The sequence below is a fragment of the Prosthecodimorpha staleyi genome, from assembly GCF_018729455.1.
GTDB lineage: Bacteria > Pseudomonadota > Alphaproteobacteria > Rhizobiales > Ancalomicrobiaceae > Prosthecodimorpha > Prosthecodimorpha staleyi.
Genome location: NZ_JAHHZF010000002.1, coordinates 229294 through 284824, shown reverse-complemented (window position 1 = coordinate 284824; position 55531 = coordinate 229294). Strand labels below are relative to the sequence as shown.

Sequence of the window (55531 nt, the reverse complement as noted above, 5' to 3'; positions counted from 1 at the left end):
CCTGGCCCATGCGGGCGGTCGCCTCGGACACCGCGATAGTGCTGCGCGTCGCGTCCGTGGCGGTGCTGTCGACCTGACTGGCCTCGTCGGCGGTCCGGCGCGCGATGCCCTGCATGGCGCCCGCACCGGCCTGGACGCGCCGGGCCGTGTCGCGCAGAGCGGTCGCGACACCGCTCAGCGATTGCTCCAGGCCCGCGGCCAGCGAGGCGGTCAGGCGCCGCCGCTCCTCGGCTTGGGCGTGTTCTGCGCGGGTCCGCTCCGCCTCGAGAGCCCGGCCGCGCGCCATGGCGTCGCGGAACACGCCGAGTGCCGTGGCCATGGTGCCGATCTCGTCGGCACGGGATCGATGCGGGATGGCCGTCTCCAGGCGTCCCTCCGCCATCACCGCCATGGCGCCGGTGAGGTCCCCGAGCGGCCGCATCACGCGCCAGGCGATCATGAACACGATGGCGATCACGGCCAGGCCGGCGGCCATGGCGCCGCCGAGGACGACGCGTCCGCCGGACCGGATCGCCCCGCGCATGGCTTCGATCTCGCCGGCGACGGCACTGTCGGAAGCCGCCATGGCCTCGTTGGCCTTCGCGGCGAAGCCGTCCAGGTCGTAGTTCAGCGCCTCTGTCAGGGCCGCGAACGGTGCCATCGCGTCGTTTCCGGCCTCGACGCCCTGGTCGACATAGATGCGCGCCAGTTCGAGGCCCTGTTCGTAATAGGCATCGAAACTCTCCTTCAGATCGGCCGCGATCTTGGTCATGGCGGGCGAACCGGCCGCCTTCACGGCGGCCTCGATCTCGACGATCTTGGTGCGGAACCGTGCCGCCGCCTGCTCCGCATGGGCAAAGCCGCCGTCGAGTCCGGGCGCCGCGCGGGTCGCAGCGACCTCTGTCAGCCCCTCCCGAACCTTCACGACGGCCAATTGCAGGTCGCGCGCGATCAGACCGATCGGCAGTTCGACGCGGCGCAATTGCTGGAAATGATCCTCAACGGCATCCGCCCGCCCGTTCAGGCCCCGGAAGGCAAACCAAGTGGAGGCGGTCATCGCAATCAGGCATATCAGTAGAATGCCTGACAACGAGAGAACGACAAAGCGCAGCGAGTGCAGTTTCCGGATCAGATGCATAAGTTCCGTCCCTTGTGCGGAACCTCACGCTCGCATCGAAAACTATGAAAACCATTAAGCTTTGCCCGCACACATGCTGGTGCGAGCGATTTGCGATATCCGACTTTCAAATGTCCGCAGGTCAGACGGCCAGCCGGAGGGCGAGCGAGAACGGATGCCCCTCGAAGGCGTCGCGGCCGCGCCCGATCGCCTCGATGGCGGAAACCATGCGACCCTGGCGGCCGAGCAGGTCGTCGGCCAGTCGGACCAGGCGGATGTTCGGGGTTGCGGACGGCGACCGCGTGCGGATGTCGCGGGCGATGTCCGCCTCGTCCAACTCAGGATGCAGGCTGCACATGGCGATGAAGGCGCCGGCGGTCGAGCGGCTGATCCCCGCCCAGCAATGGATCACCATCGGCCTGGCGCGGTCCCATGCGCCGACGAACCGGAGCAGTTCGCGGACATGCTCTTCGCCCGGCGGCAGCAGGCCTTCGGTCGGCTCGGTGATGTCGTTGAAGCCGAGGAACAGGTGGTTCTCGGCCGCGACCCGCGCCGGCCGCTGCACCGGCGTGCCGGCATTGATCAGCGTCGCGACATGGCTGGCGCCGATCGCGTCGACGGTACGGGCCAGCCGATTGAGGGAACAGACATGGATGGCCGGCATGAGCGATGACCTCAGGTTCTTTCAGGCATCCGCGACCCCGGCCGGGGTCGCCGCAAGGGCTTCCAGGGACCGGAACCGCTCCAGGAAACGGATTTGCGCCTCGGCGGTCGGCCAGGCGGTGAGGCCGAGCCGGGCCGGGAAGCCGCGCGGGCGGCCGAAGATACGGCCGGCTTCCTGTTCGGAAAAGCCGGCGAGTTCGATCGCCTCGAAATAGGCCGAGACCGTGTCGGCGGTCTTGGTCAGTTTGAGAAGCGTCGCGGGAAGGCGCGCCGGCAGCCCGAAGCGCAGATGGATGGCGGTCTGCAGGCGGGCCTCGACCTCCTTGTAGGCGCCGCCCATGACCGCCTTGAAGGGCGAGATCATGTCGCCGATGACATATTCGGGCGCATCGTGCAGCAGCACGCCGAGCCGGTCGCGCGCCGACAAGGCGGGCTCGAGGCGCAGCGCGATCTCCTCGACCAGCACCACATGCTGGGCGACCGAGAAGGCGTGGTCGCCCGCCGTCTGGCCGTTCCAGCGCGCGACCCGGGCCAGCCCGTGGGCGATGTCGGCGATCTCGACGTCGAACGGGGACGGGTCGAGCAGGTCGAGCCGGCGTCCGGACAGCATGCGCTGCCAGGCGCGGGGGGCTTTGCTGGGGGGCGGCATGGGCGGTCGGGTCTCCTCCGATCCGTCCATAAACGAGTCGCGCGGGGAGGGCACGAGGCGAACGGCGTTGCGCGCCGCCGCCGCCGTCAATCCGTCGCCGCCGCCGGCCAGACGAAGCGGGCATAGCCGGGCAGGGCGACCGAGAGGCTGGTATCGCCGGCGGTGACCGGTTGCCCGGCATCGATCGCCTCGCGCACCCGGTCGATGCGCAGCAGCGCCAGGCCGGCGGTTCCGGCATGGGCGCCGAGTGTGCCGGCCGGCTTGCCGCCCGCCACGATCTCGGTGCCGGCCGGCGGCAGGGCGCGGTCGCCCTCGACCTGCACGATGCGGCGGCGTGCCGTGCCGCGATGCTTCATGCGGCTGACCACCTCCTGCCCGACATAGCAGCCCTTGGCGAAATCGACCCCGCCGAGATCGTCCATGTTGGCGTCATGCGGGAAGGCGTCGCCATAGGCGAAGTCGAGGCCGCCCTCCGGCACCCCGAGCGCGATCCGGCGGACCCGGAACGCCTCCGCCGTCACGGCCGTCACGCCGTCAGCCGCCAGCCAATCCGCCACCGCCTCCGCCGGCACGATCGCCCGGGCGCCGAGCGCGGCCAGGCGCGGATCGGCATAGGCGGTGCCGGGCAATCCCTCGGGGATGCCGCCGTAAAGGGCCAGGACGCGCAAATCCGGGCGGTCGGCAATGTCGACCTTCGCACGCAGCCTGTAGAATTTGAGACGCTTGGCGAGATCCGGCGCGAGCGAGACGGGCGCCTCGATCAGGAAGCCGTCGGCCGTGGCGACGACGAAGAAATCGAACAGGATCTTGCCCTGCGGGGTCAGAAGCGCGCCGAAGGCGGCCGCGCCGGGCTGAAGCGCCTCGACATTGCAGGTGACGAGCCCCTGCAGAAAGCCGGCGGCTCCCGGCCCCGACACCGACAGAACGGCGCGATCGGTCAATTCGGCACTCTCGATCGGCATCGGCACTGTCCTCGTCTTACCGCCCCGGGATCAAGCATCTAGGGACGCGGCGGGCTCCCGGCAACCCGGGCGCTTCCCCTCGCGCCGCCGGGCGGCTATGACCTCGTCCATGCAAGCGGCGGACCTGTTCCGGTCGCGCCGCCTCCGTCCCACAGGAGCTCCCATGCCCGAGACCTTCGATCTCGTTCTTGCCGGCGGCACGGTCGTCAATCACGACGGCGAAGGCGCGCGCGACATCGGCATCCGCGGCGGCCGGATCGCGGCTATCGGCGCTCTGGCCGGGGCCTCGGCGGGCGAGACGATCGATTGCCGCGGCCTGCATCTCCTGCCCGGCGTGATCGACAGCCAGGTGCATTTCCGCGAGCCCGGCGGCGAGCACAAGGAAGACCTGGAATCCGGCTCGCGCGCGGCTGTGCTCGGCGGCGTGACGGCCGTGTTCGAGATGCCGAACACCAATCCGCTGACCACCTCGCCGGAGGCGCTGGCCGACAAGATCCGGCGCGGCCGCCACCGCATGCATTGCGATTTCGCCTTCTGGGTCGGCGGCACGAATGAGAATGCCCGTGACGTGGCCGAACTGGAGCGCCTGCCGGGCGCGGCCGGCATCAAGGTGTTCATGGGCGCCTCGACCGGCAATCTCCTGGTCAAGGACGATGCCGGCGTCACCGAGATCCTGAAGCGCACGCGCCGTCGCGCCGCCTTCCATTCCGAGGATGAGTACCGGATGGAGGAGCGTCGCGGCCTGCGCGTGCCCGGCGATCCGTCGTCGCATCCGGTCTGGCGCGATGCGGTCGCGGCCCTGCGCTGCACCGAGCGGCTGGTCGGCATCGCCCGGGCGACCGGCGCGCGCATCCATGTGCTGCACATCTCGACCGCCGACGAGATGCGCTATCTGGCCGCCCACAAGGACTGGGCCTCCTGCGAGGTCACCCCGCATCACCTGACGCTCTCGGCCGACGACTATGCCCGAATCGGCACGCGCCTGCAGATGAACCCGCCGGTGCGCGACAAGGCGCATCAGGCCGGCATCTGGTGGGGCGTCGAGCAGGGCATCGCCGACATTCTCGGCTCCGATCACGCCCCGCACACGCTCGACGAGAAGGCCAAGCCCTATCCGGATTCGCCCTCCGGCATGCCCGGCGTGCAGACCCTGGTGCCGGTCATGCTGGACCACGTCGCCAAGGGCCGCCTGTCGCTCGCCCGCTTCGTCGACATGACCAGCCATGGCCCGCAGCGCCTGTTCGGCCTGGCCGGCAAGGGGCGGCTGGCGGTCGGCTGGGATGCCGACGTGACCGTCGTCGACCTGAAGCGCACCGAGACCATCACGGATGCCTGGTCGGCCTCGCGCGCGGCCTGGACGCCCTATGACGGCATGCCGGTGACCGGCTGGCCGGTCGGCACCATCGTGCGCGGCCGGCGCGTGATGTGGGAGAACGAGATCGTCGCCGCCGGCACCGGCGAGCCCTGCCGCTTCGCCGAATGTCTGCCGGTGGGGTGAAGCGTCACGCCGGCGGTCCGTTGCTCGCAGGTTGTTGAAAAGACAGTCGTATAGCGATCAGAGGCGGGCAGTTTCAACTCTGTCATCCTCGGGCTTGTCCCGGGGATCCAGACTTTTCAAAGGTTTGCTCTTCGCACTGGATCCCCGGGACAAGCCCGGGGATGACAGAATGGCGGGTTCTGAATGTTTGCAGCAACCCGATGACGCCGGCGGTATCAATCGGTCAGCTTAAAGTAGTGCCAGGTGCCGTCCGGGCCGATGCCGACGCTGTAGAAGGTGTATTTGCCGGCATTCTTCATCTCGTCGAAATCCGACGAGGTGATGATCTTGTAGAGCTCGACCTTCTCGCCCGGCGTGAGCTTGTCGAGCGGCAGGACCGCAAAGGCCGGCCAGATATACATTTCCTGCGCCGTGCCGGCGCCCTTGAGCGCCCAGCCGGCCTCCAAGACGTCGGTCAGGATCGCCAGGACTTCCAGCCCCTCGCCGTCGCCCGATTGCGTCTTCAGATAGTCGATCGGGTCGCCGACCTCGTTGATCGACAGGCTCGGCGGGGTCTCGTTGCGCTGCATGACCGCGCGCAAGGTGCCGAGATCGCCCGAATAGGCGGCATCCAGGATCGCCTGCCGGGTCTTGGCGACCAGTGGCGGCAGACCGGCCGCGCCCTTGCCGAGTTTCGGTTCGGTGATGGCCGTGGCGGCCTTGCCGGGCGGATCGACCGGTTTGGTCGGCACCGTGATGCGCTCGGTCTCGACCTTGCGCGGCGCCGCCGCCTCCGCGCCGGTGGCGCGCCAGGGCATCGCGGCGATCGCCAGCAGGGCGAGAGCGGGAAGGATACGGATCATGCAGCGTCTCCAGGAGCGTCCGGCGCTCCCGACCATAAACCATCGCAGGGCCGGATCCGCGCTGCCCTGCGGCAACGGTCGGGCCAAATTTCGGCCGCGCCGAAAAGGCCCACATCCGGGGGTGGGCTGACGCATTCTGCCCACTGCCCACTGCCCGGGTTTCCGGCTCCGGCTTCCTTCGCAAGGCAGGCAGGCGCCGCTCAGAGCGGCGGGACGGGGCGCGGGCGGCCGTCGTCGTCGATGGCGACGAAGGTGAAGGTGGCGTCGGTGACCTTCTCGCGGCCATCGGTGCGGAAGCGGCGTGCCCAGGCCTCGATGTGGATCTTCATCGAGGTCCGGCCGACCTTCTCGACCTCCGTGTAGACGCAGAGCACGTCGCCGACCTTGACCGGGCGGATGAAGGTCATCGCATCGACCGCGATGGTGACGACGCGGCCGCGCGCCCGCTGGACGCCCGCGATGCCGCCGGCCACGTCCATCTGGCTCATCACCCAGCCGCCGAAGATGTCGCCGTTGGCGTTGGTGTCGGCCGGCATCGCGATGGTGCGCACGGTCAGTTCGCCGCGCGGCTGCTCGGGCTCGGGCAGGGGCGGCGTTCCGGCGGAAACGGCGGCGGGCATCGCGTCGGTCAAGGTGGGGTCCTCATTCGGTCTCAGGGGTGGGGATCAGGCCGAGTTCGGCCAGCGTGACGGCGAGGGCCGGAACGCGGACCGGCACCAGCCGCTCGGCCGGGCCGTGGTCGTGCACGTCCGCATAGCCCTCGGCACCGAGCCGGCGGTGGATGCGGGTGACGAGCGTCGCGGCGTCCACGACCCAGACTTCCGGCACCCCGAAAGCGGCATAGAGCCCGATCTTGCGGCCGAGATCGTAGGCGCGGCTGGAGGCGGCGATCTCGACGGCGAGGAGCAGGTCGCTGGCCGCGACCGGGGCCGGGCCGGCGAGGCTGCGGACGACGCAGAAATCCGGCTCCAGGAAAGAGAGCGCGTCGAGGCGCACCGTGGTTTCGACCAGCACATCGAGCTCCACACAGGCCGCCATCTGGAAATGCCGGTTGAGCTTGCGCTTGACCCACTCGTGCAGGCTCCCCTTCGGCGACATCGGCACCATCTCCCCGCCGATCAGCTCGAACCGCTCGTCCTCCCCGACGATGCCGGCCGCGACCATCGCCTCGACCTCCGCGACCGTGAACGCGCGCCGCTCCATCCCGTCGGCGGCGCGGGTCGTGCGGGGCTCGGGCGCGGATGGGCGGACGGCGTGGTTCATGGGCGTTCGCGGGATTGCGTTCGGGCCGTTGCGGCGGCGGGCATCGTGTCGGTCACCGCGGGGGGCCTCATTCGGGGTCACGGGCGGGGGTGAGGCCGAGTTCGGCCAGCGTGACGGCGATTCCCGGCACCCTGACCGGCACCAGCCGCTCGGCCGGGCCGTGGTCGTGCACGTCCGCATAGCCCTCGGCACCGAGCCGGCGGTGGATGCGGGTGACCAGCGTTGCGGCGTCCACGACCCAGACTTCCGGCACGCCGAATGCGGCATAGAGTCCGATCTTGCGGCCGAGATCGTAGGCGAGGCTGGAGGCGGCGACCTCGACGGCGAGAAGCACGCGCGAGCCGTCGAGTTTCTTCAAGTCCAGCGCGCGATCAAACACGCAGAAGTCCGGCTCGATGAAGTTCAGCGTGTCCAGTCGCAACGTCGTCTCTTGCGCCACGGACACATCCTTCGGCGCCATGACCTGGAACCAGCGGTTCAGCTCGATCTTGACCATCTCGTGTCGGGCGCCCTTCGGCGACATCGGCACCATCTCCCCGCCGATCAGCTCGAACCGCTCGTCCGCCCCGACGATGCCGGCCGCCACCATCGCCTCGACCTCCGCGACCGTGAAGGCGCGCCGCTCCATCCCGTCGGCGGCACGGGTCGTGCGGGGCTCTGGCGCGGACGGGCGGACGGCGTGGTTCATGGGGGAAAGGATAGCACGGGGCCAGGGGGCGGCAAGGATGGGCGGCAAGGATGGGGTGTCGACGGTGCACCGCACGCGCGGGCGGACATCCATGCTGCCGGGTGCAGTCCGGCGTCGCCGACGGCTGCGGCCGGCATGGGCCTTGAGCGAGGGCAGGCCGCGTTCCGGGGAGGGCCCTGCGCGACGGCCGGACGCTTCAGGCGGGCAGGCGCAGAGCGGCTGGGCGCAGCGCGAAGGCGGCGGCGCGGGTCGGTACGATCTCCCGATCGGCGGCGTGGATCGCGATCGCCCGGTAGCCGTCGGGGCCGGGATCGGTGTGGACATGCACGGCGAGCGTCCAGGCCTCGACGACCCAGAGTTCGGCGACGCCGAAGCGGGCATAGATGGCGGCCTTGCGCCCAAGGTCGTAGCCGAGCGAGGTATCGGCGATCTCGACCGCCAGCAGCGCCGTCTCCGGTCCGAGCCCGTCGACGCCGACCGCGAAGGGGAAGATCACGAAATCCGGTTCCAGATAGCTGTCCGGCGCCAGGCGGAAGGTGGTCCCCGGTGCGACCACCATGTCGTCCGGACAAAGGCGGGACCAATGCAGGTTGAGCGCGATCTTGACCGTCTCGTGGCGGCTGCCCTTCGGCGCCATGGGGATCAGCTCCCCGTCGATCAGCTCGATCCGCTCGTCCTCGGCCAGGATCCCGGCCCGCACCATCGCCTCCACCTCCGCCACCGTAAAGGCGCGGCGCGGCAGACCATCGGCAGCGATCAGGGTCCAGGCGTTCATGGGGGGAAGGATAGCACGGGGGCGGGGGGCGGCAAGGATGGGGGATCATCCCCAAAGTCTGGACAGGAGTTCGCCCATGTCCTTCACGAAGGAGCCGATCTGACCCAGATTTGCGCTACGTTGGAGCATTGCGTCCCAGAAGCCGGATTCTTGTGCCAGGAGCCGCTGGTCGAGCGTCGGCGGCGAGATGCGATCGTTCGGGTCGACAAAAAGGTCAGCGGGCGTGTCGGTTTTCGGCATCGAGGCGACCGCCCGCAAGAACTCGCGTCGCGTCTCGACGCCGTCGGCCAACCGTTCGGTCACGACCCCTTTGCGCTCGGCCTCGCGTGCGCCCGCGACGAGGCGATCCTGGTTCGCCAGGAAGGCGGGGTCGCGCAAGGTATCGGTCTGGATCGGGGCTGCGCGGTAGAGGCGGTCGCGGTCCGAATCCAATGGGAAGTGCATTCGGTATTGCTGGTGGTTGTCGATGAGCTGTTGCAGCGCCTTTCCAGCGCCGCGGCGCGTCCAGGGCGCTTCCTCTTTCTGCGCGTCGGAAAATTCTGCCTCGATGACGCCGATCTGGTCGGTCAGGAGCCCGAGGGGTGCCGACAGCCCGTGGGCATTCAAGTGCCTTTCAACGGCGCGCACCGCCGACAGGACGATCGGCGGTGCGTTCTTGCCCTTCAGTGCCTTCTGGATGCTGCGCGCGAGTTCAAGCTGACGTTCCGGCAGACCATAGAGGTCATCGCTGGCCACAACCTTGTCGAAGGTCTCGTTGCGGGCAATGTCGATCTGCCCGGCTTCATTCTCGATCGGCTTCGGGCTGGCGGCAACGGCGAGGGCGCGTCGGAACTCGGCCTTCGAGCGCGGGCGGACCGGAGCGATGGCCTCGCGGATCTTGGCTTCGGCCTCGCTGTCCGAGAGACCCACGATGTTGACGTAGACGACCTGTCGGGCCAGCCCGTTCAGGGGCGTGGGGTGGATCAGGATCGGAACGATCAGCCGCTGGTTCGATGACGGATCCCGATTGTAGAAGCTCGCCCATTCGGCCTGGCAGTGATCGCTGGCCTCGTATTCTGGCGACAGAACGGCGACTAGGCGCTCCGACCGTTCAAGTCCGAACTGCATTTCCCGGACAAAATTGGAACCCGGTCCGAAATCCTTGTACTGCGCGAAAACCGAATGCTTGGCCTTCTCGATGACCGATCCGATCTTCCGGGCCGATGCCTCGTTGCGAGTGCTGTAGCTCAAGAAGAAATCGAAGCCTTCGACTTCCGCTGCGGTCGGGGTCCCGCCCGTCGCCCGATCCGCCGCGATCAGGCGTTTGATCTCCGCGTTGACCGCCTTGGGGCCTTGCTCCCAGAGGGAGTCCGGCAAGGTCGCGCGTGCGAATTCGATCGATTGGCGCCAGGGACTCCTACCGGCGAGGCGGGCGTCGTACCAATCGGTCCATACATCCCAGTCGTCGCGGGAAATGAGTAAGTCACGTTTCATCGCGATCCACGCAACATCGGCCCAATGCGGCGTATGTTGGGGCCAAAGTGGTTCATCCGCGAGCACAGTTGTCCGCAAGCCGCCAAGGATCATGGACGCGTCTGCCATGAAGGCAACATCTGCTGACTTGGCGCCGATGCTCGCAGAAGCATTTGCTGCGTCCAAGGTGAAGGTTGCGGCCGATGACGCTGAGGGAGAAAGTATCGTGGCGACAGCCGAAAATGCGGCGAGTGGGGCAGAGACGCCGTTGGCCTCGTGTTTAGATTGAAGAGCATTGAAAGCGTGTAGATAGATGTTTTCGAGCCGTCCCAATAAATGTGCGGCAGTCCAAGACAAAGCTAAGCAACGAAATGTCGGCAAAATGAGACTGTTAGCGGAACTGCGGGTATGATTCGTTCCACGTAGTGCTGGCAATGCGCGTAGCGCCGCTCGTCCTGCCAAGACGATTGCTACCTCTTTAGGTTGCCCGGGTAGCCAAACCTCGATCTCGTCGCGATTCCTGAAATCAATCATCCGCAGACCCCGCGTCCCGACCGACTATCCCCCAACGGCACCCCCGCTTCAACCTGCCTTCCGCCTCGGCGCCGCCAACAACCCACCACCCGCCTTCCCCGGTCGCCCCTCTTGCGCTATCCCGGGCGCCTTCCGGTATTTCACCCTCCGGCGTCCGGTGCCGCGACAGGATCCCCCCAATGACCCTCTCCCTTTCCGAAATTTCCGTGCCGGTCTTCGTTCGCACGCTGGAGGCGCTTGCGGGTGTGCTCGACAAGGCGGCGGGGCATTGTGCGGCGAAGAAGATCGATCCGGCCGTGATGGCGGCGACGCGGCTCATTCCGGACATGTTCGGGCTGGCGCGCCAGGTGCAGATCGCCTGCGATTTCGCCAAGAATGCCACGGCCCGGCTCGCCGGCGCCGAGGCGCCGCGCTTCGCGGATGACGAGACGACGCTCGACCAGTTGAAGGCGCGCATCGCCGGGACGATCGACTTCCTGAAGGGCGTGGATGCGGCCGCCATCGATGCCGGCGGCGCGCGCCAGATCGTCTTCCCGGTCGGCCCGAACAAGATGCAGATGGGCGGCACCAACTATCTGGTCCACTTCGCGATGCCGAACTTCCACTTCCACGTCGTCGCGGCCTACGCGATCCTGCGCGCCGCCGGCGTCGAGATCGGCAAGCGCGACTTCATGGGCGCCGTGCCGGACTTCCGGCCGGCGGCCTGAGGCCTGAGCGCAAGGGGCGCCGGCGCCGAGCCCGGCTGGGCGGGCGGGCGCGGCGATGCCCGGTCCTTGCCGAGCCGGTACCGTGGACCGAGGTCATGCCCGAATCGGGCCGGCCCGGGCGGTGACCCCCGGAGGGCTCGTCGAGCAGCGCGGCGGATCGCCAGGCTTGCGGCGTCCCGACGGACCGGGCCGCCGGTGCCGAGGCTGCGCGCGACCGGCGCGGAGGGCAGGGCGGCGCCCGCGCTCCCCTCGGATCGCCGCGGGCGCGCCAGGCGAGCGCCGATGCCTCAGCCGCCCGGTTGCCGGGACGGTCCGGTCGCCAGGACTGACCGGTTGCCGGTTTCGCCCGGTCGGCGGGATCGGCCGCTTTCGTCCGGTCGGGGCGCGGTTCAGTCTTCGGGGAAATCGGCGAGGCGGACCGAGAAGCCCGGGATCAGGTGCGGGCGGAGGTCGGCCTCGGCCGGCAGGGCGGCGACGGTGCGGTAGCCGTCTCCGGCGGGATCCCGGTGGATATGCGTGACGCGCCGCGCCGCGTCGATCACCCAATACTCGCGCGCGCCCTCGCCGGCATAGAGGGCCGGCTTGCGGCCGAGATCGTAGCCGAGCGTGGAACCCGACAGTTCGATGACCAGGAGCGCGTCGCGGCCGGTCACCGCGGCCTGCCGGACCCCGGCCGGAAAGACCAGGAAATCCGGCTCCAGATAGAGCGTCGGCGCCAGCCGCCAGCCGGCCGCGGGAGCACACAGCGCCTCCGGCGGCAGGCCGCGGAGGAGACGGTAGACCAGCTCGCGCTTCAGGATTTCGTGGCGCGCGCTCTTGTCGGTCAGCGGGATCAACTCCCCGTGGACGAGCTCCAGCCGCTCCTCTGGCCCGACGATGCCGGCCTCGACCATGCGGTCGAGCTCCGCGATCGTGAAGGCGCGGCGCGGCAGACCATCGGCGGCAAGGACCGTTCGAGCGCTCATGGCGCTTCAATCTAAAGTAGCGGAGACGATCCGTGAAGCCGGATCCGGTTCGCACGCATCTCGTGGGCACCCGGAGCGGCGTGCCGGCCCGTCAGTCGAAAATCTTGCCGCGGCGTTCGTCGATGATCTGGCGCGCCTTGCGGAAGGTCATGTCGAGGGCGTCGTCGCGCGACGCCAGGCGGTCGGCGCGGATGAAGCGGTGCTCCTTCAGGACGCCGTCGATCTCGCGCCGGATCACGCCGCAGACCTGATGCTGGCCGCCTTCCAGAAACGGCGTCGCCTCGATCACGAAGCCCTCATGCTCCTGGGTCGGACCCGGCTGGGGAGCGGCCGGCGCGGACGGGCCGCCGCCAAGGCCGAAAAGCTTCTTCAGAAAGGACATCGGTGCCGCTCGCTCTGCATTGCCGGTTCAGCCCCGGCGGTCGCCGACCGCCGCCGTCCGGGCAGGCAAACCACGTCGGCCGGACGAGCGTCAAGCCTCGTGCGCATCGGCGCGTTCGGGCAGCCCGCGGAACGGGCACCCTGCCGCGCATTGCCACCTTGCCGGTTCGGCGCGGGATCGACTAAGGGTTGAGCGATCCGGGCCGGCCCACGCCACCGATGGATCCCGCTCCTTCGGCGCGCAAGCCCGCGCGTGCCGCCCCGTCTTCGCGTTCCGACAGGTTTTCCGATGATCCGTCCCGGTGTGGCCGCCCTTCTGGCGGCGCTCGTGCTCTCCGCTCCGCCCGCGCTGGCCCTCGATCCGGCTGCGGTCTTCTCGAACCCGGACTTTCAGGCGGTCGACCTCGATGCCTTCATCGCAGGTCGCAACGCGGTGTGGTTCCGCAACGGACCGACATTCTTCCGGCCGCTCGATCCGGTCGTGGTGATGGGCACGCTGAAGCGTCCGCCCTTTCTGTGGCCGGCCGGCGCGCCCTATTACGATGCCTCGGTACGGCTCAACGAAATCCCCACTCCGCCGCCCGCCCGCTATGGGTTGGAGGTCAGGAGCCGTGCCGGTCGCACGGTGATCTTCCACCTGCAGGATATGACGGCGGCGTCGATCATGGCGGAGATCGCCCGCGACGGGGCGCAATGCTGCATCGGCAAGCCGGTCCGCATCTGGGCGCGCTCGGCCTATGTCACCAAGGATGGCCGCCACGGCTTCATGGCGATCGGGGTCGCCACCCACGCGAAATGATCACTGGGCACGATCGGCGGCCGTTTTCGTTCGGTTGCCGCCCCCTCGCACCGGACCTTCAAGCCTGCTCGGCCCGATACCGGTCGAAGGCCGCGAGGATGAAGGCGTGCGCCTCGTCCTGAGGCATGTAGCTTGCGTCGTAGCCATCCGGAACGCCGTACGGCTCCTCGTAGAACCATAGCGGGTCCCCGACCGGATCGCTGCCGCCGATGCCGATCGACCAGTGATCCCAGCGGGCGCGGAAATAGAACGGCAAGCCGTCGATGGTTCCTTCGGCTTGGACCGGTGCCGCAAGGGCCGTCCATTCCAGGACTATGTCGGCCACGGCCGTGCCTCCGCGATCGGTCTGTGACGGATCGAGCGGTCCGCCGCGGCCGGAACGGGACGCGGCGGCGATCTTAGTTATCCAGGAAGCTGCGCAGCTTGCGGCTGCGGCTGGGGTGCTTGAGCTTGCGCAGGGCCTTGGCTTCGATCTGGCGGATGCGTTCGCGGGTCACCGAGAACTGCTGGCCGACCTCTTCGAGCGTGTGGTCGGTGTTCATGCCGATGCCGAAGCGCATGCGCAGCACGCGCTCCTCGCGCGGGGTGAGCGAGGCGAGCACGCGCGTGGTGGTCTCGCGCAGGTTCGACTGGATCGCCGCATCGATCGGCAGGATCGCGTTCTTGTCCTCGATGAAGTCGCCGAGATGGCTGTCCTCCTCGTCGCCGATCGGGGTCTCGAGGCTGATCGGCTCCTTGGCGATCTTGAGGACCTTGCGTACCTTTTCGAGCGGCATGCCGAGCTTTTCGGCCAGCTCCTCCGGGGTCGGCTCGCGGCCGATCTCGTGCAGCATCTGGCGCGAGGTGCGGACGATCTTGTTGATCGTCTCGATCATGTGCACCGGGATGCGGATCGTGCGCGCCTGGTCGGCGATCGAGCGGGTGATGGCCTGCCGGATCCACCAGGTCGCATAGGTCGAGAACTTGTAGCCGCGCCGGTACTCGAACTTGTCGACGGCCTTCATCAGGCCGATGTTGCCCTCCTGGATCAGGTCCAGGAACTGCAGGCCGCGGTTGGTGTATTTCTTGGCGATCGAGATGACGAGGCGGAGGTTGGCCTCCACCATCTCCTTCTTGGCCTGCCGGGCCTCGCGCTCGCCCTTCTGCACCATGTGGACGATGCGGCGGAACTCGGTGATCTCCAGGCCGGTCTCGGTGGCGAGCGTTTGGATCTCCTGGCGCAGGTCCTGGACCGAATCGGAATCCGACTTGACCAGGTCGCGCCAGCCGCGCGTCGTCAGGGTGGCGACGCGGCGCACCCAGTGCGGGTCGAGCTCGGAGCCCTGGTAGTTCTTGAGGAAGTCCTCGCGCCCGACGCCGTAGCTTTCGGCCAGACGCAGCAGGCGGCCTTCCTGGCCCATCAGACGCTTGTTGATGTCGTAGAGCTGCTCGACCAGGCTGTCGATGCGCGCCTGGTTGAGCGACAGGCTCTTCACGTCGAGGATCAGCTCGTCCTTGAGCTTCTTGTAGCGGCGCTCCTGCGATGGCGACAGCGCCTCGTTCTTGAGCGCGCCCTCGACATGCTGGTCCTGCAGGCGGCGCAGCTTCTTGTACTGGTCGGCGATGCGGTCGAAGGTCTCGACGACCTTCGGCTTCAGCTCGGCCTCCATGGCGGACAGCGAGACATTGCCCTCCATGTCGTCGTCCATGTCGTCGGCCAGTTCGCCTTCCGGCAGTTCCGGCTCGGCTTCGCCCTCGGCCGCGTCGGCTGGCACCATCGGCGGTCCGCCGGCCAGCGGCGCCTTGCCGTCCGGGCCGGCATAGGTGGCCTCGAGATCGATGATGTCGCGGAGGAGGATCTTGCCCTCGTTGAGCTCGTCGCGCCAGATGATGATCGCCTGGAAGGTCAGCGGGCTCTCGCAGAGCCCGGCGATCATCGCCTCGCGGCCGGCCTCGATGCGCTTGGCGATGGCGATCTCGCCCTCGCGCGACAACAGTTCGACCGAGCCCATCTCGCGCAGATACATGCGCACGGGATCGTCGGTGCGGTCGGCCGGCTCGCGCGTCGTCTTGGTCAGGGCCGGCGCGGTGGAGGTCGCCTCGACGAGATCGCCGCCCTCGGCCTCCTCCTCGGTGTTGTCGGCGCCCTTCTCGGCCGCCTCGGCATCCTCGACTTCATCCGATTCGATGACGTTGATGCCCATCTCGTTGAGCATGGCGAGGATGTCCTCGATCTGCTCAGAGGTGACCTCTTCGGAGGGCAGCACGTCGTTGAGTTCGTCATAGGTGACGAAGCCGCGCTTCTTGGCGGCCTTGATCATCCGCTTGACGGCGGCATCGGAGAGATCGAGCAGCGGCCCATCCTGGGTCTCGGGGGCCTGGACTTCGCCCTCTTCCTGCTCCGCAGCCTTCGTCGCCATGTAGCTCAGTCTCCTGATGTGCCGCCGGGAGCGTCCCTCGTCGTCGATCGCTCGCCGACAGGTGAACCGAAACAGCGTCCCTCGCGTAGTGCCGTCGAATACAGGTCGCGCCTTAAACCGCGCTTAACCGTGCAAGGCAGCGACGGTTCCTCACTCACTTGGAGCCGTTCAGCCCGTCCGGGCCCTGTCCGGATAGCTAAAGCGCCCGCCGCATTCGACAATAGGTCCGGGACTCCGCACGGGCGGAGTTTTCCGGAGGACGCTTATGTAACGGGTGATTCGGATTCCGCAAGGGTGATTCGTTAAGGCATCGGCGCGCCGGCGCGACCCGGCCGCGCCGTTGCAAGTCTGCATTGTCCGCTCCGGCCTCGGGAACGGGGCCGCGGCCGTCAGGCGAGATGCTTCCTCAGGAAGAACAGCGTCCGTTCCCAGGCGAGCGCCGCATCTTCGGCATCGTAGCGCGCCCCGGTCGGGTTGGCGAAGGCGTGGTCGGCCTCGTACCAGTAGACCGTCAGGATGTCGGCCTTGCCGGCCTCGCGCATCGACTTCTCGAAGCCGGCCACCATGTCGGCATTGATCGACTTGTCGAGCGTGCCGAAATGGCCGAGCACCGGCCCCTTCAGCGGCTTCAGTTCGGCCGCGGTCTTCTTGACGTTGCCGTAATAGACCACGGTCGCCTCGACCGGGGTGGCGATGGCGGTGTTCAGCGCCCAGCCGCCGCCGAAGCACCAGCCCATGGTCGCGACCTTGCCGGTCGAACGCTCGTGCCGGCGCAGAAAGGCGACGGCGGCGGTCAGGCCGGCCGTGGCGGCTGCCGGATCGAGAGCCTGCACGAGATTGCGCGCCGTCTCGGAATCTTCGGCGACCTTGCCGAACAGGTCGACGGCCAGCACCAGGAAACCCTGTTGCGCCATCTCGGCGGCGACCGCCTTGATCTGGTCATTGAGACCCCACCATTCGTGGACGATCACCACGGCGGGCGCCTTGCCGCTGCCTTCCGGGATGGCCAGCGATCCGGCCAGGCTGCGTCCGCCGGCGACCGGGAGCGCGACATCGGTGAGGGTGGCGGCCGCGCCGGCGGCGAGCGCCTTGTCGGCCAGCACCGCCGCAAGCGGCAGCGTCGCGGCGCCGAGCAGGAAGGCCCGGCGCAGTTCGTCCGGCACCTTGATCGGCGGCATATCGCGGTGGTGGCCGCACCCATCCAGACTGCACATCGGCCGTCTCCGAACCTTGCCCGGGACCCGTTCGCCGGCCGGTCCCTGCAACCGGTGCGCCTCGGATCACATTCTTCGCTTTTCAGGTCGGTCGCGGCGTTTCGCGGACCATCGCCGCAGCATCCGCCACCACCGGACAATTCATTGTGACACGAACTATATCCAGCTTTCCGCGCCGTCGCGCCAGACGGATATCATGTCCTGAGGCACGAAAATTTCGGCCAGATGCGGATCGAAGGTGCCGAGCATCAGCGCCTTCAGGACCCGGTAGACGCCGCCGTGGGAGACCACCACGGTATCCGGGCCGACGGTATCGAGCCACCGGCCGACCCGGTCCTGCAGCATCACGTAGCTCTCGCCGCGCGGCGGCAGATAGTGCCACTTGTCGGTGCGGATCGCCGCGTGAGCGGCCGGATCGATCGACCGGATATCCTCGTAGGTGTAGCCCTCGTAGTCGCCGAAGGAGACCTCGGCCAGCGCCGGTTCGACCGCATAGCCGGCCGGGTCGAGGCCGAGCGCGCCGCGGACGATCTCCATCGTGGTGCGGGCGCGCCCGAGCGGGCTTGCCACGTAGCGGAAATCGGCCGGCGACCGGCCGGTCTCGGACAGGAAGGCGGCGAGCGTCCTGCCGTTGCGCAAGGCCTGGCCGCGCCCGACTTCGTTGAGCGGAATGTCCTTCGAACCTTGCAGGCGGCCGGCCAGATTCCAGTCGGTCTGGCCGTGGCGGATGTGGATCAGGTTGGGTCGGCTCATCCTGCGGCGAACTCGGCTTCATGGGCGGGCGCCGCGGCGCCCTGTCTCTGCCTGATCGCCTGTATGCCAGGACGATGCCGCGCCCGCCAGGGCCTGCCGCACCGAAAGACGGCAGCCGGCAGCATGGTTCAAATGCGATGGAAATTGTTGACGCTTTGCCAGACGGCGCCGGGTTACCGTGCCGGCCGGACCCTCAGGACGTAAGAGATGTCGGAATTCACTCTCTACAGGCTGCTCGATCGGGTGTTTCCCAGAAGCTACAATCTCAAACTCTTTCTGGTCGCCTTCATCGGAACGCACCTGCCGCTCTTGGCCACGCTCGCCTTCTTCACCTTCGACGAGCAGGCCGGCAAGGATACGATCAGCATCGTGGTGGTTCTGCTCACCGCGACCCTGATCGGGACGGCAATCACCCTGACGGGCCTGCATTTCGTGCTGAAGCCGATCGAAACGGCGACCGAGGCGCTGAAGAGCTACGAGGCCGAACGGACCGTGCGGTCGCTTCCGGTCAACCATGACGACCAGGCCGGGCAGCTGTTGAAGTCGGTGCACACCCTGATGCAGACCGTGGAACTGCTGCTGCATCGCCAGGAGCGCGCCGCCGTGATCGACCCGCTCACCGGCCTCGCCAACCGGCGCGGCTTCCGGGAATGCCTCGACCGGCTGGAGCGCCATCTGAAGCCGACCGCGACGGTCGCCCTGTTCGTGATCGATATCGACCGGTTCAAGTCGGTCAACGATACCCACGGCCATGTCGTCGGCGATCTGGTGCTGGCCGATGTCGGCCGGATTCTGGCCGATCATGTCCGCGACGCCGAGGTCGCGGCGCGTCATGGCGGCGAGGAATTCGTGGTCTTCCTGCCGGATGCCGCGCCGGACTATGCGCTGGCGAGAGCCGAGCGCCTGCTCGCCGCGATCGAAGGGCACGAATTCGAGGCCTGTCCGCATCTTCGCGTGACGGCCAGCGCCGGCATCGCGGTCACGCCGGCGCCATCGCTCGATATCGACGATCTCTTCGACCGGGCCGACCGGGCGCTCTACCGGGCCAAGCGCTCCGGCCGCAACAAGGTCGTCGCCGCCCATTCGGGCAGCGACGATCTGATCAATCCGGAGGACGGGGTGATCTGGGCGGCCGGCTGAGCGGGGCGTCCGCTACGCCGTCGGGTCAGTCCTTGACGACCGAGATGTCCGGCGCGTCGACCGCCTTCATGCCCACGACGTGGTAGCCGGCGTCGACATGGGTGATTTCGCCCGTGACGCCGCGCGACAGGTCGGACAGCAGGAACAGGCCGGTATCGCCGACCTCCTCGATGGTCACGGTCCGCTTCAACGGCGCGTTGTATTCGTTCCAGCGCAGGATGTAGCGGAAGTCGCCGATTCCGGACGCCGCCAGGGTCTTGATCGGGCCGGCCGAGATGGCGTTGACGCGGATCGCGCGGCTGCCGAGATCGACTGCGAGATAGCGCACAGACGCCTCCAGGGCGGCCTTGGCGACGCCCATCACGTTGTAGTGCGGCATCACCTTCTCGGCGCCGTAATAGGTCAGCGTCAGCATCGAGCCGCCGTCGGTCATCAGCTTTTCGGCGCGCTGCGCGACCGCCGTGAAGCTGTAGACGGAGATCAGCATGGTCTTGGCGAAATTATCTTCGGTCGTATCGACATAACGACCGGTCAGCTGATCCTTGTCGGAAAAGGCGATCGCATGCACGATGAAGTCGATCTTGCCCCACAGCCGTTCGACCTCGGCGAAGACCGCGTCGATCGTCGCCGCATCGGTGACATCGCAATGGCCGACCACCTTGGCGCCGATTTCGGCGGCCAGCGGCTCGACCCGCTTGCGGAGCGCATCGCCTTGATAGGTCAGCGCAATCTCGGCCCCGGCGGCGGCCGCCGCCTTGGCGATACCCCAGGCGATCGACCGGTTGTTCGCGATCCCCATCACGAGGCCGCGCTTGCCCGCCATCAAACCCGTCGCATCTGCCATTTCCACCGCCCCGATCCAGAGCGGGCGCTTCCCAAGACGCGCCCAGAGCGGCCTCCTATGGCACAAGCCTATCCTGCACCGCAAGAAGCCGCGCTCACCCTGCTACCGCATCGGGAATCGATCCGGACCGTTCGGAGACCCAAATTGGGCATTCACGGCCGGCGGGTCCGCGGGGCGGGACGGAATGGCGGACCGGCGTTCGGCGCGGGCCGGGACGGCCTTGGCGATGAAGCGGGTTACACGGCCGCGCCGCAATGGTAAGGGCAGGGACGAGGTCCACCGGAACCCCCGCTCATGCCGAGCCGTCCCGCACCGCCGTCCTCCGACCTGCTTGCCCGTTTCGCCGCCATCGTCGGCGGGCGCCATGCCCTGACGGCTCCTGATGTGACCCGTCCCTACCTGATCGAATGGCGCGATCGCTACGAGGGCGCCTCTCCCATGGTGCTGCGGCCCGGCTCCACGGCCGAGGTGGCGGCGATCCTGAAGCTCGCCAGCGAGACCGGCACACCGATCGTGCCGCAGGGCGGCAATACCGGCCTGGTCGGCGGACAGGTTCCCGACGAGAGCGGGACCGAGATCGTGCTTTCGCTCGGCCGGCTCGACCGCATCCGCGCCGTCGATCCGGCGGCCAGCACCATGACGGCCGAAGCCGGCGTGATCCTCGATCGCATCCACGACGCCGCCGATGCGGCCGACCGCCTGTTTCCCCTGACGCTCGGCAGCCAGGGCAGTTGCACCATCGGCGGCAATCTCTCCTCCAATGCCGGCGGCACCGCGGTGCTCGCCTACGGCAATGCGCGCGACATGGTGCTCGGCCTGGAGGTGGTGCTGCCGACCGGCGAGATCGTCGAGGGCTTGCGGGCGCTGCGCAAGGACAATGCCGGCTACGACCTGAAGCAGCTCTTCCTCGGCACCGAGGGCACGCTCGGCGTGATCACCGCAGCGGTCCTGAAGCTCTGGGCGAAGCCGAAGGCGCAGGAGGTGGCGGTCGCCGGGGTCGCAACGCCGGCCGACGCGCTCGCCGCTCTCGGGCTCGCCAAGACCCGCGCCGGCGCTCAATTGACCGCTTTCGAGATCATGCCGCGCCAGCTGGTCGAATTCTGCCTCCGCCATCAGCCGGGCAGCCGGGATCCGCTGTCGACCCCAGCGCCCTGGTATCTCCTCGTCGAGGTCTCGGTCGGCACCGGTCCGGCGGAAGCGCACGCCCTGATGGAGGCGGTCCTGGAGGACGGGCTTGCCGCCGGTCTGATCGAGGATGCGACCATCGCCCAGTCGGTCGCCCAGGCGAAGGACTTCTGGCGCATGCGCCACGGCATGTCGGAGGTGCAGAAGCACGAGGGCGGCTCGATCAAGCACGACGTGTCGCTGCCGCTTTCCGCCCTGCCGGAGTTCCTCACCCGCGCGACCGAGGCCGTCGAGCGGCTGGTTCCCGGCTGCCGGCCGGTCCCGTTTGGCCATCTCGGCGACGGCAACATCCACTTCAACGTCAGCCAGCCGGTCGGTGCCGACAAGGCGGCTTTCCTGGCCGGCTGGGAGGCGATGAACGCGGTCGTCCACGGGATCGTCACCGAACTCGGCGGCTCGATCGCGGCCGAGCATGGCGTCGGCCGCATGAAGCGGGAGATGCTCGCCGGCGTGCGCAGTCCGGTCGAGATGATGCTGATGCGCCGTCTCAAGGCGACCCTCGATCCGGCGGGAATCCTCAACCCCGGCAAGGTGGTGTGACGGCGCCCGGCGGCTCTACAGGAGATCGAGCTGGCCGCCCGCGGCCTTGCCGCCGGCGGCCTTCTTGCGGGGCGCGGCCCGCCGGGCCGGTTTCGGCACGCCGGCCGGCCCGGCCGGATCCGGTGCCTGCGTCCGTTCCCGCGCCTCTGCGGCGGTCTCATGGGGCGGCGCGGCCGGCGGCAGCAGGGGTTCGGTCAGCGGCAACAGCAGACGCTCGTCGTCGTTGACGACCTTGTTGACCCGCTCGGAGACCGGCACGGCCTCGAAATAGTCGTCGGCGACCGGGGCGATCAGGCGCATCGCCTCGGCCACGTCGACATGCATCGTGTCGATCCAGGCGGCATGATGCTGCGGCCCGACCACGGCCGGCATGCGGTCGTGGATCGCCGCGATGGCGCGGTTGGCCGGCACGGTCAGGATGCAGGCGGTGTCGATCTCCGAGCCGTCCTTCGACGACCAGGTCTCCCACAGCCCCGCAAAGGCGGTCAGTCCGCCATGGCGCGGGCGGATGAAGAAGGGCTGCTTGCCGGCCGGCGTGCGCCGCCACTCGTAGAAGCCGCTGGCCGGGACGAGGCAGCGCCGGTGGCGCATGGCGGCCCGGAACGACGGCTTGGTCGCGGCCGTCTCGGCGCGGGCATTGATGATCAGCGAGAAGGCCTTCGGATCGGCCACCCAGCCGGGCAGGAAGCCCCAGCGGGCGAGCAGGAATTTCGGCGCCGCCCCGGGCCCGGTCACGATCGCGATCGGCTGCGTCGGCGCGATGTTGAAGCGCGGCGGAAAGTTCGGCTGCTCGGCATAGCGGAACAGCGCGCGCACTTCCTCGGGCGTGGCGGTCAGGACGAAGCGTCCGCACATGTCAGATCTCCTTCGACGGTCAGTCTAACCCGCAAATGCGGACGGCGCGCGCCGTGCGCCAATTTGCCGGGAAACTCCGTGTTCCGAAGAGCCTTGCAGGAGAGGACGGACCGATTGAACGCCGGAGGGGGTGTTTGCCGGAACCACAGCGTTTCCGGACGGCTTGACCATCGATGACGCTGCGTCTGGTTAAGAAAATTGGAAACATTGCGGGCCATAGTCGTCGGAAGGCCGGAAAGGCGCGGGGGTTGGGGACATGCAAGCGGCATTGATGGAGAGCGACGACGTCGATCGAGACCGTCTCAGCCCCGAAAAGCTCGCCGCTGCCAACATCAACCCGACGACACGTCTCGCAACCGACTATCTCAACCACTACAACAACGCGGTGATGCTGCTGGACATCCTCCCGGCGATGCCGGAATGCGCCGCGGAAATCGAGGCCTGGCAGCCGATCGCCTACGAGGATTATTTTTCCCATTCGCATTTCCGCGAGCGCGATCTGGCGATCTCGGCCTATCGCCGCGCCGATCCGCTGGTCCGCCGCGCCTTCGACGCCGCGGTCAGCGAACTCGACACCGCCATGTTGGAGACCCGCCACCTGGTGCTGTCGGGCAATCCTTCGGATCCCGCCATGGCGGCGGAACTGCACCGTCAGCAGCGCGAGTATCTGCAGCCGCTGATCGCGCGTACGTCCGCCATCGTCAACGGCGCCGGCGCGCTGCGCGAGGCCGACCTGGATGTCGATGCCGCCCAGAATTCGGTCGACGAACTCTTTCCGTGACGGGCGGTCCGGAGCGCGACAGGCGCCGCCGCCTTGCCTATCCTCGCCGCATGACCGAATCCACGACGGACACTCTCGCCCAACTCAACCGCCCCCTTCTCGGCGTCAGCGTCTCCGTCTGGCATGGCGACAAGGTTCTGCTGATCCGCCGCGGCCGCGATCCGGGACGCGGATTGTGGGCGCCGGTCGGCGGCAAGGTGGCGCTCGGCGAGCGGCTGGCCGAGGCTGCGCTGCGCGAGGTGCGCGAGGAAACCGGTGTGGAATGCCGGCTGACGCCGCTGTCCGACCTGCGCGAGATGATCTGGCCGGCCCGCGACGGTCGTCCGGCCAGCCATGTCGTGCTCGCTGTCTACGGCGCCGAATGGATCTCCGGCGAGCCGGTTGCCGGCGACGACGCCGAGGTGGCGGCCTGGTTCGCGCCGGCCGATTTCGACAGCCTTGCGATGGTGCCGGGCACGGTGCCCTACATTCTCGCCACCCGCCGACTGATCGGTGGCGGGACGCCTTGAAAATCGGCTAGAAGGGCAATCGCAAGACGGGCAGCCCAGGAGCGGCGCGGCATGACGGTTTTGGATCCGGTTTCGAGCGGCGCGGCATGACGGGATCGCGGCCGGTTGGGAGCGACGCGCCGGGGCCGGCGCCGAGGGCGCTGGCCTTGATGCTGGCCGCGGGTCTCGCCGTATCGTCCCTTGCCGCCGTGCCGGCCCGTGCCCTGCCGGGCGATCCGCCCTATGCCGAATCGCTGATGCGACTGGCCGAGATCCTGGGCGGTCTGCATCACCTGCGACCGCTGTGCGGCGCGCCGGACGGTCAGATCTGGCGGCAGAAGATGTCGGCCCTGATCCAGGCCCAGGATCCGACCCCGGAAGACCGCAAACGGCTGGTCGAGCGCTTCAATCAGAGCTACCGCTCGCTGGCCGAAATCCACCGAACCTGCACCCCGGCGGCGATCGAGATCATTGACCGCTATCTGGCCGAAGGGGGACGCCTGACGCGGGACATCGTCTCGCGCTACGGCCGGCCTTGACGGGGGCCGCCGAGCTGTGACCTGCCGAGTTTATCAACCGAAATTAACCATTCCTTGAGAAACTTTAATACTCGTTAACGTTGGCGTGAGGTTAACCGCGCCATGGAAATTTCGCCATGCTACCAATTCCGTCGGGGATAGGACCGGGCGCAGGACGCGCCCTGGATGGGACGACATCATGCTCGACGAGCGGAAGGCCGACGAGGTCGAAACGACAGTCGCCGACAAGAAGCGCGCGGCCTACGAGATCGTGGCCGATGCCATGGCGGAGGCCGAGGCGGAGGGGATCGAATACGAGATCGTCACCCAGGCGGCGCTGTTTGCCGTGCTGACGGAGCTGGTCGGGCACTATGGCGAGGCCGCCGTGGCGGCCCTGGCCGGGCGTCTCTCCGACCGGATCATGGCCGGTGAATATACCCTGGTGCGCCCGCTGCAATAACCGGCGCGCCAACCGCAATGCCGAACGCGGTCAGGCGAGCCCGAGTGCCGACCAGGCCAGCCGTGCGAGGATCGCCGCACCGAAGAGAATCAGCACGCCGCCGGCACCCTGGTTGATTCGCTCAAGGCCGCGATCGGTCAGCTTGTCTCGGACCACCGAGACCAGCGAGGCGACGAAGAACCACCAGCCGCAGCCCCCGGCGAGGACGCCGAGCACCAGCAGCGTCGCGCCGAGATAGTCGCCGGGCGCGGGGGCGAGATCGCCGAGAGAGCCGAACACGGCGATGAAGCCGAGCACCGTGGCCGGATTGGTCACCGTCATGCCGAACGAGGTCAGAGCGGTCGAGAGCACGCCGTCGCGCGCGCTGCCGCCGGCGGCCAGATGCGGGTGCATGCGCATGATCCGGATGCCGAAGACGATCAGCACCAGGCCGCCGACCAGTTGGAAGAGCGAGGAATAGCCCGCGATGAAGGCGGCCGTGGCGGTGAAGCCGTAGGCGGCCAGTGCGGCGAACAGGCCGTCGGCGAAGACGGCGCCGATGCCGGCGGCGAGACCGGCCAGAAAGCCACGCCGGAAGGCGAGCTGGATGCACATGATGTTGACGGGGCCGATCGGCGCGGAGAACAGGATGCCGATCCCGATGCCTTTGACCACCAACCAGATATCGATCACCCGCGCCTCACGTTCCGTCGCCCGTGAAGAGTTAGAACAAGGCGCGCGGGTCGACAACCGTTCCCGACCGTTTGCGGTTCCCGAATACCGGCCGGCTCCGGCGCAGGGCGACGGCGGCGATCCCGGCCGACCGTCCGATGGCGGCGCTGTCGAATCGGAAGCCGCCGGAAGCGATGGGCCCCGGCGGCTTCCTGATCGTTCGTCACGGGTGGGCGCCTGCTGTTCATGAGCCGGACGGCTTGGTCCGGCGCGACCGCACCCGGAGGGGAATGGCGTCTAGCGCTCGACCATCCGGACCGGCTCGGCGGCGTCCGCGTTGGCACCAACGCGTTCGACACGGACCTTGGCCAGGCCGCTGGCGATGAAGCCGAGCTGGGAGGCGGCGCCCCGGCTCACGTCGATGATGCGGCCACGGACGTAGGGTCCGCGATCGTTGATCCGCAGCATCACGGTCTTGCCGTTGTTGAGATTGGTCACCTTGACCCGCGATCCGAGCGGGTAGGAGCGATGGGCGGCGGTCATGGCGTTCTGATTGAAGCGCTCGCCCGAGGCGGTCGGTCCGCCATGCAGGCGGCCGCCATAGAAGGAGGCGATGCCGACACCTTCGGCAGACGCCGGGTTGCCCGTGACTGCCGAGAGGCCGAGGCCCAGCAAGGCGGCAGCGAAGGGCGTGCCACGCGTGAGGCGCGGCGAGACTGTGCAATTCATCATGGTTTGGTTCTCCAGGTTTGGTTGCGGGGTCGCGTGCCCCGATGCCGTGTCCTTTGGTCTCCTGGTTGGGGGGCGACCGCGTGCGGCCCGTAAGGCGGTCCGACGGTCGTGCTGGGTCCGGTGGCGGCCGACTGCGCGTCGGGCCGGCACGGCGGATGCTGGTCATGCGAAGTCCGGCACCGGGCGGGGCAAGACCCGTCGGGCTGGGGCCGGAACCGAGGCGTCAGTGACGCGGGGCGCCGGTGCGGCGCCGGGGCCGCACGAGGCGGCGGGTGGACAGCGCTGTTGCATGTCCGCCACAGAGGACCCGACTTGTCGGGCCGCCGACGCCATCGGCGCCGGAAACGAGGAGTTCGAGACGACCTGCAATGCGCCGATCTGGGCCCGAGGGCAGGAACGGGTCCGGCTGGAACTCAGCCGGCAATGCCAGATACGCATTACAAATCATTCACTTACTCACTCTTTTGCACTTCACTTGCGAAAGCCACCATATTCGCGACTGTGACCAGAATGGGGCGCGCTTGTCCGCGCTGCCCCGGGGTGCTACTCAGCCACCCGTCGCAATCGGCCTCACGGCGACTCGATTCCGTGTGGTCCGGGCCCGTAGCTCAACGGTTAGAGCTGGCCGCTCATAACGGTCTGGTTGCTGGTTCGAATCCGGCCGGGCCCACCATTCAGCACTGGCACGACAGCCGCGCACGCGCCGGCCGGACCTATGCCCGGTCCGGCGACACATCCTTGCGATATCGGAGAAAAGTGCCGGGGCGCGGCCGGCGGCGCTGTGCCGCGCCGCCGATTCCGTCCCGGCTTTCGGCGCCTCAGGCCGGCGTGCCGAAATGCCGTTGCAGCGCGGTCAGAGCCGCCTGCACACCGCCGTCGCCGATCGGGATCCCGAGGGTCTTCAGTGCAACTTCCGTAGCCCCGAGCGTGCCGAGCACCATCGGCGCATTCGCATAGCCCATATGGGCAATGCGGAAGGCCCGGCCGGTCAGATCGCCAATGCCGGAGCCGAGCACGACGCCGGCATTGTGCCGCGTGAAATCCCGCAGGCGCTGCGGATCGAAGCCGGGCGTCAAGATGGTCGTCACCGCCGGCGACCGCTCGGCCGGGGCCAGCACGTTGAACTCGAGCGCGCCGCCCTCCGCCCAGACCGCCACGGCCGCCTGGACGGCCGACGCCAGGCCGAGATGACGGGCCCAGACCCGTTCCAACCCTTCCTCGAACAGCAGGCCGAGCGAAGCCTCCAGGCCGAACAGCATGTGCTCGGGCGCGGTGCCGCAGAATTTCCGGTAGTTCTCGGGCAGGTCGCGCGCCGACCAGTCCCAATAGGCGGTGCGCAGTCCGGCCGTCCGGTGCGCGGCCTTGGCCTTCGGGCTGGCGGCCACGAAGGACAGGCCGGGCGTCATCATCAGCCCCTTCTGCGAGCAGGTGACCGAGACGTCGATCGCCCAGCGGTCCATCTCGTATTCCATGCAGCCGACCGAGGCGATGCCGTCGACCATGAACAGCGCCGGATGGCCGGCCGCGTCGATCGCGGCCCGGATCGCCGGGATGTCGTTGACCACGCCCGAGGCGGTGTCGATCTGGACGACCAGGATGGCCTTGATCGTATGCAGCGTGTCGGCCTTGAGCCGGGCCTCGACGGCGGCCGGGTCGACCGCCTTGCGCCAGTCGCCCGGCAGCACCTCGATCGTGAGCCCGAGGAACTCGCCCTGGTCGCCCCAGCCGCGCGCGAAGCGCCCGCTCTCCAGGACCAGCACATGGTCGCCGCGCGACAGCGTGTTGGTCAGCGCGGCCTCCCAGGCGCCGTGCCCGTTGGCGATATAGATGTAGGTCGAGCCCTCCGTCCGGAACACGGCCTTCAGGGTTTCCAGGCAATGGCCGGTCGTCGCCAGCAATTCGTCGGCATAAATGTCGACCGCCGGCCGATGCATCGCCTGCAGGACCACGTCGGGCACGTTGGTCGGACCCGGAATGGACAGGAACTCGCGGCCGCGGGCGAGCGGGACGGGCGCGGCTTTCGGTCGGGCCGGAGCCGGTCCGCCGCTCTTCGAGACATGATCCTGGTACATGGGAGGCTGTGTTTTCCGGGTTTTCGGGGCCGGCCGGACCCGCTACGTCCCGAACCGGCCGGTTTGAAAGTCGTATTATGCGTCGAACCGGCGTCCGGCACCAGAACCGAACGCCTTTTGGGAGCCATGCCGGGATGGCGAGGCCGTCGGCGGCCGGCGACGTTCATGTCGCATTTCTGGGGGGTGCGGTCGCATATCCCGCGGTCCCGCGGTGCGTTGGCGACTGATACTGCGCGCATGACCTCGGTCCGAGGCCGCAGGAGACGGGTTCCATGAACGAGATGAGGCGGCGTCGCGAGGGCGGACGGGCGCGTCAGACGGGGCCGGCGAGGCTGCCGCAATTGCCGCCCCAGCGCGTGGTCAATCCCTATCCGCCGATGGAAATCCTGTCCGCCGACCAGGTCGAGACGATCCATCTGACCTCGATGCGCATCCTGGAAGAGCTCGGCATCGAGATGATGTCGCCGCGCGCGCTGTCGATCTTCGAGGCGGCCGGCGCCAAGGTCGACCACGCCACCATGACCGTACGCATCGACCGCGGCCTCGTCGACCGGGCGCTCGCCACCGCCCCGGCGCGCTTCACGCTGACGCCGCGCAACCCGGACAAGCAGGTCTATTTCGGCGACAACGTGATCAATTTCGGCCTCGTCGCGGGGCCGCCCAACGTGCACGACCGCGAGCGCGGCCGGCGGTCGGGCAATTTTGCCGACTATTGCGACTTCACCCGGCTGGCGCAGCATTTCAACACGCTGCACCTGCTCGGCAACCAGGTCTGCGCGCCGATCGAGCTGCCGGCCAATTCGCGCCATCTCGATACCTATCGCGCCAACCTGACGCTGTCCGACCTCGTCTATCACTGCTCGGCGATCGGTGCCGGCCGGGCGATCGACGGCATCCGCATGATGGCGATCACGCGCGGCCTGACGCTCGACCAGATGAAGACCGATCCGTCGGTCCTGACCATCATCTCGGTCAACAGCCCGCGCCGGTTCGACGACGCCATGTCGGAAGGTCTGATGGCCATGGCGGAGCATGGCCAGGCGACCGTGATCACGCCGTTCACGCTGATGGGCGCCATGGCGCCGGTCTCGCTCGCCGGGGCGCTGGCGCAGCAGAACGCCGAGGCGCTGGCCGGCATCGTGCTGACCCAGCTGGTCAATCCCGGTGCGCCGGTGATCTACGGCGCCTTCACGTCGAATGTCGACATGCGTTCCGGCGCGCCGGCCTTCGGCACGCCGGAAAATGCCAAGGCCAATGTGATCGGCGGCCAGTTCGCCCGCCGGTACCGGCTGCCCTACCGCTCGACCAACGGCAATGCCTCCAATGCCGCCGACGCCCAGGCGGTCTACGAGACCGAGATGGCGCTCTGGGGCGCGGTGCTCGGCCACACCAATCTGCTCTATCATGCCGCCGGCTGGCTGGAGGGCGGGCTGACCGCCTCGTTCGAGAAGCTGGTGCTCGATATCGAGATGCTGCAGCACATGATCGAATTCCTGAAGCCGGTCCCGGTCGACGACGGCGAACTGGCCTTCGACGCCATCGCGGGCGTGCCGACCGGCGGCCATTTCTTCGGCTCGCCGCACACCATGGGCCGCTACGAGACGGCCTTCTACCGGCCGCTCGTCTCCAACTGGCAGAACTACGAGAACTGGCAGATCGGCGGGGGCAAGGACGCGACCGAGCGGGCGACCGACATCTGGAAGCGGGCGCTCGCCGAATATGAGGAACCGCCGATGGATCCGGCGATCCGCGAGGAACTCGACGCCTATGTGACGACCCGCCGCCAGGCGATCGGCAACGACGAGCCGTGAGCCGAGCCGCCTGGCTGTTGCTCCGCCTTCCTCTTCATCCGGACCCGATGACCCGATGACCGACGTCCGACCCGATCCGAAATCCGTCGCCGGCAAGGCTGTGCCGCCCGCCGAGACGACCGATCTGCTGGTCATCGGCGCCGGCCCGGCCGGTCTCGCTGCCGCCATTGAGGCCGCCCAGGCCGGCATCGGCGTCATCCTGGTCGACGAGCATCCGGTCGGCCTGGAGGTGATGGGCGACGAGGTGCCGCTGCATTTCGGCCAGGCCATGACCGGCGCGGTGCGCAATCGCAACGCCATGATGGAGGCGGTACTGGCCGCCACGCCGGAGATCGAGGCCGCGGTCGAGGCCGGCGTCGATGTCCGCCTCGGCACGGCGGCCTGGGGGCTCTATGCCAACGGACCGGGGCTCGCCTGGCTACCCGGCACGCTGGTCGGCGTCGCGGCCGACGGCGCCGCGCATCTGATCGGGGCCAGGAAGGTGATCGTGGCGGCCGGGCGGCGCGACATGGGCCTCGCCTTTCCGGGCTGGGAACTGCCCGGCGTCGTCGGCGCGACGGCGGCGCTGACGCTGGCCCGGCGCTACCAGGCGCTGGCGCCGCGCCGCGTCGTCTGGCTCGGGTCCACGTCGGAGGCGCTGGTCGCCGCGCTCGACCTGCGGGCGGCCGGCGTCGAAATCGCGGCGGTGGTCGACTGCGCGGCCGCGCCGGTCGGGGCGCCCGATCTCGTCGCCGCACTCGCCGCCGGCGGCACGGAAATCCTGGCCGGCCATGCCGTCCGCCGTGCGGAGGGCAGCGATCGGGTCGCCTCGGTGACGGTGGTTCCGGTCGACGCCACCGGCGCCGATGCGGGACCCGCGCGCACCATCGCCTGCGACGGCGCCGTGCTGGCCGTCGCGGCGGTGCCGGTCGTCGACCTGCTCGACGCGGCCGGGTGCCGGATCGGCTTCGATCCCGCCCGCGGCGGCCATGTGCCGGTCGTCGATGCCGACCAGCGGACCTCGATCGCGGACATCCATGCGGTCGGCGACTGCGCCGGCGTCTGGCCCGCCAAGGCGCGCGATCCCGAGATCGCGCGGGCCGAGGGCCGTCGCGCCGCGCGGGCCGCGGTCGCCGGTCTGGGCGGCATGGCCACCGGTCTGGGCGCCACGGCCGCCGGCCTGGGCACCACGGTCGCGCCGGTGGCACACGCATCCGGGCCGGAGGCGCCCGAGACCGATCCCTCCGCCTACCGCATCGCCTGGGTGGCGGCGAACGTCGTGCATGCCGTGCGCGACTGCACGGTCTGCCAATGCGAGGAGGTCACCGCCCGGGAGATCCTGGAGGTCCGTCCGCCACGCTATCTCGAGGCCGCAGCGGATGCCCGCAACGACCGATCGCTTGCTGCCCTGCTCGGTGACGGCCCGCCGGATCCCGACCAGGTCAAGCGTCTGACGCGCGCCGGCATGGGGCCGTGCCAGGGGCGCCGCTGCCGCGAGCAGGTCGCCGCGCTGCTGGCGATCGGCGGGGCCGTGCCGCTCGATCGCATCCGGCTGGCCAATCATCGCGCGCCGGTGCGCCCGCTGTCGCTGGCCGTGCTCGGCAGCCTGCCGGAGCACCCCGATCAGGCGGCGCATTGGGACAGCTGGTTCGGCATGAAGGGCCAGTGGCGGCCCTTCTGGGAGGTTCCGCCGCAATTCCGGGTCGGCGACGATGCGGCCGGTCCGCAGGTCAGCGAATGAGGGGCGCCATGGAGGACATCCGCAAGGCCGCCGTGGTGGTCATCGGCGGCGGCGTCACGGGTCTGTCAGCCGGCTGGTGGCTCGCGCGCGACGGCGTCGACGTGGTCGTGGTTGAGAAGGGCACGCTCGGCGCCGAGGCCTCGGGCCGCAACGGCGGCGGCTGCTCGCACCATCACTCGCCGCTGTTCCGGGAAGAGCAGCGGCTCTGGCCGTTGATGGACGACCTGCTCGGCTATCCGACCGAGTTCCGCCCCAACCGCGTCCGCCTGGCACGCAGCGACGAACAGATGGTGCTCTACGGGCGCGCGCTCGACAACGCCGCCGCGCAGGGCTTCCGCTCCGAAGTGCTCGACGCCCGTCAGGCGCAGGAGCTGGTGCCGCTCGCCGGCGACGGCATCGTCGGCGGCTACTATTATGCCTTCGGCGGCCATGCCAATCCGCACCGAACCCTGCAGGGCTATGCCTGGGCGATGCAGGATCACGGCGGCATGCTGCTGCAGAACTGCGCCGTCACCGGTTTCCGCCGGGCGGGCGGACGGGTCGTCGCGGTGGAGACCGACCGGGGCGCGATCGCCTGCGACCGGGTCGTGATCGCGGCCGGGCCGCATACCGGCCGGCTCGCCGCGCTGCTCGGCGCCGACATTCCGCTCGCGGTCGCCCGGGCCGAGATGATCGTCACCGAGGCCCTGCCGCTGATGCCGCTCGGCGGCGTCGACGGCAACGGTCTCTACGGCCGCCAGACGCTGCGCGGCAATCTCGCCTATGGCGGCGGCCCGCATGAGTGGCTCGACCTGCCGGTTGAGGGCGCGCCGGCCAAGCCCTCGACGCCGCTCGCCGGCAACATCGCCCGGCGCGTGGCCGAACTGCTGCCCAAGGCCGCCCATGCGCGCGTGATCCGCTCCTGGGCAGGCGTGATCGAGAACACCCCCGACGGCCGCCCGATCATCGACCGGCTGCCCGAGGTCGACAATGTGGTCGTCGCGACCCTGTCGAGCGTCGGCTTCGGCCTGTCGCCGGCGAGCGGCCGGGCGATCCGCGACCTCGTCGTCGAGCGTGCCTGCAGCTTCGCCGATCTGTCGACCTTCCGCCTTGACCGCTTCGCCACGCTGGAGCCGGACTGGCGCGAACGGCTCGGCTGGCTGTCGGCGGAGGCTTTCGCGCAGCGGGCGGGGGCCGCTTCCTAGAACGCCCGGATCGGTCGTATTTCTGGTGTCGGTGTCGAATTTCTGATAGATTGTCCGCACGCCATGGACATGGGTGGGGAACGATGGCCGCCGACACCGACACGAAAGTGATCGCCCTCCTGCTGGTCGAGGGCGTCGCGATGATGAGCCTCGCCTCGGCGATCGAGCCGCTGCGCTCGGCCAACCGGCTGCTCGGGCGGGAGGCTTGGCGCTGGCGGCTGATCAGCCTCGGCGGCCGGCCGATTTCGGCCTCGAACGGCATCCCGCTGCCGAGCGAACCGGCCGAGCAGATCCAGCCCGATCCCGACATGCTGTTCGTCTGCGGCGGCCTGCGCATCCAGCTGGAGGACGAGCGCGCCTATCTGGCGCTACTCCGCAAGGCGGCGCGCACCGGCATTACGATCGGCTCGCTCTCGACCGGCTCCTATCTGCTCGCCCGCGCCGGGCTCCTCGACGGCTACCGCTGCACCATCCACTGGGAGAACCGTCCGGCCTTCCAGGAGGAGTTCCCGCATCTCGACTGCACCGACAAGATCTACGAGATCGACCGTGACCGGCTGACCTGCTCGGGCGGTGCCGCCGCCATGGACCTGATGCTGCATCTGATCCAGCAGCGCCACGGCGCCGATCTCGCCCGCCGGGTGGCCAACCAGTTCCATCACGAGCGCATCCGCAACGAGCGCGACAACCAGCATGGCGGGCGGCTGGAGCGGCTCGCCGGCCTGCCGGCCCCGCTGCGAACGGCGGTGACGCTGATGAACGACCATACCGAGGACATGCTGGCCATCCCGGCCATCGCCCGCCGGGCCGGCGTCACGGCGCGCCAGTTGGAGCGGCTGTTCCTGCGCTACTGCGAGATGACGCCGACCCGCTACTATCTCGCGCTCCGGCTCGACCGCGCCCGCGAACTGCTGCTCTACAGCGAGCGCCCGATCTTCGAGATCGCGGTCGCCACCGGCTTCACCTCGGCCTCGCATTTCAGCCATTGGTTCAAGCGCATCCACGGCGAGCGCCCGTCGGAGATGCGCTCGGCCCGACAGGCCCGCGACGACGGGGCACCCCCGCCGGGCCCTCATCCCTGAGGTCGAATTTCTGGCCCCTCGTGTCGTTTCTCTGACGCCCGCGCCGTGCCGGCTGACTGACACTTCTCCCCGGAAACAGCGGATTTCGGGGGGCTCCAGCATGGAGACGTTCGCCTTCATCCTGGCGAACCTGCCGGTGATCGGGCAGCGCATGCTCGAGCACGTCTCGCTGGTCGCCGTCTCGGTCGGGGTGGCGATCGCGACCGGCGTGCCGATCGGCATCGCCATCACGCAAAGCCGCACCGCCGCCGACCGCGTGCTCTATGTCGCCGCGGTCGTGATGACCATCCCGTCGATCGCGCTGTTCGGCATCCTGATCCCGATCCTGTCGACGATCGGGCAGGGCATCGGCTATCTGCCGGCGGTGATCGCGCTGATCCTCTATGCGCAGCTGCCGATCATCCGCAACACCTACACGGCGATCATGAATGTCGACCCGGCGCTGCGCGAGGCGGCGCGCGGCATGGGCATGACCACCTTCGACCGCCTGCGCCGGGTCGAGATCCCCGTCGCCCTGCCGGTGATCGTCAACGGCATCCGCAACGCCGTCGTGCTGAACATCGCGATCGCCGCCATCGCGACCTATATCGGCGCCGGCGGGCTCGGCACCTTCATCTCGCGCGGCATCTCGCAGACCGACATCCGTCAGCTCCTGACTGGGGCGATGGCCGTCAGCCTGCTGGCGATCCTGGCCGATCTGGCGCTGCTCGGCGCGCAGCGGCTGATGACCTCCCCGGGATTGAGGCCGCGATGATCCGACTGGAACAGGTCTCCAAGCAATTCGGCCCCGTGACCGCGGTCGACCGGGTCGATATGGACGTCCCGGCGGGCGCGGTCTGCGTGCTGCTCGGCCCGTCCGGCTGCGGCAAGACCACCACCATGCGCATGATCAACCGGCTGATCGAGCCGACCTCCGGCCGCATCCTGGTCGACGGACGCGACACCGCCACGGTCGACCAGGTCTCGCTGCGCCGCTCGATCGGCTATGTCATCCAGCAGATCGGCCTGTTCCCGAACATGACGGTCGAGGACAATATCTGTGTCGTCCCCGATCTCCTCGGCTGGCCGCGGGCGAAATCGCGCAAGCGCGCGGCCGAACTGCTCGATCTGGTCAATCTCGATCCCGGCATCTTCCTGAAGCGCTATCCGAAGGAACTCTCCGGCGGCCAGGCGCAGCGTGTCGGCGTCGTCCGGGCGCTCGCCGCCGATCCGCCCGTGCTCCTGATGGACGAGCCCTTCGGGGCGATCGACCCGATCAACCGCGAGGTGATCCAGGACGAGTTCATGAAGCTCCAGGCGGAGCTCAAGAAGACCGTCGTCTTCGTCAGTCACGACATCGACGAGGCGGTCAAGATGGCGACGCGCATCGCCATCTTCCGCGATGGCCGGCTGATCCAGTACGACTCGCCCGACCGCCTGCTCGCCCATCCGATCGACGCCTTCGTGGCCGAGTTCGTCGGCACCGACCGCACCTTGAAGCGGCTGCGCCTGATCCGGGTCGCCGAGGCGATGATGGCCGACCCGCCGCGCGTCACTGCCGAGGACACGCTCGACACCGCCGTCGGCCGGATGCAGGAGCACGGCCATGTCGCCATCGTGATGGTCGGGCCGCAGGGCCGCGCGCGCGGCGTGGTGCGGCTCGATGCGGTCCGTCAGGCGAAGGGGCTGGTCGGCGAGCACCAGGAGCCGCTGCCCGGCGTCGTCAACGTCAAGGACGACCTGCGCGCCGCCGTCTCGCAGATGTTCACCCACGGCGTGACCTGGCTCGCCTGCGTCGACGACGACGGCTTCTATCGCGGCTACGTCACCCAGACCGGCATCACGCGCATGCTCGGCGCGACCTCGGGAGAGCGGTGACATGCGCGCGGGCGGGCTCGGCGGTCTGGCGCGCTTCGCCTTCGTGGCCGGGGTCTTCGCGCTCGGCGCCTGGCTGCAGGCGCGCGGCACGCTGCCGTCGATCCTGCAGCATCGTGGCGACGTGATCTATCTCGCCCGCCAGCATCTGGTGCTGGCGGCGATCTCCGGCGCGATGGCGATCGCGGTCGGCGTGCCGCTCGGCATCCTGCTGACGCGCGAACGCTTCGCCTCCGTCGCCGGGATCGTCACCCAGATCGTCAATCTGGGCACCACCATCCCGACGCTCGCGCTGATCGCGCTGGCCATGTCGGTACTCGGCATCGGCGCGCCACCGGCGGTGTTCGCGCTGTTCGTGCTGACGCTGCTGCCGGTTCTGCTCAACACCGTCGCCGGCCTCAACGCCGTGCCGGCGCCGCTGGTCGATGCGGCGCGTGGCATGGGCATGACGCCGGGCCAGATCCTGCGCCGGGTCGAGCTGCCCAATGCCGTCTTCGTCATCCTGGCCGGCATCCGCACCGCGCTCGCCATCAATATCGGCACCGTTCCGCTGGCCTTCCTGATCGGGGCCGGCGGGCTCGGCGAGCTGATCTTCACCGGCATCGATCTGATGGAGCCCGGGATGCTGCTGGCCGGGGCGATCCCGACGGCGCTTCTCGCCGTCGCCGTCGATTTCCTGATCGGCCAGATCCAGTTCTGGTTCGTGCCGAGGGGCGTCAACCCGCTGCGCTGATCCCGCTCAAGAACCGCAACTGAGGCGGCTCTGCCGCCCGAAAGAGAAACCGCGGCAGCGCCGCCGTCCGCAAGAGCAACCGGAGACCCGACCATGCTGAAACGCAGCCTTCTCGCCTTCGCCTGCGCCGCGCTCGCCGTCCTGGCCGTGCCGCGCGATGCCGCCGCCCAGACCGTGGTGGTCGGCGGCAAGAACTTCACCGAGCAGCAGATCATGTCGGAGATGACGACGCAGCTCCTGCGCGCCAAGGGCTTCACGGTCGACAAGCGCGCCGGCCTCGGCACAGCGCCGCTGCGCCAGGCCCAGGAGGCCGGCCAGATCGACCTCTATTGGGAATATACCGGCACCTCGCTGATCAACTTCAACAAGGTCACCGACAAGCTCGACGCCGCCCAGACCTACGCCAAGGTCAAGGAACTCGACGCCGCCAAGGGCCTGGTCTGGCTGCAGCCGTCCAAGGCCAACAACACCTACGCGCTCGCCATGCGCAAGGACGACGCGGCCACCAAGGGCATCAAGTCGTTGTCGGACCTGGCCGCCAAGGTCAAGGGCGGCGCCGGCTACAAGTTCGGCTGCAACGCGGAATTCTATTCGCGCGCCGACGGCCTGACGCCGCTGCAGAAGACCTACGACTTCGAGTTCGGGCGCGACAACGTGGTTCGCATGGATACCGGCCTCGTCTATCAGGCCCTGCGCGACGCCCAGGTCGAGGTCGGCCTCGTCTTCGCCACCGACGGCCGGGTGCCGGCCTTCAACTTCGTCATCCTGACCGACGACAAGGGCTACTTCCCGACCTATGCGATGACCCCGGTCGTCCGCAAGGAGACGCTCGACAAGAACCCGAAGCTCGCCGAGATCCTGAACGCCCTGTCGGCCAAGCTCGACGATGCCACCATGGCCAAGCTCAACGCCTCCGTCGACGTCGAGAAGAAAACCATCGAGGACGTCGCCACCGGCTTCCTCAAGGCGCAGTCGCTGATCTGACCGTCATTCGAGATGGGCGGGCGGTGGTCCGAGGGCGAGGTTTGAGGCCTGACCGGAAGCCTTGGGCCGGACTGCGGCATCGACCCCCTCATCCGGCCTTCGGCCACCTTCTCCCCCCTCCGGAGGGAGAAGGGGATAACCCGTTGATGGAATATACGAAACAGTCCCAGATCCGAACCCCCGGCTCCTTCCCCTTCTCCCCCCGGGAGAAGGTGCCCGAAGGGCGGATGAGGGCCGCGGACTGGCGTGCCCTGATGGACCGCCGGTCCGAAGGCGGGGGGTGGGGCCGGACCGGATGATCGCGCTGGAAATCGGGGATCGGTCCTTTACCCGACGATGGTCCTGGCCGGGGTTGCCGGCGCGTCGGCGGCCTCGAGCACCAGGTCGCGCAGGTGGTCGACGGCGTGGGCCAGGCCGGTGCCGAGCGCCAGCACGGTGTTCTCGATCAGATGCGCGCGGACCGGGCCGAGATGGGCGGTCGAACTGCGGTATTTCTCGACGATCTCGGTGGAGTCGAGCGGATTGAGCGGGCCGCCGCGGGCGACCGTCCAGGGCGATGTCACGGTCCGGCCGTCGCGGGTGGTCAGGGTGACGACGGCGAAGCGCTCGGCCGGAAAGCGGGCCTCGATTTCGGGATCGACGACGAGGCGGATGCGCTCGGACAGCGCCAGCACGGCCGCGTCGGTCAGTCCGGCCCCGACGATCTCGTCGGCGCCGACCCGGCCGCGCAGAATCGCTGAGGCGAGCGGGAAGGGCAGGCTGTATTGGGCCTCTTCGGTGGTCGCGGGCCGAGCACTGGCCAGCCGGATGGCTGCCGCGAAGCTGCGCACCTCGACATCGGCGACATCCGCGCCGGTGAGGCCGTGTTCCCGCATCAGGCCGCGCGCCGCCTCGATCGACGGCTGCGCCCAGCGGCAGACCGGATAGGGCTTGAAATACTGCTCCTCGATCGTCCAGCGCCGGCCGAGATCGGCCCAGAGTGCGGCCTGTTCGGACGCCTCCAGGGTGATCGCCGGGGCGCCGGTGAAGCCGTCGGCGGCCAGGAAGGCGGCCGAGACGCCGGCGAGCGCGCCCCAGCCGGAGCCGTCCTTGACCATGGTCGGGAAGTCGATGCAGCGCATCATCTGGCTGCGCGGCCCGTGATACTCGGCGATGCCGAGCGCCTCGCGCGTCGCCGCGTTGGAGAGGCCGAGCAGGCGCGCGCCGAGGGCCGCGCAGGCGATCGCATTCCAGGCACCGGAGGTGTGGTAGTCGCAGGCCGAGGCATGCAGGGCGATGCCGGCCCGGGTCGCGATCTCGTAGCCGAGCACGATCGCGGTCAGGAGTTCGCGGTCGTCGATGGTCAGGCCGCCGGCATCCCAATAGGCCAGGATGGCCGGCAGGATGGCGACGCCGGCATGGCCCTTGGTCAGGGCATGGCCGTCATGGGCATCGTAGCTGTCGATCAGCGAAGCACCCGCGAAGGCGGCGCCGACCTCCGAGGCCCGGCGCCCGTCGAACAGCAGGCGCGCGCCGCGGCCCTCGCCCGGGCCGAACTGGCGGACGGCATGGTTGAGCACGATGCGGGCGAGATCGGTCTTGCGGCCGGCCGCGGCCACGCCGATCAGGTCGAGCAGGCAGCGCTGCGCCGCCGACCGGACCGCCGGCGGCAGGTCGTCGAAGGACAGCGCATGGATGAATTCGACGACCGGCATCGGCGCATCTCTCCTTGAGGGCGGGCATTGGCCCGGGTGCCCGCCGGTCGGCGGCGGCCGGGGACGCGGGATCGTGGGCGACGGGCGCGACGGCGCGCAGTCGCCGGCTCGTGACAGTTTCGGGCGGAAAGCGGGAACGCGGCAGCATCCCGGCGACATGGTGGGCGAGATAAGCGACCTGCCGGGACCCGTAACGGTGAGGCAACCGTCGGATCGGTCGGAGCGCCTGCACGTGGCCTTGAAGGTTCGCCGGAGGTCCCGTCCTGAGGGCCCGCCCCGGCGGGCGCGTGCCCGGGCGGCTTGCCCGGGCAACTTGCCTGCGATCAGGCCGGGTCGGCGTCCGCCGCGATCCCGTGCGAAACCGCATGGCCTTCCAGGAGCGGCCGGCAGCGGGTCAGTTCGGCGCCCATCACCTCCAGGAAAGCCCGGATGCGGGCGGCGTGGCGCAGGTCGGGATGGGTCAGGAGCCAAAGATCGGTCGCGAAGGCCTCGATCGGCGGCCCGAGCCGGAGGAGACCGGGCCGCAGGTCGCCGACGAAGCAGGGCAGGTGGCCGATGCCGAGGCCCGCCTCGACCGCCTCGGCGAGGCCGAGCACGCTGTCGACGCGGCAGGCGAGGCGCTCCGGCGCCACCTGCTCGCGGGCATGGCGCACCGCCGCGATGGCGCCGAGCGCGTCGCCGAGCGCGACCCAGTCGCGGTCCGCAAGCCGCGCCGCGGCAACCGGTCCCGGTTCGGGGAAATCCTGCGCCCTGCCATAGAGCGCCCAGGCGATCCGGCCGATCCGGCGCCCGACCAGGGTTTCGGGCGGGCGGTCGGTCGCCCGGATGGCGACGTCGGAATCGCGCCGCGACAGATCGAGCGCCCGGTTGCCGATGACGATGTCGAGCCGGATGCGCGGATAGCGTCGGCGGAACACGGCGAAGAGCGGCGTCAGCAGGTGGATCAGCAGGGAATCGTTGGTGGTGACGCGCAACTCGCCGCTCGGGTCCGGCGCGCGCCCTGCGATCCGGCGCGTCAGGGCCGTGATCTCCTCGTCCATGCGCAGGGCCAGCCCGACGACTTCCTCGCCCGCCGCCGTGACCGCGTAGCCGGTGCGGATGCGATCGAACAGGCGCAGGCCGAGCACCCGCTCGATCTGGTTCAGCCGGCGGAACACCGTGGAATGGTCGATGCCGAGGCTCGCCGCCGCGGCCGGCAGGGCGCGCGCCTCGGCGATCGCCTTGATCACGCGGAAATCGTCCCAGGCGAGAGACTTGGCGGTGTCCGGCACGGCCGCGCTCCGACGCTTTCCATGACGCAATAGGAATTGCTATTCGGCGATCCTAGCATTGCATCGGTGCAATCGAAAAGGCATGCGCAGACGGCCGGGGATGCCTATCTGTGGAGCCATCAAGGCACCCGGTTGTGGCCGGGTCGAGGAGGTTCCGCCATGACACACGGCATCCATCACGTCACCGCCATCGCCGGCCCGGCGCGCCGCAATCTCGATTTCTACACGCGCGTGCTCGGCCAGCGGCTGGTCAAGAAGACCGTCAATTTCGACGATCCCGGCACCTATCACTTCTATTTCGGCGACACGGTCGGCCAACCCGGCACGATCCTGACCTTCTTCCCCTGGGCCAACGTGGCGCCGGGCCGGCTCGGCCTCGGCGAGACGCAGGAGACCGCCTACCGCATCCCGGCCCGTTCGCTCGGCTGGTGGACGCAGCGCTTCATCGAGGCCGGCGTGCCGCATGAGGCGCCGGAGAAGCGCTTCGGCGAGACCGTGCTGCCGTTCCGCGATCCCGACGGCATGCGCCTGGCGCTCGTCGCCGTGCCGGGCGCGGAGGCTGAACCGGCCTGGGACGGCTCGGAAGTGCCGGCCGAACACGCCCTGCGCGGCTTCCACGGCGTGACGCTGCTGCTGGATCGCAGCGAGCCGACCGCCGCGATCCTGACCGACGTGCTCGGCTTCGAGGCCGGCGGCCAGGAGGGCAACCTGACGCGCACCATCGCGCCCGGGGCCGTCCAGGGCGGCATCGTCGATCTCAAGGCGGTCGGCGGGTTCCTGCCGGCCCGGCCGGGTGGCGGCTCGGTGCATCACGTCGCCTTCCGGGCGGCGGACGATGCCGAGCAGGAGGCTATGGTCGCGCGGCTCGCCGAGAACCACGGCATCCGCACCACCGAGCAGCGCGACCGCAACTACTTCCGCTCGGTCTATTTCCGCGAGCCGGGCGGGGTCCTGTTCGAGATCGCGACCGATCAGCCCGGCTTTGCCGTCGACGAAGCCGCCGACGCGCTCGGCACGGCCTTGAAGCTGCCCGCGGGTCTGGAGCGTCACCGCGACCGCATCGAGGCCGTGCTGCCGGACCTGACGCCGGAAACCGTCTGACGGCCACGACGATCGAGCCCTCACGCGATCCGGCCATCGCGTGAGGGAATCATCCTGCGCTGCAACGATCGCCCGGCCGGCGCCTGATCCTCGGGCGCCGGCCGGGCGTTGCCGTGTCTGCCCTCAGGAGGCCGAGCGCGCGTCGCGCCATTCCAGCGCGGCCTTGAGGCCCTGGTCGCGGCGGATGCGGTCGAATTCGGCCCGTTCGGGGCCGCCCGACCCCTCGATATAGATGTCCAGCTCCAGCGCGGCGGCGAGCGCCGCCCGGAGCCCCATGGCGTCGAAGCTGCGATTGATGGCGAGCTTGGTCAGCCGCACAGCCGCCGGGGCCGCCGCCGCCATGCTCTCGGCGATGGCGATCGCCCGGTCGAACTCCTCTCCGTCCGGCACCACGTGGTTGACGATGCCGAGCGCCAGTGCGCGGGCAGCGTCGAGCCGGTCGTCGCCGGTCAGCAGCAGTTCCTTGGCGGCCTTGGGGCCGGCGATCCAGGGCAGCAGCAGCGCGACCGCGCCGGAGCCGAACTTGACCTCCGGGGCGCCGAAGCGCGTCGAGGCGGCCGCCACCGTCACGTCGCAGGCCAGCGACAGTTCGAAGGCGCCGCCGATGCAGTAGCCGTGTACGGCCGCGATGGTCGGCTTCGGGCAGTCCCAGAAGCCCATGATGAAGTCGAAATCGGCCTCCAGCATCCGCCGCCAGTCCGGCAGGGTGCGGCTGCCGGCCGTGGCGGCGCCGGCCTTCAGGTCGAAGCCGGCCGAGAAGGCCCGGCCGCTGCCGCGCACCACGATGGCCAGAATGCGGTCGTCGGCGCCGAGCGCCTTCAGGGCCGCCATGGTCTCGTCGACCAGGACGCCGTCGAAGGCATTCAGCACCTTCGGGCGGTTGAAGGTCAGGACGGCGATGCGGCCGCGGATGTCGACCTCGATGGTCTCATAGCTCAAGGGTCTTCCTCCCGGAATGGATCACCCGATGCCGAGGCGATCGAGCGCGCGATAGAGCGTGATGGTGGCGGTGACGCCGAGCGCCTTGAAGGCATGGAACGGGATCGGCCGGATCGGCGTCGGCGGCAGGATCGGCTCGGCGCGCGGGTCGCGGTCGAGCCGGGCCAACTCGATGCCCATGGCCGTCTGCAGGCCGATGCCGCGGCCCTGGCAGCCGATCGCGATGGTCAGTCCCGGTTCCGGCCGGTGCAGGCGCGGCATGAAGTCGGGATGGATCGCGACCCGGCCGCCCCAGCGATGGGTGACCGGGATGCCGTCGAGCGCCGGGAACAGCTTGCGCAGGTCGCGCACGATATGCGCCCAGTCGGCCTCCGGCCCCGGCTCGCGATAGGGGCCGCGGCCGCCGAGCAGCAGCCGGCCGTCGCGGTCGAGCCGCCAGTAGCGGATGATGCGGCGGGTATCGGACAGCACCTCGCCGCCGGGCAGCAGCGTCGGGCGCAGGGCGGGCGGGATCGGCGCGGTGGCGATCTGCAGCGAGTTGGCCGCCACTACCGAGGGGGCGAGGCCCGGCACCAGGCGGTCCGAATAGGCATTGGTGGCGATGATCACGCGCTGCGCCCGGATGCGGCGGCCCGAGGCGGTGGTCGCCGTCCAGCCGAGGCCGTGCCGCTCCAGGCCGGTGACGCGCTGGCCGGCATGCAGGCGCGCGCCCTGGGCGAGCGCGACGCGCGCCAGTTCGCGGGCATAGGAGAGCGGCTGCAACGCGCCGGCGCGCCGGTCGACGAAGGCGCCGCGATAGATGTCGGTCCCGGCGATGGCGGCCACGCCGGCGCGGTCGAGGAGGTCGACCGGGGCACCGCGCCCTTGCCAGTCGGCGGCGCGGCGCTGGGCGCGTTCGAGTGCGGCCTCGGAATGGAGCGCCTGCACCCAGGCCGTGCGCCGGGCCTCGCAGGCGAGGCCGTGGCGTTCGACGAGGCCGAAGACAGCGTCGGCCGTCGCCCCGGCGAAGCGCGCGATGCGGGCGCCGGTCTCCGCGCCGAACATCGCCTCCAGCTCGCCCGGATCGTATTTCAGGCCCGGAATGATCTGCCCGCCATTGCGGCCCGACGCGCCCCAGCCGGGCGCCTCGGCATCGAGCAGAATCGCGTCGGTGCCGGCCTCGGCGAGGTGCAGCGCGGCCGTCAGGCCGAGATAGCCGCCGCCGACGATCAGGACCTCGGCAACCCCGTCGGTGAGGAGCGGCGCCAGGCGCGGGGCGGGGACGGCCGTCTCCTCCCAGACGTTTCGGGCCGGAATCGGGAGTGCCATGGCGGTCATGCGCCTTTCAGTAGCTCGGCGGCGTGATCGCCCAGATCACCTCCGCCTCCTCGTTGCCGGGGTTGCGGTAGCGGTGCGGCAGGTGGCTCGGGAAGCCGAAGCTGTCGCCGGCTTCGAGCAGGAAAATCTTGCCGTCGATCCACAGTTCGAGCGAGCCGCGCAGGACCACGCCCGCCTCCTCGCCGGTATGCGTATAGGGCGCGTCGCCGGAGGACGAGCCGGGCGGGAAGCGGCTGGCGAGCAGTTCCAGCTGCCCGGCCAGCGACGGGCTGAGCAGTTCGTCGACGATGCCGGCCGAGTAGTCGAGCCGGCGGCGGCGGTTGCGGCGCACGACCAGGTCGCGTTCCTCCGGCGGCACCTCGCCGGCATCGAAGAACCAGCTGATGGTCACCCCGAGCGCGCGGCTGATCGCGTGCAGGGTGTTGATCGACGGCGTCGACATGTCCCGTTCGATGAGGCTCAGATAGCCGACCGACACGCCGCACTTCTCGGCCAGCACCGCGAGCGTGTAGCCGCGCGCCTTCCTGAGCGTCCGGATCTCGCCGCCGATCCGCCGTTCGGACGGCTCCGCGGTGGCGGCTTCGGGCGGCGATTCGGCCGGCGCGGGGCGACCGGCGCGGCGCAGTCTGTGGGCTTCCATAATTTTCTCTCGGTAAAAATTTGGTCTCGTTTTTTTAGCTTGACAAAAATAGTAAGGGGAAGCCCTTAATTTGTAAACCGGACAAGGAGCGGTCTCACATGGCGGCACGCTACGACGCGATCGTGATCGGCGCGGGACACAACGGACTGACCTGCGCCAGCTATCTGGCCCGGGCCGGGCTGAAGACGCTGGTCTTGGAGCGCCGGCCGGTCATCGGCGGCGCGGCGGTGACCGAGGAGATCATCCCCGGCTTCAAGTTCTCGGTCTTCAGCTACCTGATGAGCCTGCTGCATCCGAAGGTCATCGCCGATCTGGAACTCCGGCGCTTCGGCTTCGAGGTGCTGCCGGCCTCCGACATGTTCGGGCCGCTGCCGGGCGGCAATCACATCCTGTTCAGCGATTCCATGGAGAAGACGCAGAAGAGCTTCGCGCGCTTCTCCCGCAAGGATGCCGAGATCTATCCGGAATTCGATAAATATCTGATGGAATCGGTCGCGATCGTCCGCAAGATCCTGCTGGAAACCCCGCCCGATCCGACCTGCCGGGACTGGAAGTCGTTCAAGCAGACCGCCTCGTTCCTGTGGAAATACCGGAAAGTCGGCGGCAAACTGTTCCGGCTGATCGACCTCTTCACGATGAGTGCGGACGACTACCTGTCGGAGTGGTTCGAATCCTCCGAGGTGAAGGCGGTCCTGGCCTACTATTGCGGCATCGGCACTTTGGCCGGGCCAAAAAGTCCGGGCTCCGCCTACGTGATCACCCATCACGTCATGGGCGAGCATGCCGGCGCGGGCGGCTGGGGCTTCGTGCGCGGCGGCATGGGCACCATCACCCAGGCGATCGCGGCCTCGGGGCGCGAGAAGGGGCTCGAGATCCGCACCGAGGCCGAGGTGGTGGCGATCGACACGGCGAACGGCCGGGCGACCGGCGTCACGCTCGCCGACGGCACCCGCTACGAGGCCGGCATCGTGGCGAGCAACGTCTCCGCCAAGCTGACCTTCCTGAAATTCCTGCCCAAATCCGCGCTGCCGTCGGAATTCGTGCGCGATGTCGAGAGCTACCGGACCTATTCGGGCGCCTTCAAGATCAACATCGCCTGCGAGCGGCTGCCGCAATACACGGCCTTCGATCCCGCCGTCTGCGGCTTCGAATATCCGAGCTACACCCATATCGGACCGACCATTGAATATCTGGAGAAGGCCTATGACGACGCCAAATACGGGCGCTGGTCGGCCGATCCCTTCATCACGCCGGTGACACCGAGCTTCGTCGACAAGACCGTCGCGCCGCCCGGCAAGCATGTCGTCCACCTGTTCGGCGGCCACGCCCCCTACAAGCTCGCCGAGGGCGACTGGGAGACGCGCAAGGACGAATTCGTCCGCAACGCGCTGCGCGTGGTCGACGAGCATGCGCCCGGCTTCTCGGACGGCATCATCGGCATGCAGGTGCTGACCCCGCCGGACATCGAGCGGATCATCGGCTCGCCGCACGGCCATATCTTCCACGGCGAACTGCAGATCGACCAACTGTTCTGGTCGCGGCCCGCGCCGCATTACGCCGACTACCGCAGCCCGATCGCCGGGCTCTATCAATGCGGCGCCTCGGCCCATCCGGGCGGCGGCGTCGGCGCGGTGGTCGGCCACAATGCGGCGCGCGAGATCCTGAAGGATCTCGGCAAATGAGCGGCGCGGGCGGGACCGGAAAGGGGGCGGCGGCGGCGCTGATGGCGCCGGCCCTGGTCGTCGTCGCGGTCGTCTTTCTGGCTCCGCTCGTCCGCCTCTTCGCCATGAGCTTCGAGGCCAAGGCCGGGCCGCTCGCCGCCTATCTCGAAGTCCTCGGCGATCCGATCTACCGCCATGTCTTCGTCAACACCTTCGTGGTCTCCGCGACCGTGACGGCGGTGGCGATCGCGATCGCCTATCCGACCGCCTTCGCGCTGACCCGGATCGGCCCCGCCTGGCGAACGCTCTTGTTCGCCTGCGTGCTGTTCCCGCTCTGGATCAGCGTGCTGGTCCGGACCTTCTCGTGGATGCTGCTTCTGGAGCGCAACGGGCCGATCAACCGCGTCCTGGTCGGCTCCGGCCTGATCGACCAGCCGCTGTCGCTGCTCTTCAACCGCACCGGCGTGCTGATCGGCATGGTCCAGGTGCTGCTGCCCTATGCGGTGCTGCCGATCTATGCCGCGGTGCTGCGCATCGATCCGGCGCTGATCCGGGCGAGCGAGGGGCTCGGCGCCTCGCGGCTGCGCACCTTCCTGTCGGTCCTGCTGCCGCTGTCCATGCGCGGTGTGGCGACGGCGGCGACCTTCGTATTCCTGCTCGCGCTCGGCTTCTTCATCACTCCGGCGCTGCTCGGCGGGCCGGCCAGCATGACGCTGTCCATGCTGATCGACAGCCTGGTCAACGAGCGGCTCGACTGGCCGCTGGCGGCGGCCGCCTCGATGGTCCTGATGGTCGCCGCCCTGATCGTCGTCGGCCTGGCCGGGCGCTTCGTCTCGGTGCGCGCGATCGCGGAGGCGCATCGATGAGCGGGCGCGTCTGGCTCTATGGTTTCGTCGCCCTGACGGCGGCCTATCTGGTGCTGCCGATCATGGCGGTCGTGCCGGCCGCCTTCAGCGCGCAGAGCTTCATCAAGCTGCCGCCCGAGGCCTGGTCGCTGCGCTGGTGGACGGCCTTCGCGGCCGATGCGAGCTGGCGGCGCACGCTGGTGACGAGCCTTCAGGTTGCCGCCCTGACCACGGTCGTCGCGGCCGTCGCCGGCACCGCCGCCGCGCTCGGCATCGACCGCTGCGGCCCGCGCCTGAAGCTGCTGTTCGGCGCCCTGTTCCTCGGCCCGGTGGTGACGCCGGTGATCGTGATCGCGGTGGCGCTCTATGCCATGGCGCGGGCGGCCGGACTGGTCGGAACCCTGACCGCCCTGGTGCTCGCCCATACCATGCTGGCGCTGCCCTATGTGGTGCTCAATGTCGGCGTCTCGCTCGGCGGGCTCGACCGGCGCCTGCTGCAGGCCGCGGCCGGGCTCGGGGCCGGCCCCTGGCGCATCTTCCGCACCGTGACGCTGCCGCTGATCGCGCCGGGCGTCATCGGCGGCGCGGTCTTCGCCTTCGTGACCTCGTTCGACGAGGTCGTCCTGTCGATCTTCCTGTCCGGGCCGACGGTGAAGACCCTGCCGGTGCGCATCTGGGAGGAGATCCGGGTGGAATACACGCCGCTCGTCGCCGTCGCCGCGACCATCATGCTGACACTCGCCCTGCTCGCCGCGCTGGTCAGCCGGCTGATGACGCGGAGGGCCGCCGCATGAGCACGGTCCGCTTCGAGGGCATCGCCCGCCATTTCGGCCCGGTCCGCGCGCTGCTGCCGACCGATCTCGCCATCCCGCAGGGCGAGTTCCTGACCCTGCTCGGCCCGTCGGGCTCCGGCAAGACGACGCTGCTCAACATCTGCGCCGGCTATCTGGAGCCGAGCGCGGGTCGGCTGATCGTCGACGGGCGCGACGTGACGGCCGCGCCGCCGCGCCTGCGCAACATGGGCATGGTGTTCCAGAACTACGCGCTCTTCCCGCATATGACGGTTGCCGAGAACGTCGCCTACGGGCTCAAGGTGCGCAACGTGCCGCGCGCCGAGCTTCGGCGGCGGGTCGACGAGGCCCTGCGCCTCGTCCGGCTGGAGGGCTATGGCGGGCGCGCCATCCGGCAGCTGTCCGGCGGCCAGCAGCAGCGCGTCGCGCTCGCCCGCGCCATGGTGATCGAGCCGGCCATCCTGCTGATGGACGAGCCGCTCGGCGCGCTCGACCGCCAGCTGCGCAAGGAGGTGCAGCTGGAGATCCGCCGCCTGCATCTCGCCCGGCCGCGCACCTCCATCTACGTGACGCACGACCAGGAGGAGGCGCTGGTCATGTCCGACCGGATCGCGGTCATGCGCGGCGGGCGGATCGTGCAGATCGGTTCGGGCGCGGACCTCTACGAGCGCCCAGTCGACACCTTCGTGGCGCGGTTCCTGGGCGAATCCAACCTGATCGAGGGCCGCGTCGCGGCGATCGCGGACGGCCGCGCTCGGCTCGCCGTGCCGGGGCTTTCCGCAGAGATCGAGGGCCGCGCCGCGGCCGGGCTCGAGGTCGGAGCCGCAGCCTCGGCGCTGATCCGGCCGGAGGCGATCCGCGCCACGGCGGGCGGCATCGAGGCCGGCGTGATCGAGCGGGTCTATCTCGGCGAGATCACCGCCCTGCGTCTGCGCCTCGACGGCGGTCACGAGGTCTGGTCGCGCCGCTTCGCCGGCGAGGTGCCGGCCGGCGATCGCATCGCCATCGGCTGGGACGCCGCCGCCGTCTCGATCCTGCCACCCGCGGAGGCGGCGTGACGGGAGGGGCGGCGCCGGTCGCGTAACGGACAAGCCGGCGGGTGCCGCCGGCGCGTGAGACCGGCTTCGGCCGGACGAAACCGAGAAGAGCGGCAGAAGCCGCCGGAGACGTTGGATGCGGCTGGCATCGCCGGGGGCTTCGCCGCCGGCGGTATCGACCGCCAGATCGGTCAACGCGGCGGGTGCCGCCTGAACGGGAGGTAGAAATGCTGACGAGACGCAGATTGCTGTCCATCGGTGCCGCCGGCCTGGCGGCCGGGCCGGCGTTCCTCGCCGGGCGCGCCGCGGCGCAGGGCCGGCCATTGACCTTCTGCTCGTGGGGCGGTGCGCTCAGCGAGCTGGAGAAGACCGCGCTGCTCGACCCCTTCGCCAAGGCCAAGGGCATCGAGATCGCGCATGCCTCGCCGACCAACTATGCCAAGATCAAGTCGATGGTCGAAGCCGGCGCACCGGAATGGGACATCGTCGATGTCGGCGGCCGCTTCGTGACCCAGGGCAAGGACCTGCTCGAACCGCTCGACATGTCGCTGATCCCCAACGCCAAGGCGCTCGATCCGGGCTGGGTGACCCCGAAGGGCATCTTCACCTCGACCGGCGCCACCGTGATCGCCTGGAACACCAGCGCCTTCCCGGCCGACAAGGGCCCGAAGAGCTGGAAGGACTTCTGGGACGTGAAGGCCTTCCCGGGCGCCCGCGGCCTCTACAAGCAGTTCTACTACAACTACGAAGCCGCCCTGCTCGCCGCCGGCGTGGCGCGCAAGGACGTGTTCCCGGTCACCGACGACAAGATCAAGCTGGCCTTCGACAAGCTGCGCGAGATCAAGCCGCATGTGAAGGTGTGGTGGAATGCCGGCGCCCAGCCGCCGCAGCTCCTGTCGAGCGGCGAACTGGCGATGTCCTCGGCCTGGTCCGGCCGCATCCTGGCCGGCATCAAGGAGAAGGCACCGATCGCGATGACCTACGAGGACGGCATCGCCTGGGGCAATGCCTGGGTGGTGCTGAAGGGCACGCCGCATCTGAAGGCCTGCATGGAGGCGATCAACTACGCCATCTCGGAAGAGGCGCAGTCGCGGCTGCTCGATGCCGGCACCTACGGACCGGCGCTGGGTTCGGCCTCGGCCAAGGCGAGCGAGGCGCAGCGCAAGATTCTGGTCACCGCGCCGGAGAATGCCAAGAACATGCTGATCCTCGACGAGGAGCAGGCGGCGGCCTACTCGGCCAAATACGAGGCCGACTGGAACCGCTTCCAGCTCGGCGGCTGATCGCCGGGCGCGCCTGATCGCCGGACAAGCAAGAATCCCCTGCGTCGACGATCAGATCGATCCCCGCAGGGCCCGATCGCTCCGGCCGGCAGCCCGCGCCGCCGACGCCTTCCGGCCTGCAATCTCGCGGGGGCCGTCGCAAGACGGCTCCCGCGAGACCACCACCCGTTCCCGCATCCTCCCGGACCCGCCATGACCGACCATCGACTGACGCCGCTTCTGGCGCCGCGCTCGATCGCCTATGTGGGCGCGAGCGGCCGGCCGAACACGCCCGGCCACGACATGCTGCGCACCAACCGGCGCGGCGGCTTTGCCGGCACCGTCTGGGGCGTCAATCCCAACTATCGGGAGATCGAGGGCTTCGCCTGCGTGCCGACGCTCGCCGACCTGCCCGCGGCGCCCGATCTCGCTGTGCTGTCGGTGCGCAACGACCGGCTCGAGGCGACGCTTGCCGAGGCGATCGCGGTCGGCGCCCGTTCGGCGGTGATCTTCGCCTCCGGCTATCTCGAAGGCGACCGCGACCCGCCGCTCGCCGCCCGTCTCGCCGCCATGGCGCGCGAGGCCGGACTGCCGATCTGCGGTGGCAACTGCATGGGCTACTACAACGATCTCGACGCGACCTGGGTCTGCGGCTTCCCAAGCCCGCGCGAGCGGCGGCCGGGCGGCATCGCCTTCATCGCCCATTCCGGCAGCGTGTTCGGCGCGCTCGCCCATAACGACCCGCGCCTCAGCTACGCGCTCGCCATCTCGCCCGGCCAGGAGCTGGTCACCGGCATCGCCGACTACATGGACTATTGCCTGTCGCGCCCCGAGGTGAAGGTCATCGGCCTGTTCATGGAGACGGCGCGCGATCCGGACGGCTTCGCGGCGGCGCTCGCCAAGGCGGCAGACCGCAACGTGCCGGTCGTCGTGCTGAAGGCCGGCCGCACCGAGGCGGCGGCCGCGGCGGCGCTGACCCATACCGGCGCGCTGGCCGGCAACGATACCGGCTACCAGGCCCTGTTCGACCGCCACGGCGCCATCCGGGTCGAGACGCTCGACGAACTCGCCTGCACGCTGATGCTGATGTCGACCGGCCGACGCGCGGCTGCGGGCAAGCTGGTCTCGATCCATGATTCCGGCGGCGAGCGCGAACTGATCATCGATCTCGCCGATCGCGCCGGCGTCGCCTTCGCGGAAATCGCTGCGGAGACCAAGGCGGCGATCGCGACCCGGCTCGATCCGGGCCTGGAGGCCGCCAATCCGCTCGACGCCTGGGGCACCGGCGCCGATTTCGTGCCGCAGTTCGAGGCCTGCCTGACCGCCCTGATCGACGACGACGAAGCCGCGCTCGGCCTCTTCTGTGCCGATATTCGCGACAACTACTATCTGAGCGAGGGCTTCGCCACGGCCGCCATGGCGGCAGCGACGAAGACGACGAAGCCGGTCGCCTTCGTGACCAACTACACGCAGGTCAACCATCGCGACCTGTCGCTGCGCCTCGCCGAGGCCGGCGTGCCGGTGCTCGACGGCACCCTCAACGCGCTCGCCGCCGTGCGTGGCGCGCTCGCCTACCGGGATTTCCTCGCCCGCCCGGCCGATCCCGCGCCGGTCCTCGACGGCACGCCGGCCGACCGCCGCGACCGGGTCAGCGCCCGTCTCGCCGCCTCGGCCGACGAAAGCGCCGCGCTCGACATCCTCGCCCTCTACGGCATCCCGGTCGCCGAGAATGCGGTCGTCGCCACCGAGGCCGACGCGGTCGCGGCGGCAGCACGGATCGGCTATCCGGTCGTGCTTAAAACGGCGGTCGACGGCATCCTGCACAAGTCCGATGCCGGCGGCGTCAAGCTCGGCCTGAAGGACGAGGCGGCGGTGCGCGCCGCCTGGACCGATCTCGCCAATCGGCTCGGGCCGCGCGCGACGGTCGCCCGCATGATCCCGCCCGGCGTCGAGGTCAGCCTCGGGCTCGTGCGCGATCCGCAATTCGGTCCGATCGTCACGGTCGGCGCCGGCGGCGTGCTGATCGAACTCCTCGCCGACCGTCAGGCGGCGTTGGCGCCCTTCGGCCCGGCGACGGCGCGGCGCCTGCTCGACCGGCTCGCCATCCGCCGGCTGCTCGACGGCTATCGCGGCGGGCCGGCGGTCGACCTCGACCACCTCGCCGGCATTCTCGCCCGCTTCTCCGTGCTCGCGCTTGAGACCGATGGTCTCGTCGCCGAGATGGACGTCAATCCGCTCGTCTGCGGCGCCGGCATCGTGGCGGTCGACGGGCTCGTCATTCCCGCCTCAGGAGGTCACTGATGGACCTGTCGCTCAGCGCCGCCGAACTCGCCTGGAAGGAAAAGGCGCGCGCCTTCGCCGAGACCTGGCTGTTCCCGAACGAACTGGAACTCGAGCTGACCGGCAGCCTGCCGCGCGCCACCAAGGACCGGCTGCGCGCGGCCGTGGTCGAAAGCGGCCTCAACGGCATCAACCACACCCGCGAGGTCGGCGGCCAGGGCTGCACCCAGCTTGAACAGACGATCATCAACGAGGAACTGGGGCGGGCAACCGGTGCGCTCTGGGCCGTCGTCTGGCATCCGGCCCTGCCGCTGCGCGACGGCTCGCCCGACCAGATCCGAGACTTCCTGACGCCGAGCTGCCTCGGCCGCCGCCGCGCCTGCGTCGCCATCACCGAGCCCGATGCCGGCTCCGATACCGGCCGCATCGTCACCCGCGCGGAGCGGCACGGCGACCGCTTCCGCCTCACGGGCGAGAAATGGTTCGTCACCACGGGCGACGAGGCCGACTATGTCATCGTGCATGCCCTCGTTGACGGCGATCCGGACAAGCCGACCCTGTTCCTGGTCGACAAGGACACGCCCGGCCTGACCATCCAGCGCGAGCCGAAATTCACCCACACCTATGTGTTCGGCCATCCGGAATTCCGCTTCGAGGGCGTCGAGGTCGGCGCCGACCGCATCCTCGGCGGCATCGGGCAGGGGCTCGACCTGACCAAGGAATGGTTCGTCGAGGCCCGCCTGCAGATCGCCGCCAACTGCATCGGCGCGGCGACCCGGGCCTTCGAGGAGGCGAGCCGCTGGGCCAACCGGCGCGTCGCCTTCGGCAGGCCGATCCGCCAGCACCAGGCGATCGACTTCATGCTCGCCGACATGGCCGTGGAGATCATGGCCACCAAGAGCCTCGTCTACCGCGTCGCCTGGGGCATCGATCACGGCATCGACCGCAAGATCACCCACGCCCATGCCAGCGCCATCAAGCTGCAGGCCTCCGAGATGGCCGGCCGGGTCACCGACAAGGCCGTCCAGATCCTCGGCGGCCGCGGCTACATGCGCGAGAACCCGGTCGAACGCCTGAACCGCGACGTCCGCGTCGACCGCATCTGGGAGGGCACCTCCGAGATCCAGCGCCTGATCATCGGCGGCCAGATCGCCAAGCGCGGCCCGGGCATTTTCTCCGGCTGGCCGGGCGACAATTCGGGGGCGTGATCGGGGCGGGCCGGGGGCGGCGGGGCGGCACATCGCGGTCGATATCGACGGGCCACTCCTGATGGTTCGTCCGACTTCCGGAGACATCTCGGACAGAGCCAGAGCGCAGGCGATCCCGAACGCGTTCCCCAAGCGCCGACCTGGATCAAGCACCTCTTCGTCGATGGCGTCTATGATCGGCCGTACCTGATGGACAAGGCCGCCTATCTAGACGTCGTCTTCGAGATCATCCGCCGCAACGAGGAGAAGGCATACTTCCCCGGCCTGCCGCGTCGCTGGGTGGTCGAGCGCAGCTTCGGCTGGTTGAACCGCTGGCGACGCCTGGTGCGCGACTACGAACGCCACATCGACGTTTCCATCGCCATAATCCACGTCGCCATGGGCGGTATGCTCATCTGGCGAACCGCTCATCGATAAGTTTCGATTCGAAGGAGGGCGTCGCACTCTGGCGCATCTTTGGTGATTGAAAGTTCGATAACAAGCGCCTCTTGACCAAGCTTGCGCGGGAAATATAATAAAATTGCGAAGTATGGGAGGGTTGTATGGTGACTCTAAAATTTTCCGCATGTATGATCGCAATCGCTTTGGGGTGCTCTCAATCTTATGCTGCGGATAACAGGGAGTCTTATTTCAAGTCCTCTATTCAAGTTAGCGCGACCACACCATGGGTGGATACTGGAATTGATATTCCTTCGGACAAGACGTTTTATCTTGTTGCTGATGGGATGGTTGCCTGGGCTTCAAATGCATATGCTTCACCAAAAGGTGTTGGGTACTATCTCAACAAACAAGAGTTGCTTTTACCGGGCGGGACCCCGTATTCACTGATCTGCCGGATTGGGTCCGAAAAGCCGTTTTATGTTGGGGACTTCATGAGTGGAATGGTTACGCTTCGTTCGCCAGGGCGTTTGTACTGCGGTATTAATGAGGCGAACGGGAGTATTACGAATTAAAATGATAACTCAGGCGCATGGAGTCTTACAATAATTTACCCAAAGAAGTAGTGGATTCTGATGGTAGTTCGAGTGGTATTTATTCTCGAATACTGATCTACGGACCATTATCTGATTTCTACATCGATTTGATGATGGCGCGCGCACGTATGCTGGACTTTGAGGTGTCCGGCATCCAAGGTGCCCGCTCAGCAAGGAGAGTTGCCACCTGAATGGCGGTTATGTACATAGTAAAGGTGTGCTTTCTGCATCTCTTCGCTGAGGAGAGCCACCTTTCGCACCCGCCCCGCCGCACCCGTCCTGAACAACTGCAGGGGCTTAGAATAATGTTCCGATCTAGCTTATCGGCGCTGGTTTAGTTGCGCTGGCTGGGAAGAATTCTGGTCCTGGGCGATGGTCGCTGTCAGCCTCTCCATCTGCATCACGATCAAGCCCGTTCGGCGCGGCCTCGTCCCGGTCAGAGAGAGGTGGTTCGACAAATTCGGGTGATGGTGTGAGTGAATTTCTTGGCCGAGAGCCGGACGCAAAAGCCTGCTAACGCGTGAGTGGGCGTCCGTCCGACATGGCCGGAGGGATGAGCGGCCCCAGGCGCGCCCACTCTGCGTCCCTCCGATCGCTGGGAAGGCGTCGGCCGTCCCGCCGATGGATCTCCGTCTTCTCTGCCGTACCATCCCAAATTCCGATCCGTTCGCTTCGAAGCCGGTGAGACCTGCGACCCTACGCAGCGCAACGGACGTTTGGATCGTCCCGAAAGCCCTCAGCCCTGCGCGGCGATCTCCTGGGCGAGGCGGGCGAGGTAGGCGTATTCGGTCGAGGCCTCGCCCTCCCACCAGATGGCGCAGAGATGGTGTGCGGGGATCGGCGGGTCGGCCTCAAGGACGCGGAGCGACAGGTCCGGGCCGGACAGTTCGATCATCTCGCGCGGGAGGAGCGCGGCGCCGGTGCCGGCACTGGCGAGCCGCGCGATCACGGTCAGCGGGTTGCAGGTGTTCAGCCGCTGCGGCCTGAGGCCATGGGCGGCGAACCACAGGTGGATGGTGGTGAACAGGCCGGAGGGCGGCCCGTTGGTGAAGATCGGCAGGCCGACCAGGCTTTCCGGGGTCGCGGTCTCACCCTCGAACTTCATGCGCTCGCCGATTACCCAGACGAGGTCGATCGGCCAGAGCGGGGCGATCGTGATGCGCTCGTGCACGCGCGGCTGCGACAGGAAGGCGATGTCGATCGCCCGGTCGAGCAGCAATTGCTCCAGCCGCGTGCT

The 55531-nt window shown here is 68.9% G+C and carries 53 protein-coding genes, 1 tRNA gene and 1 pseudogene (2 of these 55 running past the window's edge); 28 read left to right on the top strand and 27 right to left on the bottom strand.

Annotated elements, in window-relative coordinates:
- From KL771_RS04300 to ygfZ, 4 genes are all read right to left on the bottom strand, one after another.
- Positions 1–1036 carry the 5' portion of a methyl-accepting chemotaxis protein gene (locus tag KL771_RS04300; protein WP_261967323.1) on the bottom strand. 626 nt of this gene lie to the left of the window's left edge, so 1036 of the gene's 1662 nt are visible here — the first part of the coding sequence; its start codon is at positions 1034–1036; the stop codon falls past the left edge of the window.
- Positions 1037–1238: 202 nt separating this feature from the next.
- Positions 1239–1760 carry a tyrosine phosphatase family protein gene (locus KL771_RS04295; protein ID WP_261967322.1) on the bottom strand — a complete coding sequence of 174 codons (522 nt, stop codon included), beginning with the start codon at positions 1758–1760 and terminating at the stop codon, positions 1239–1241.
- Between the two features lie 21 nt (positions 1761–1781).
- A complete protein-coding gene (locus tag KL771_RS04290) occupies positions 1782–2408 on the bottom strand; it encodes an HD family hydrolase (protein ID WP_261967321.1) in 627 nt (208 codons plus the stop codon).
- 86 nt (positions 2409–2494) lie between these two features.
- Positions 2495–3370 carry a CAF17-like 4Fe-4S cluster assembly/insertion protein YgfZ gene (gene ygfZ / locus KL771_RS04285; RefSeq protein WP_261967320.1) on the bottom strand — a complete coding sequence of 292 codons (876 nt, stop codon included), beginning with the start codon at positions 3368–3370 and terminating at the stop codon, positions 2495–2497.
- A gap of 163 nt (positions 3371–3533) precedes the next feature.
- Between ygfZ and KL771_RS04280 the strand changes: the two genes are divergently transcribed.
- Complete coding sequence (locus KL771_RS04280; RefSeq protein WP_261967319.1) at positions 3534–4868, top strand: dihydroorotase; 1335 nt, start codon at positions 3534–3536, stop codon at positions 4866–4868.
- A gap of 215 nt (positions 4869–5083) precedes the next feature.
- Here the strand turns inward: KL771_RS04280 and KL771_RS04275 are convergent, their stop codons facing one another.
- The 6 genes from KL771_RS04275 to KL771_RS04250 all read right to left on the bottom strand — a co-directional run bounded on the left by KL771_RS04275 (position 5084) and on the right by KL771_RS04250 (position 10017).
- A complete protein-coding gene (locus KL771_RS04275; protein WP_261967318.1) occupies positions 5084–5710 on the bottom strand; it encodes a hypothetical protein in 627 nt (208 codons plus the stop codon).
- Between the two features lie 200 nt (positions 5711–5910).
- Positions 5911–6330: an acyl-CoA thioesterase gene (locus KL771_RS04270; RefSeq protein ID WP_261967631.1), complete on the bottom strand. Its 420-nt coding sequence runs from the start codon at positions 6328–6330 to the stop codon at positions 5911–5913.
- Between the two features lie 22 nt (positions 6331–6352).
- Positions 6353–6973 carry a Uma2 family endonuclease gene (locus tag KL771_RS04265; protein ID WP_261967317.1) on the bottom strand — a complete coding sequence of 207 codons (621 nt, stop codon included), beginning with the start codon at positions 6971–6973 and terminating at the stop codon, positions 6353–6355.
- A 67-nt stretch (positions 6974–7040) separates the two neighbouring features.
- Positions 7041–7661 carry a Uma2 family endonuclease gene (locus KL771_RS04260; protein WP_261967316.1) on the bottom strand — a complete coding sequence of 207 codons (621 nt, stop codon included), beginning with the start codon at positions 7659–7661 and terminating at the stop codon, positions 7041–7043.
- 196 nt (positions 7662–7857) lie between these two features.
- A complete protein-coding gene (locus KL771_RS04255; protein ID WP_261967315.1) occupies positions 7858–8436 on the bottom strand; it encodes a Uma2 family endonuclease in 579 nt (192 codons plus the stop codon).
- Between the two features lie 45 nt (positions 8437–8481).
- Positions 8482–10017, bottom strand: coding sequence for a toll/interleukin-1 receptor domain-containing protein (locus KL771_RS04250; protein WP_261967314.1), 1536 nt, complete (start codon positions 10015–10017; stop codon positions 8482–8484).
- A 584-nt stretch (positions 10018–10601) separates the two neighbouring features.
- On the opposite strand from KL771_RS04250, the gene KL771_RS04245 reads away from it, so the two are divergent.
- Positions 10602–11129: a DUF1993 domain-containing protein gene (locus KL771_RS04245; protein WP_261967313.1), complete on the top strand. Its 528-nt coding sequence runs from the start codon at positions 10602–10604 to the stop codon at positions 11127–11129.
- 389 nt (positions 11130–11518) lie between these two features.
- Here the strand turns inward: KL771_RS04245 and KL771_RS04240 are convergent, their stop codons facing one another.
- Both KL771_RS04240 and KL771_RS04235 read right to left on the bottom strand, forming a co-directional pair.
- On the bottom strand, positions 11519–12094 hold the full coding sequence (locus KL771_RS04240) for a Uma2 family endonuclease (RefSeq protein WP_261967312.1): 576 nt from the start codon (positions 12092–12094) through the stop codon (positions 11519–11521).
- Positions 12095–12185: 91 nt separating this feature from the next.
- Positions 12186–12476, bottom strand: coding sequence for an HlyU family transcriptional regulator (locus KL771_RS04235; RefSeq protein ID WP_261967311.1), 291 nt, complete (start codon positions 12474–12476; stop codon positions 12186–12188).
- Between the two features lie 288 nt (positions 12477–12764).
- Between KL771_RS04235 and KL771_RS04230 the strand changes: the two genes are divergently transcribed.
- Positions 12765–13274, top strand: coding sequence for a hypothetical protein (locus tag KL771_RS04230; RefSeq protein ID WP_261967310.1), 510 nt, complete (start codon positions 12765–12767; stop codon positions 13272–13274).
- Between the two features lie 58 nt (positions 13275–13332).
- On the opposite strand, the gene KL771_RS04225 is transcribed toward KL771_RS04230, so the two are convergent.
- The 4 genes from KL771_RS04225 to KL771_RS04210 form a co-directional block, all read right to left on the bottom strand.
- Positions 13333–13599: a hypothetical protein gene (locus KL771_RS04225; RefSeq protein WP_261967309.1), complete on the bottom strand. Its 267-nt coding sequence runs from the start codon at positions 13597–13599 to the stop codon at positions 13333–13335.
- A 73-nt stretch (positions 13600–13672) separates the two neighbouring features.
- Entirely contained in the window at positions 13673–15673 is a 2001-nt protein-coding gene (rpoD, locus tag KL771_RS04220) for an RNA polymerase sigma factor RpoD (protein WP_261967308.1), read from the bottom strand.
- A 389-nt stretch (positions 15674–16062) separates the two neighbouring features.
- Positions 16063–16887, bottom strand: a complete 825-nt coding sequence (locus KL771_RS04215; protein WP_261967307.1) for a dienelactone hydrolase family protein — start codon at positions 16885–16887, stop codon at positions 16063–16065.
- A 156-nt stretch (positions 16888–17043) separates the two neighbouring features.
- Entirely contained in the window at positions 17044–17640 is a 597-nt protein-coding gene (locus KL771_RS04210; RefSeq protein WP_261967306.1) for a histidine phosphatase family protein, read from the bottom strand.
- 207 nt (positions 17641–17847) lie between these two features.
- Here KL771_RS04210 and KL771_RS04205 point away from each other — a divergent pair, with 207 nt between their 5' ends.
- Positions 17848–18780 carry a GGDEF domain-containing protein gene (locus tag KL771_RS04205; protein WP_261967305.1) on the top strand — a complete coding sequence of 311 codons (933 nt, stop codon included), beginning with the start codon at positions 17848–17850 and terminating at the stop codon, positions 18778–18780.
- Positions 18781–18805: 25 nt separating this feature from the next.
- Here the strand turns inward: KL771_RS04205 and fabI are convergent, their stop codons facing one another.
- Positions 18806–19624 (bottom strand): enoyl-ACP reductase FabI, encoded by an 819-nt coding sequence (fabI, locus tag KL771_RS04200; RefSeq protein WP_261967304.1) that lies wholly within the window; start codon positions 19622–19624, stop codon positions 18806–18808.
- Between the two features lie 294 nt (positions 19625–19918).
- Here fabI and KL771_RS04195 point away from each other — a divergent pair, with 294 nt between their 5' ends.
- Entirely contained in the window at positions 19919–21349 is a 1431-nt protein-coding gene (locus tag KL771_RS04195; RefSeq protein WP_261967303.1) for an FAD-binding oxidoreductase, read from the top strand.
- A 15-nt stretch (positions 21350–21364) separates the two neighbouring features.
- Here KL771_RS04195 and KL771_RS04190 read toward each other — a convergent pair whose 3' ends face one another.
- Positions 21365–22204: an SOS response-associated peptidase gene (locus tag KL771_RS04190; RefSeq protein ID WP_261967302.1), complete on the bottom strand. Its 840-nt coding sequence runs from the start codon at positions 22202–22204 to the stop codon at positions 21365–21367.
- 256 nt (positions 22205–22460) lie between these two features.
- Here KL771_RS04190 and KL771_RS04185 point away from each other — a divergent pair, with 256 nt between their 5' ends.
- The 4 genes from KL771_RS04185 (at position 22461) to KL771_RS04170 (ending at position 24451) form a co-directional block, all read left to right on the top strand.
- Entirely contained in the window at positions 22461–22985 is a 525-nt protein-coding gene (locus KL771_RS04185) for a hypothetical protein (protein ID WP_261967301.1), read from the top strand.
- 50 nt (positions 22986–23035) lie between these two features.
- A complete protein-coding gene (locus KL771_RS04180; RefSeq protein ID WP_261967300.1) occupies positions 23036–23494 on the top strand; it encodes an NUDIX hydrolase in 459 nt (152 codons plus the stop codon).
- A gap of 149 nt (positions 23495–23643) precedes the next feature.
- Positions 23644–24012, top strand: coding sequence for a TIGR02301 family protein (locus KL771_RS04175; RefSeq protein ID WP_261967299.1), 369 nt, complete (start codon positions 23644–23646; stop codon positions 24010–24012).
- Positions 24013–24190: 178 nt separating this feature from the next.
- Complete coding sequence (locus KL771_RS04170) at positions 24191–24451, top strand: hypothetical protein (protein ID WP_054358196.1); 261 nt, start codon at positions 24191–24193, stop codon at positions 24449–24451.
- A gap of 30 nt (positions 24452–24481) precedes the next feature.
- On the opposite strand, the gene KL771_RS04165 is transcribed toward KL771_RS04170, so the two are convergent.
- Both KL771_RS04165 and KL771_RS04160 read right to left on the bottom strand, forming a co-directional pair.
- Positions 24482–25123 carry a LysE family translocator gene (locus tag KL771_RS04165; RefSeq protein WP_261967298.1) on the bottom strand — a complete coding sequence of 214 codons (642 nt, stop codon included), beginning with the start codon at positions 25121–25123 and terminating at the stop codon, positions 24482–24484.
- Between the two features lie 276 nt (positions 25124–25399).
- Positions 25400–25831 carry a septal ring lytic transglycosylase RlpA family protein gene (locus KL771_RS04160; RefSeq protein ID WP_449301118.1) on the bottom strand — a complete coding sequence of 144 codons (432 nt, stop codon included), beginning with the start codon at positions 25829–25831 and terminating at the stop codon, positions 25400–25402.
- 600 nt (positions 25832–26431) lie between these two features.
- Here KL771_RS04160 and KL771_RS04155 point away from each other — a divergent pair.
- Positions 26432–26507, top strand: a tRNA-Ile gene (locus KL771_RS04155).
- 145 nt (positions 26508–26652) lie between these two features.
- On the opposite strand, the gene KL771_RS04150 is transcribed toward KL771_RS04155, so the two are convergent.
- Complete coding sequence (locus tag KL771_RS04150) at positions 26653–27906, bottom strand: pyridoxal-phosphate-dependent aminotransferase family protein (RefSeq protein WP_261967296.1); 1254 nt, start codon at positions 27904–27906, stop codon at positions 26653–26655.
- 281 nt (positions 27907–28187) lie between these two features.
- Between KL771_RS04150 and KL771_RS04145 the strand changes: the two genes are divergently transcribed.
- The 8 genes from KL771_RS04145 to KL771_RS04110 all read left to right on the top strand — a co-directional run bounded on the left by KL771_RS04145 (position 28188) and on the right by KL771_RS04110 (position 37274).
- Positions 28188–29717, top strand: coding sequence for a trimethylamine methyltransferase family protein (locus KL771_RS04145; protein WP_261967630.1), 1530 nt, complete (start codon positions 28188–28190; stop codon positions 29715–29717).
- Positions 29718–29772: 55 nt separating this feature from the next.
- The gene (locus KL771_RS04140; protein ID WP_261967295.1) at positions 29773–31437 is read left to right on the top strand and encodes an FAD-dependent oxidoreductase; all 1665 of its coding nucleotides are present in this window, start codon (positions 29773–29775) and stop codon (positions 31435–31437) included.
- An 8-nt stretch (positions 31438–31445) separates the two neighbouring features.
- The gene (locus tag KL771_RS04135; protein WP_261967294.1) at positions 31446–32621 is read left to right on the top strand and encodes an NAD(P)/FAD-dependent oxidoreductase; all 1176 of its coding nucleotides are present in this window, start codon (positions 31446–31448) and stop codon (positions 32619–32621) included.
- An 83-nt stretch (positions 32622–32704) separates the two neighbouring features.
- Complete coding sequence (locus tag KL771_RS04130; protein ID WP_261967293.1) at positions 32705–33703, top strand: GlxA family transcriptional regulator; 999 nt, start codon at positions 32705–32707, stop codon at positions 33701–33703.
- A 100-nt stretch (positions 33704–33803) separates the two neighbouring features.
- Positions 33804–34457 (top strand): ABC transporter permease, encoded by a 654-nt coding sequence (locus KL771_RS04125; protein WP_261967292.1) that lies wholly within the window; start codon positions 33804–33806, stop codon positions 34455–34457.
- Positions 34454–35560 carry an ABC transporter ATP-binding protein gene (locus tag KL771_RS04120; RefSeq protein WP_261967291.1) on the top strand — a complete coding sequence of 369 codons (1107 nt, stop codon included), beginning with the start codon at positions 34454–34456 and terminating at the stop codon, positions 35558–35560. Before KL771_RS04125 ends, KL771_RS04120 begins: the two co-directional genes overlap by 4 nt.
- A 1-nt stretch (position 35561) precedes the next feature.
- Complete coding sequence (locus KL771_RS04115) at positions 35562–36290, top strand: ABC transporter permease (RefSeq protein WP_261967290.1); 729 nt, start codon at positions 35562–35564, stop codon at positions 36288–36290.
- A gap of 93 nt (positions 36291–36383) precedes the next feature.
- On the top strand, positions 36384–37274 hold the full coding sequence (locus tag KL771_RS04110; protein ID WP_261967289.1) for a glycine betaine ABC transporter substrate-binding protein: 891 nt from the start codon (positions 36384–36386) through the stop codon (positions 37272–37274).
- A 326-nt stretch (positions 37275–37600) separates the two neighbouring features.
- Here the strand turns inward: KL771_RS04110 and KL771_RS04105 are convergent, their stop codons facing one another.
- The gene (locus KL771_RS04105; protein WP_261967288.1) at positions 37601–38968 is read right to left on the bottom strand and encodes an MmgE/PrpD family protein; all 1368 of its coding nucleotides are present in this window, start codon (positions 38966–38968) and stop codon (positions 37601–37603) included.
- 323 nt (positions 38969–39291) lie between these two features.
- Positions 39292–40239, bottom strand: coding sequence for a LysR family transcriptional regulator (locus KL771_RS04100; RefSeq protein ID WP_261967287.1), 948 nt, complete (start codon positions 40237–40239; stop codon positions 39292–39294).
- A gap of 159 nt (positions 40240–40398) precedes the next feature.
- On the opposite strand from KL771_RS04100, the gene KL771_RS04095 reads away from it, so the two are divergent.
- Complete coding sequence (locus KL771_RS04095) at positions 40399–41340, top strand: ring-cleaving dioxygenase (RefSeq protein WP_261967286.1); 942 nt, start codon at positions 40399–40401, stop codon at positions 41338–41340.
- Positions 41341–41463: 123 nt separating this feature from the next.
- On the opposite strand, the gene KL771_RS04090 is transcribed toward KL771_RS04095, so the two are convergent.
- Genes KL771_RS04090 through KL771_RS04080 form a run of 3 tightly spaced genes read right to left on the bottom strand, consistent with a single transcriptional unit; the run spans position 41464 to position 44236 of the window.
- Positions 41464–42279, bottom strand: a complete 816-nt coding sequence (locus tag KL771_RS04090) for an enoyl-CoA hydratase/isomerase family protein (protein WP_261967285.1) — start codon at positions 42277–42279, stop codon at positions 41464–41466.
- 21 nt (positions 42280–42300) lie between these two features.
- The gene (locus KL771_RS04085) at positions 42301–43587 is read right to left on the bottom strand and encodes an NAD(P)/FAD-dependent oxidoreductase (RefSeq protein WP_261967284.1); all 1287 of its coding nucleotides are present in this window, start codon (positions 43585–43587) and stop codon (positions 42301–42303) included.
- Between the two features lie 16 nt (positions 43588–43603).
- Positions 43604–44236, bottom strand: coding sequence for a helix-turn-helix domain-containing protein (locus KL771_RS04080; RefSeq protein ID WP_261967283.1), 633 nt, complete (start codon positions 44234–44236; stop codon positions 43604–43606).
- A gap of 98 nt (positions 44237–44334) precedes the next feature.
- Here KL771_RS04080 and KL771_RS04075 point away from each other — a divergent pair, with 98 nt between their 5' ends.
- From KL771_RS04075 to KL771_RS04035, 9 genes and pseudogenes are all read left to right on the top strand, one after another.
- On the top strand, positions 44335–45918 hold the full coding sequence (locus KL771_RS04075; protein ID WP_261967282.1) for a phytoene desaturase family protein: 1584 nt from the start codon (positions 44335–44337) through the stop codon (positions 45916–45918).
- Positions 45915–46763, top strand: coding sequence for an ABC transporter permease (locus KL771_RS04070; protein WP_261967281.1), 849 nt, complete (start codon positions 45915–45917; stop codon positions 46761–46763). The genes KL771_RS04075 and KL771_RS04070 overlap by 4 nt, the downstream gene beginning before the upstream one ends.
- On the top strand, positions 46760–47536 hold the full coding sequence (locus tag KL771_RS04065) for an ABC transporter permease (protein ID WP_261967280.1): 777 nt from the start codon (positions 46760–46762) through the stop codon (positions 47534–47536). Before KL771_RS04070 ends, KL771_RS04065 begins: the two co-directional genes overlap by 4 nt.
- On the top strand, positions 47533–48591 hold the full coding sequence (locus KL771_RS04060) for an ABC transporter ATP-binding protein (RefSeq protein ID WP_261967279.1): 1059 nt from the start codon (positions 47533–47535) through the stop codon (positions 48589–48591). Before KL771_RS04065 ends, KL771_RS04060 begins: the two co-directional genes overlap by 4 nt.
- Positions 48592–48797: 206 nt before the next feature.
- Positions 48798–49853, top strand: coding sequence for an ABC transporter substrate-binding protein (locus tag KL771_RS04055; RefSeq protein ID WP_261967278.1), 1056 nt, complete (start codon positions 48798–48800; stop codon positions 49851–49853).
- Between the two features lie 192 nt (positions 49854–50045).
- A complete protein-coding gene (locus KL771_RS04050) occupies positions 50046–52133 on the top strand; it encodes an acetate--CoA ligase family protein (protein ID WP_261967277.1) in 2088 nt (695 codons plus the stop codon).
- On the top strand, positions 52133–53320 hold the full coding sequence (locus KL771_RS04045; RefSeq protein WP_261967276.1) for an acyl-CoA dehydrogenase family protein: 1188 nt from the start codon (positions 52133–52135) through the stop codon (positions 53318–53320). Before KL771_RS04050 ends, KL771_RS04045 begins: the two co-directional genes overlap by 1 nt.
- Positions 53321–53345: 25 nt before the next feature.
- Positions 53346–53737, top strand: a pseudogene (locus KL771_RS04040) (transposase); the annotation flags it as partial.
- A 553-nt stretch (positions 53738–54290) separates the two neighbouring features.
- Positions 54291–54485 carry a hypothetical protein gene (locus KL771_RS04035; protein ID WP_261967275.1) on the top strand — a complete coding sequence of 65 codons (195 nt, stop codon included), beginning with the start codon at positions 54291–54293 and terminating at the stop codon, positions 54483–54485.
- A 545-nt stretch (positions 54486–55030) separates the two neighbouring features.
- On the opposite strand, the gene KL771_RS04025 is transcribed toward KL771_RS04035, so the two are convergent.
- Positions 55031–55531, bottom strand: the 3' portion of a protein-coding gene (locus tag KL771_RS04025) for a LysR family transcriptional regulator (RefSeq protein WP_261967274.1). It continues 387 nt past the right edge of the window; only the last 501 of its 888 coding nucleotides appear in the window; the start codon falls outside the window, past its right edge — the gene reads right to left on this strand; it ends in the stop codon at positions 55031–55033.

Excerpts from the sequence above, each read along its gene's own strand:
- KL771_RS04120 (WP_261967291.1), top strand. The coding sequence starts at position 34,454 with ATGATCCGACTGGAACAGGTCTCCAAGCAATTCGGCCCCGTGACCGCG.
- KL771_RS04055 (WP_261967278.1), top strand. The coding sequence starts at position 48,798 with ATGCTGACGAGACGCAGATTGCTGTCCATCGGTGCCGCCGGCCTGGCG.
- KL771_RS04275 (WP_261967318.1), bottom strand. The coding sequence starts at position 5,710 with ATGATCCGTATCCTTCCCGCTCTCGCCCTGCTGGCGATCGCCGCGATG.
- KL771_RS04180 (WP_261967300.1), top strand. The coding sequence starts at position 23,036 with ATGACCGAATCCACGACGGACACTCTCGCCCAACTCAACCGCCCCCTT.
- KL771_RS04195 (WP_261967303.1), top strand. The coding sequence starts at position 19,919 with ATGCCGAGCCGTCCCGCACCGCCGTCCTCCGACCTGCTTGCCCGTTTC.
- KL771_RS04105 (WP_261967288.1), bottom strand. The coding sequence starts at position 38,968 with ATGCCGGTCGTCGAATTCATCCATGCGCTGTCCTTCGACGACCTGCCG.
- KL771_RS04255 (WP_261967315.1), bottom strand. The coding sequence starts at position 8,436 with ATGAACGCCTGGACCCTGATCGCTGCCGATGGTCTGCCGCGCCGCGCC.
- KL771_RS04170 (WP_054358196.1), top strand. The coding sequence starts at position 24,191 with ATGCTCGACGAGCGGAAGGCCGACGAGGTCGAAACGACAGTCGCCGAC.
- KL771_RS04060 (WP_261967279.1), top strand. The coding sequence starts at position 47,533 with ATGAGCACGGTCCGCTTCGAGGGCATCGCCCGCCATTTCGGCCCGGTC.
- KL771_RS04115 (WP_261967290.1), top strand. The coding sequence starts at position 35,562 with ATGCGCGCGGGCGGGCTCGGCGGTCTGGCGCGCTTCGCCTTCGTGGCC.
- KL771_RS04075 (WP_261967282.1), top strand. The coding sequence starts at position 44,335 with ATGGCGGCACGCTACGACGCGATCGTGATCGGCGCGGGACACAACGGA.
- KL771_RS04150 (WP_261967296.1), bottom strand. The coding sequence starts at position 27,906 with ATGTACCAGGATCATGTCTCGAAGAGCGGCGGACCGGCTCCGGCCCGA.
- KL771_RS04215 (WP_261967307.1), bottom strand. The coding sequence starts at position 16,887 with ATGTGCAGTCTGGATGGGTGCGGCCACCACCGCGATATGCCGCCGATC.
- KL771_RS04290 (WP_261967321.1), bottom strand. The coding sequence starts at position 2,408 with ATGCCGCCCCCCAGCAAAGCCCCCCGCGCCTGGCAGCGCATGCTGTCC.
- fabI (WP_261967304.1), bottom strand. The coding sequence starts at position 19,624 with ATGGCAGATGCGACGGGTTTGATGGCGGGCAAGCGCGGCCTCGTGATG.
- KL771_RS04245 (WP_261967313.1), top strand. The coding sequence starts at position 10,602 with ATGACCCTCTCCCTTTCCGAAATTTCCGTGCCGGTCTTCGTTCGCACG.
- KL771_RS04190 (WP_261967302.1), bottom strand. The coding sequence starts at position 22,204 with ATGTGCGGACGCTTCGTCCTGACCGCCACGCCCGAGGAAGTGCGCGCG.
- KL771_RS04050 (WP_261967277.1), top strand. The coding sequence starts at position 50,046 with ATGACCGACCATCGACTGACGCCGCTTCTGGCGCCGCGCTCGATCGCC.
- KL771_RS04145 (WP_261967630.1), top strand. The coding sequence starts at position 28,188 with ATGAGGCGGCGTCGCGAGGGCGGACGGGCGCGTCAGACGGGGCCGGCG.
- KL771_RS04110 (WP_261967289.1), top strand. The coding sequence starts at position 36,384 with ATGCTGAAACGCAGCCTTCTCGCCTTCGCCTGCGCCGCGCTCGCCGTC.
- KL771_RS04260 (WP_261967316.1), bottom strand. The coding sequence starts at position 7,661 with ATGAACCACGCCGTCCGCCCGTCCGCGCCAGAGCCCCGCACGACCCGT.
- KL771_RS04160 (WP_449301118.1), bottom strand. The coding sequence starts at position 25,831 with ATGAATTGCACAGTCTCGCCGCGCCTCACGCGTGGCACGCCCTTCGCT.
- KL771_RS04035 (WP_261967275.1), top strand. The coding sequence starts at position 54,291 with ATGGAGTCTTACAATAATTTACCCAAAGAAGTAGTGGATTCTGATGGT.
- KL771_RS04210 (WP_261967306.1), bottom strand. The coding sequence starts at position 17,640 with ATGAGCCGACCCAACCTGATCCACATCCGCCACGGCCAGACCGACTGG.
- KL771_RS04070 (WP_261967281.1), top strand. The coding sequence starts at position 45,915 with ATGAGCGGCGCGGGCGGGACCGGAAAGGGGGCGGCGGCGGCGCTGATG.
- KL771_RS04295 (WP_261967322.1), bottom strand. The coding sequence starts at position 1,760 with ATGCCGGCCATCCATGTCTGTTCCCTCAATCGGCTGGCCCGTACCGTC.
- rpoD (WP_261967308.1), bottom strand. The coding sequence starts at position 15,673 with ATGGCGACGAAGGCTGCGGAGCAGGAAGAGGGCGAAGTCCAGGCCCCC.
- KL771_RS04045 (WP_261967276.1), top strand. The coding sequence starts at position 52,133 with ATGGACCTGTCGCTCAGCGCCGCCGAACTCGCCTGGAAGGAAAAGGCG.
- KL771_RS04125 (WP_261967292.1), top strand. The coding sequence starts at position 33,804 with ATGGAGACGTTCGCCTTCATCCTGGCGAACCTGCCGGTGATCGGGCAG.
- KL771_RS04095 (WP_261967286.1), top strand. The coding sequence starts at position 40,399 with ATGACACACGGCATCCATCACGTCACCGCCATCGCCGGCCCGGCGCGC.
- ygfZ (WP_261967320.1), bottom strand. The coding sequence starts at position 3,370 with ATGCCGATCGAGAGTGCCGAATTGACCGATCGCGCCGTTCTGTCGGTG.
- KL771_RS04175 (WP_261967299.1), top strand. The coding sequence starts at position 23,644 with ATGCTGGCCGCGGGTCTCGCCGTATCGTCCCTTGCCGCCGTGCCGGCC.
- KL771_RS04080 (WP_261967283.1), bottom strand. The coding sequence starts at position 44,236 with ATGGAAGCCCACAGACTGCGCCGCGCCGGTCGCCCCGCGCCGGCCGAA.
- KL771_RS04280 (WP_261967319.1), top strand. The coding sequence starts at position 3,534 with ATGCCCGAGACCTTCGATCTCGTTCTTGCCGGCGGCACGGTCGTCAAT.
- KL771_RS04265 (WP_261967317.1), bottom strand. The coding sequence starts at position 6,973 with ATGAACCACGCCGTCCGCCCATCCGCGCCCGAGCCCCGCACGACCCGC.
- KL771_RS04135 (WP_261967294.1), top strand. The coding sequence starts at position 31,446 with ATGGAGGACATCCGCAAGGCCGCCGTGGTGGTCATCGGCGGCGGCGTC.
- KL771_RS04250 (WP_261967314.1), bottom strand. The coding sequence starts at position 10,017 with ATGGCAGACGCGTCCATGATCCTTGGCGGCTTGCGGACAACTGTGCTC.
- KL771_RS04230 (WP_261967310.1), top strand. The coding sequence starts at position 12,765 with ATGATCCGTCCCGGTGTGGCCGCCCTTCTGGCGGCGCTCGTGCTCTCC.
- KL771_RS04205 (WP_261967305.1), top strand. The coding sequence starts at position 17,848 with ATGTCGGAATTCACTCTCTACAGGCTGCTCGATCGGGTGTTTCCCAGA.
- KL771_RS04085 (WP_261967284.1), bottom strand. The coding sequence starts at position 43,587 with ATGGCACTCCCGATTCCGGCCCGAAACGTCTGGGAGGAGACGGCCGTC.
- KL771_RS04240 (WP_261967312.1), bottom strand. The coding sequence starts at position 12,094 with ATGAGCGCTCGAACGGTCCTTGCCGCCGATGGTCTGCCGCGCCGCGCC.
- KL771_RS04140 (WP_261967295.1), top strand. The coding sequence starts at position 29,773 with ATGACCGACGTCCGACCCGATCCGAAATCCGTCGCCGGCAAGGCTGTG.
- KL771_RS04065 (WP_261967280.1), top strand. The coding sequence starts at position 46,760 with ATGAGCGGGCGCGTCTGGCTCTATGGTTTCGTCGCCCTGACGGCGGCC.
- KL771_RS04185 (WP_261967301.1), top strand. The coding sequence starts at position 22,461 with ATGCAAGCGGCATTGATGGAGAGCGACGACGTCGATCGAGACCGTCTC.
- KL771_RS04130 (WP_261967293.1), top strand. The coding sequence starts at position 32,705 with ATGGCCGCCGACACCGACACGAAAGTGATCGCCCTCCTGCTGGTCGAG.
- KL771_RS04270 (WP_261967631.1), bottom strand. The coding sequence starts at position 6,330 with ATGCCCGCCGCCGTTTCCGCCGGAACGCCGCCCCTGCCCGAGCCCGAG.
- KL771_RS04235 (WP_261967311.1), bottom strand. The coding sequence starts at position 12,476 with ATGTCCTTTCTGAAGAAGCTTTTCGGCCTTGGCGGCGGCCCGTCCGCG.